Genomic DNA, 52,408 nt, shown 5'->3' on the forward strand with positions numbered 1-52,408 from the left:
GCAGTACCGCGGTGCTGGCCGAAATCAGGCTGTTGCCCTGGTGCTGCACCCGCAGCTGCCCGTCTTCCGTCACCACGCCCAGGTAGTAGGCCCGGCCGCCGAAGTGCTGCTCAAACGCGTCCTCGTCCTCGGGCGCTACCGTCACCAGGAAGCGGGAGTGCGACTCACTGAACAGCAGCGCCGCCACTGCCAGCTCCCCGGCCGGGTCCAGGCCGGCATCCAGGTCAACGTCGGCTCCGAAGCCGTAGCCAAACGTGGCCTCGGCCAGGGCCACGGCCAGCCCGCCGTCCGAGAGGTCGTGGCAAGACTGAATCAGGTGCTGGTCGTTGGCCTGGCCCACGAGTTCATACAGGGCCTTAGCTTCAGCAAACCGTACCTGGGGCACGTTGGCACCCAGCTCGCCGAACAGTTGATAGAACTCCGAGCCGCCCAACTCGTCGTAGGTTTCGCCGAGCACATAAATCAGGTCGGCGGCCTGCTTGAAGTCGGAGGTGATGGTGCGGCGCACATCCGCGATTTTGGCCGTCATCGAGTACAAGACCGTTGGAGGCACCGAAATCTTGACCCCGTCGGCCTTGAAGTCGTTTTTCATCGAGTCCTTGCCGCTCGTGAGCGGAATGCAGTAGGCGGCCGTGGCGTCGCGCAGGGCCTGGCACATGCGCACGAGCTTGGCCAGCTTGAGCTTGCCGTCGGGGTTCATGACGGAGTCGTACACCGAGTCGGGCACGCAAAAGTTGTCGTTGACGGACCAGAAGTTGCCGTCGGCGTAGTGCAGGTTGGGCAGCTTGCCGCCCACGGCCACAATCTGGCGCACGGCCTCGTCGAAGGCCCCGGCCGACATGTGGTAGGCGTCCAGATCCCCGAACCGGGGCAGGATGCCGTTGCTCACGGCCACGCCTTCCCAGGTTTCAAAGTTGAAGCGCACCACGGCGGCATCCTGCGGGGCCTGGCCCGTGGCGCCCATCAGCGGCTTGATAATGGTGCGGCCCTTCACCTCGTGGTCGTACTGCCGGATAACCGACTCGCGGGAGCAGATATTCAGGCTGCCGAGCAGACGGTACAAAACGTCGGTATAGTTGAGGTCAGCGGGCAGCGTGGGCTCCTGCACCGCCGGCTTCTGCCACTCGGCTTCCAGCACCTTGCGCGGCACGCCGTTGTGCAAAAACTCCATGTCGAGGTAGGCCACCGGCTCGTTGTTGAAGCGCACGTCCAGAAAGCCGGCGGCGGTGAAGTAGCCGATATCGGTCAGCTCCACTTCCATTTCCCGGCCCAACGCCAGCAGCTCATCCAGCTTATTGGGCTCAACGGCCAACGAAAACCGCTCCTGCGACTCCGACACGAAGATTTCCCAGGGCCGCAGCCCGGGGTATTTCAGCGGTACCTTTTCCAATTCGACTACCGCGCCTCCGCTGATGGTGGCCAGCTCACCGATGCTCGACGAGAGGCCGCCCGCGCCGTTGTCGGTGCTGCACTTGATCAGGCCGCGGCGGGTAGCCAGGATCAGGAAGTCCATGGCCAGCTTCTGGGTGATGGGGGAGCCAATCTGCACGGCGGTGGCCGGCGAGGTTTCGTCGAGCTCGATACTGGAGAAAGTAGCGCCGTGAATCCCGTCCTTGCCCACCCGGCCGCCGGCCATGATGATGCGGTCCTGGGCGTCGATGTGCTTTTCCCAGGAATCGAGTCCGGCCAGCTGCATGGGCAGCACGGCCCCGGTGCCGCAGTACACCAGCGGCTTGCCGGCGTACCGGTCATCAAAGACGATGGCGCCGTTTACCGTGGGCACGCCCGACTTGTTGCCGCCGTCCTCGATGCCCTTGCGCACGCCCTCGAAAATGCGGCGCGGATGGAGCTGGTTGCTGAGCAGCGTGCCGTCGAACTCGGGGTTGCCGAAGCAGAGCACGTTGGTGTTGAACAGGAGCCGCGCGCCCCCGATGCCGGTAGCCAGCGGGTCGCGGTTGTTGCCCAGAATGCCGGTAATGGCCCCACCGTAGGGGTCAATAGCCGAGGGCGAGTTGTGGGTTTCCACTTTCCAGACGAACAGCGAGTTGGGGTTGATGCGCACGGCCCCGGCGTTGTCGGAAAAGACCTTGATGAGCCAGTCGTTGCCGTTGGCCCGCAGCTGCCGGTCGACTTCGGCCGTGGCATCCTTGATGTAGGTCTTAAATAAGGAGTCAACCTCGAACGTCTCGCCGGTGTCGGCGTCGCGGTAGTGAATCAGGGCCGAAAACTCCTTGTGCTTGCAGTGCTCCGACCAGGTCTGGGCAATGATTTCCAGCTCGCAGTCGGTGGGGTCGGCGGGCAGTCCGGCGGCAGACCGCGCGGCCTGGATGCTGAGGTAGTGCGCGCGCACGGCCTGCATTTCGGCCAGGTTCAGGGCGTAGAGGTTGCGCTTGGAAAGCTGCACCAGCTCCTCGTCCGACAAGCCCGCCAGCGGCACCAGGGCCGTAACGGATTCGGCCCCGCCACCGGGCCGCGGGGTGTAGTCGCGGATATCGGTGATGGGGCCGGTTTCGAAGCGGTGGATGAGCGGGTTGCCGAGCAGCTCCTGGGCCAGGCGGCGCAGACTACTTTCGGGCAGGTCTTCTTCCAGAAAGTACAGCCGCTTGCTGAAGATGTGCTGGGTGTGGGTGTCGAGCGGCTCGTTGAGCAGGTCGCCGAGGGCGTTCTGGGCCGAAAGTCCCTCGTCGTCGGTGACTCCGGGCAGCTTGGCCACCAGAATGTAGCTGCGGTAGCGGGAATCGTGGCGGAACTCGTTGAGGGCTACTTCGTGCAGCACCGGGTCCTGGAGGCAGCAGGTGGCAAAGTCGCGCAGCTGCTCGCTGGTCAGGGGGTAGCGCACCGTGTAGAGGGCGGTGCTTTGCACCCGGCCCGTGCGCAGGCCCAGGTGGCGGTGGGCGGCTTCCGCTACGCGCTGGCCCTCGCCGTCGTGTTGGCCAGGCTGGAGCAGCAGCTGAATGGTATGTTGGGTACTTTCCAAAAGGAGGTTATCTATTTTTCGGATTCCCACGCGGCAATAGTGCCGTCGTGAGGAAGCGCAACCCAGGCAGGAAACGCCGAAAATGCCTTGCCGCGGGCCGTTTGCCGCTGCGGTAGGTTTAAGAAAACGCTTTGTCGGGCCGACTGCCCGGCTTTACCACCGGAATACCTGCCCGGCACAGCGGGCACTCATCGGGTGCGTAGGTAGCCGCCGTGACCGGCAGCAGGGCAAAGTTCGGAAAAGAAAGCGAGGCTTCCCCACCCGTGCGGTCAATTAAACTCGCCACGGCCAAAACTTTTGCCCCCAGCTCGGTCAGCAGCCGGGCTACCTCGTTGGTGCTCTTGCCGGTGGTCACCACGTCTTCGGCAATGACGATTTGCTGGCCTGGCTCGATGGTAAAGCCCCGCCGCAGGGTCATCTGCCCCGTATCGTCGCGCTCCGTGAAAATACCGGGCACGCCCAGCTGCCGGGCCAGCTCGTAGCCCATGACGACCCCGCCCATGGCCGGCCCCACTACCAGGTCGGGCATCAGGCCAGCTTCCCGAATCAGGGCGGCCAGCTGCCGGGCGGCGGGCTCGGCCAGGTCGGGACGGCGCAGAAACCGGGCGCACTGCACGTAGGTGTCGGAGTGCAGGCCCGACGACAGGCGAAAGTGCCCGCGCAGCAGCGCATCTTCTTGCTGGAGCTGCTGCTCCAGGGCGGCGGCGGCGGTTTGGATGGTTTCGGGGGAAGTCAAGGCAGCTACTCTACTATAATGTGTCGGGAAAGGAAAGCTCATCATGACCAGCGGCTTGCTACACCGCCACCGGCCGCAGCTCGTTGATCTGCTCAACCAGCTGCCGGGCCACGGCGCCGGCGTCGGCGGCCTGCCAGAGTACCCGGGACGTGTTGATGAGCAAGCCCGAGCCGTCGGCGCGCAGGCCCCCGCGCAGGGTCGCGGCCAGGTCGCCGCCCTGGGCGCCCACGCCGGGCACTAGAAACCACTGCTCGGGGCTCTGGGCGCGTAGGCGGGCCACAGCCTCGGCGTTGGTAGCACCCACCACCAGCCCAATGCCGCCGTGCTCCTCGTCGAGCTTGCGGGCCACTTGGGCGGCGCAGTCGGAGAGGTAGCCGCCGCGGGTCAGGGCCACATCCTGCAACGAATGGGCGGGCTTGTTGGAAGTCTTGGCCAGCACAAACACCAACTTACCGGGCCGGGCGAAGGGCACAATGGCGTCGTCGCCCATGTAGGGGTTCACCGTCACGCCGTCGGCCCCGATGATATCGTAGGCGAAGCGGGCGTAGTGGTCGGCGGTGTTGGCAATGTCGCCGAACTTGCCGTCCAGAATCACCGGAATGCTTTCCGGAATGCGCTGCACGGTGTCGCGCAGCAGCTGCACGCCGTTTTCCCGGCTCAGGAAAAACGCCAGGTTGGTCTTAAAGGCGGCGGCGTACTCGCTGGTCTGGTCGATAACCTCGGCCAGGCGCCGGGTTACCTGGGCGTCGTCGCCGATGGGGTCGAGACCCACGCAGAGCAGGGTGTGGGTGTGCGCAGTACGCTGAGTCAGCTTTTCCATAGTCGGGTGGGATATAAGGCGAAATTCCTTTGACGGGGGGTAAAACGGCGCGCTATTGATTTACGGGCACCAGATGGCCGCACTCGGCGGCCAGGCGGGCGGTGAGGCCGGGCTCCAGCCATTCGCCGCTGGCAATCTGGACGGCCCCGGCGCCGCAGCGCAGAAAGTCGGTGACGTGGGCGGCGGTAAACACGCCCCCGGTGCCGAAGATGGGCAGCGTGAGGCGCGCGTCGTGGGCCAGCTCCCAGACGCAGCGCAGGGCCACTGGGCGCAGGGCTTCGCCGGAAAGCCCGCCGGCCACGGGCGGGGCGGTGGCATCGTCGGGCAGGTGTAGGGCCTTGAGCAGGTTGGTGGCGGCCAGCGCGTCGGCCCCGCCTTCCTGGGCGCCCAGGGCCAAGCTGCGGATGTGCTCGGGCCAGGGCGGCAGCTTCACCACCAGTACCGCGGCGGGGCCCAGTTCGTTGCGCACGGCCTGGGTGGCTTCGCGCACGAAGCGGGCGGTGAGCTCCTCCCCTTTCGCCGTGTCGGGCTGGGCAATGTAGATTTCCACCCCCGCAATCTGGGTTCCGGCTTCCTTGCGCAGAAAGCGGGCAATTTTGCGGAAGCCCGGAATGCCCGGGGCCGTGATGCTGACCAGCACCGGCACGCCGTAGCGCAGCAGGTTGGGCAAGTGCTCCTGCACCAGGATTTCGGCATTTTCGGTGCGCATGTTGGTGGCGTTGAGCAGGGTTTGCTCGTTCACCTGCCAGATTCCTTCCTCGTACAGGCCGGGCCGGGGCTCCATGGTCACGGTCCGGGTGAAGATGGCGCCTAGCCGTTCGTAGCCGGCGCCTTCCAGCTGCCAGGCGGCCGCGGCCAGGCAAACGGGGTTTTGCAGCGTAAGACTTCCTAGTTGCATGATGTCGCGCGCTTGATAACACAAGTGCCCTCCAGAGCTGGCAAAAGCTTCTGCCAGCCTTGCAGCAGCCTCTTTTCTCACCGGAAACCTACCGCTTCCGTGGTCAGAAGAACCTTCGCCAGCTCAGGAGAGCAACTGAATATTGGTCCGATCCGACGGCTTCGCCGCCGGGAAAAGCAAAGCGCCCGGGGTGAGCCGGGCGCTTTGGGAGGTGGGTCGTTAGATTACGTTGTCCCGGTTGATGAGGAAGGGCACGCAGTCCCGGATGTCTTTCTGACCCAGGATAAACTGGGCCACCCGGGCCATGCCCACGCCGGCGCCGGAGTGCAGCTTCACTTCGTGCTCCTTATGGAAGTCGAGGTACCAGTTGAAGTCTTCCAGCTTCATACCCTGGCGCAGCAGGCCTTCCAGCATCGACGACTTCATGAGCTTCTCGCGCAGCTTGTCGGCGTCGAATTCGCGTTCCGCCGAGCCGGCCGACTCGCCAGCCAGGGGCAGCAGCAGGTCGGAGGAGTTGACCACGCGGGAGTCTTCGTCGTTGTTCTTCATGTTGAAGAACTTGATTTCCTCGGGGTAGTGGGTTACGAACATCGGGCCCATCAGCTCAGTCAGGCGGCCTTCGTGCTCGGCCACCAGGTCGTCGCCGAACTGCAGCTCGGGGAAGCCTTCGGTTTTGAGCAGCTCCACGGCGGCTTCGTAGGTCATGCGCTTGAAGGTCACGTTGGTCAGGTCGGCGGGGTTGCGGCCGAACAGCTCCAACTCCTTGGCGCAGTCCTGGGCTACTTGGCGCGAGGCCGAGGCCACGATGCCCGAGAGGTGGCCCAGCAGCTCGTCGAGGTCCCCGATGTGCTCGATTTCAAACAGGCTAAACTGCGCCAGGCGGCGGCCGTCGGCCTTCATTTCCTTGCGGAAGCTCTGGATTTCGCCGTACACCCGGCCGCCTTCGATGGCCTGGGTCAGCATTTCGATGTAGAGCTGGTTGGACTGGGGCAGAAACATCTTACGGCCGTCGTACCAGTCGATGGTGAACAGCGTGTCGGTGTTTTCGCAGGCGCCGGTTACGCCCACAATGTGGGGCATGTTGTGGATGGCCACGAAGCCTTCCGACTCCACGTACTTGCGGGCTCCGCGGAACATGGCGTCCCATACTTTGATAATGGCCATGCGCTTGGGGTCCGTGCTCAGGTTCACATTGCGGGTGGCGGCGGGAGCGGCGGCTACCATCTGCTGGGCGAGGGTGGTGGTGTCGTTCATGAGTTTACCAGGTATGAGGGTGAAGGTTGAGAAATGACGCGGAGACACGGTTGCCGGCGCCCAAACCGAACCGGCCGGGCATAAAAAAACCGCTTCGGAAACCGGAGCGGGGAACGGGGCAAAAACCGTAAAAAATAGAAAAACTAACGGGGGAAAAGACCTTCCGGTCTTCTCGCAGGACGTCGATATGTCGAGTCCCGCGCTTCATTAGTTATTGGGGGTGAGGTGAAGCACGTCGCAAAAGTACCAATCCTGCTGAGCATCCGGCCTAGGGCAAGGTTAAGTTTATGTTACCAAAATGTTACCACCCTTCTTTTCCGGCTTTACCCAGCTTGGTCCGGCTGGCCGGCTAATATTGAGCAATAGCACCCTGACCATCAACGCTATTCAATTTATTTCAATTTTTCACCCTCGATATTCACTCAGGTCGTACCTTTGTATAGTGCAGTTAGCTCCGCAGACACTCTCTATGTATAGTTTCTTACAAAACGTGCAGGATACTTAAATAAATGCTATATTCGTCTCACCAAGAAGTTTGCATATTCCGCAACTGCTTCTGCGTTTGATCCAGTAACCTCCCGCGCCCCCCTCCCACCTTATTGCTGCTCTTTTTCTTCCAAACCGACTTTTCACGCTTGCTCAGAACATAACATATTCATAATTGTCTTTCTGAAGTTCAATTATGGGTCCGGTTCTACTTTTGTACCCAGGCATTTCTTCGCCCCCAACCCTCTTCGGCCATGAAAAAAGTGTTACTCGGAATAGCGTTTGCCGGCCTGCTGATGGTAGCTCCCGCTGCCTACGCCCAGGAAAGTGCCCGGATTGAATACAGCGAGCAGGTGCCCTCCGAAGACCAAGGCCGGGATGCTCTCTACCGCCGCGCCCTCGACTGGACGGAAAACCACTTTGCCTACGGACCCAAAACCGACCTCAAGGCTGACGCCAGCGCCGGCACCGTACGCGTAGTAGGCACGGGCAAAGTGAAGCCCGTCACGCCCGCGGGCAAGGAAGTCGAGCAGGTTGTGCGCTTCACCTTCACCTTCCGCGCCACTGATTCCGGCTACGACTACAGCGTGGGCGCCTTCCAGTGGGTGCCCGACCCCAAGAAGCCCGCGGAGCTCGTACCCCTGGCCGATTACCTCACCCAGCTGGGCGCCGAAAAAGCCAGTGCCCGCACCTTCAACGAGCGGCGCGTGGCGGCCCAGGCCAACGCCCTGGCCAGTGAGGCGGCCATGAGCTTCCGCTCCTACATGAACAGCATTCCAGCCGGAGCCGAGGGCACCGTTGGGCTACCTGCCTCGGACAAGGACTAACTCCCGCCTCACTAAAAAAAGGTCGTTCTGCCCCCGCGGAACGACCTTTTTTTGGTTTGGGCTGCCCCCAAGTCGATGACTACCGGACCGCTGGGATGCCCGCCCTGACTGCCTGGGCAAGCCGGGCCGGTTTGGGTGGGGTTGCTGACTCTGGTCAGCAAGCCGGCGGGACTGGCGGCTCCGGGCGGACTATGGCGGCGAGCCCGGCTGGGCTAAAAACGCCGAAAGCCGCGTTGCAGCGCGGCTTTCCTGTTATTACTCACTTTGTGACAGTCTTTTACTCACTTCTAAATATACGCTTCTGCCGCGAATACCTTTACTATAAAGTTCATATAATCTGATATTAATGTCAAGATGTGGCTCTACGCAACGCAAACCGCCCCGGCTGCTTCGTAGGCAACCGGGGCGGCTGATTTTTAGCGCTTAAGCCAGCGGGCTTAGTTGGTTGGGCCCGTATCGACGCGGGACTCAATCGTGCTCTGCACCGTCGACGACACGGCCGACAGCAGGTTGTAGCCGGTGGCGGCCTCAATGGCGTCCACGGTGGTGCGGTAAGCGGCCCAGTCGGTGTTCACGGTCTGGGTATTGGGCGTGTTGATGGCAATAACGCGGGTGGAAGTCGTGACGCGGGCAGCGTCGCCGGTACCATTAGGCAGCACCACTACTACTTTCCAGCAGTTGCTGGGCACCGTGATTTTACCGCTGGCAATGGTAGTCGTGTAGCCATTCAGGCCGGTGCCGCCGGTGCCGTAGCTGCCGCAGATGATGTAAAGCTCATTGCCGGCATCGACGAGGGTGCGGCAGTAGTTTTCGAGGCCGGCCCAGGTGCGCTGGTTGTTGTTGGCAGCTTGGGGCATCATGTTCGTCATCAGGAACGTGGCCGAGTTGTCAGCCACCGAGCCGGTCCGGTCGGCGGAAGGGCAGTTGTGGCCCCGGTCGAAGCCCGAGCCGGTGTAGCTGCTGCTGGTGGCGCGGAACCAGCCGGTGGGCAGCGTAGCGTCGGAAGAGAAGTTGTCCTGCCGGGGCGTGGTGCCCAGCCAGGCGCTGCTCAGGTGCCAGCTCACCCAGTTCGGAATACCCCGGTCGCGGTGGTAGGATGCCGAATACTGGGTCTTGGAAAGCAGGTAGTTGGTGTAGTTGGCCGCGTCGGTGGTTGCTCCGCTCGGATTTCCCAGAGCAATGTTGCTGTCCCGGGTGGCGGTGGCGTCGGCGGTTTGCGCCACGACGTCCGGGCCGGGAGTCACATTTTCATCTTTGGCGCAGGATACGGCCAGGGAGCCGACCAAGCAGAAACTAAGTACGCGGTAAAGGGTACGCTTCATACAAAGGGGAATTTTGGTGAGAAAAGAGTGAGAGAAGGGTAAGCGGAGCGGTGCTGAAAAGCCCGGCGGAAACAGCTGCAAAGGTGGTACTCTGGTCAGACAAGCCTGTTACCGGAGTATTATCATTTGATGGCATTTTCCAAAGAACCTTTCGACCCTGACAAGGTTGAAAGAAAAGCTGGTATTAATAATATAATATTATGGCATTTATAGAAGCCCAACAGTGGCTATTCATCCCGGTTTCACCCAGTTCTGCCCAAGCCGGCCGAAGGCTGCCCACCGCGGGAAAAGTTGCACTTTCGACCCGCAGGTCACCGGGGCGCTATTGTACTGCGCCGGTATGCTGCCTGCCTCTCTCGCACCTGATTACTAGCCTGAGCTACGACACGCAAAAAAACCCCACCAAACTGGTGGGGTCTTTCGCTTCTACTGCACTCTGTTTTCTTTTAAACCCGACTTAATGCCCCGTCACAACCAAGCGCTGGGACGACAAATGGCGGCCGGTGGCATCGGTCAGCACGAGCAGGTAGAGGCCGGCGCGCAGGTTGCCGGTGCCCACCTGCAGCAGCTGGCCGGCGGCGGGCAGACTGTTTACTTGCTCTCCGTTCACCCCGTACAGGCGCACGGTCGTGCCCTTGGGCTGCTCCTGCAGCAGACGTACCCGCACTAGGTCGGAGGTAGTGGCCGGGTTCGGATATACCTGCATCTTCGAAGGCGAGTCGTTTCTGGGGCTGACGGCCACCACGGGGGAGAAGGACTCTTTGCCGTCGAAATCAACCTGCCGCAGGCGGTAGTACAGCACTGGGGCCAACTGCATGCCCGCCTCAGTGTCCTGGAACAGGTAGTTGTGCTGCTGGTTGCTGGTGCCCTGGGCGGCTACCTGACCAATGGTGCGGAAGGTGCCATCAGCTGCCGTGGACCGCTCCACCACGAAATGGCTGCTGTTTCTTTCCGAAGCCGTGGTCCAGGTCAGGTTCACCACCGACCCAAAGGCCCGGGCCTGGAAGCTCAGCAGCTCCACGGGCAGCGGGCCGGGGGCCGTAATAGTGGTCGGGAAGCCCGTGGGCCGGTCTTCGGCAAAGGCGTAATACACCCGGGTGCGGTCCAGCAGGCTCAACGTGTTATCGACTTCCAGCTCCACCCGGCTAAAGTTCTGCGTGGTCAGGAAGGACAGCTCCACCCGGCCATCGGCCAGCAGGCCCTGGCTGATCAGGTTGGCGCCACTGGCCGTTTCGAGCAGCTGGTTGCCGTCTGGGCCGCCGTAGGTTTTGATGCGCAGGCCGCCCAGCAGCTGGGTGTTGAGCAGGCCGGTACCCTGGTTCAGGACCACGCCGGCCGTATTGCCGGCCAGGCCGGAGCCGTTCAAGCTTAGCCGCAGCGCCGTCGAGGTAATGCCGCCCAGCAGCCCGGTGCGAATTTCGGCGTAGTCGTTGGCGCCGGTGTTGGCATTGGCGGCCCGCTCGGGGTTTTCCACGTTGGCGCACAGCAGGCACAGCAGACCGTTGGAATACACTTCGTATTTGTCGCTGGCTGCCGTGAAGTTGGACAGCACCGGCGTTTCGTCGATAAACACCCGGGGCTCTAGCCCAAAGCCATAGTACACGCTCAGGTTGTCGAGCACGCTCAGCAGGCTGGTGCGGGTAATTTCCACCGTGTCGTACTCTTTAGTCGTGGCAAAGCTCACCTGCTGCTGACCGCCGGGCAGCACATTTAGCCGTAGCAGCGCCCCCCCGGTAGCCGACTCCTGCGCCACCCCGTTCTTATAGGTCGTGACGCGGATGCCCTCCAAGGCGCTAACGTCGAGCAGGCTCTGGCTGCCCACCACGAAGCCCGCGAAGTAGCCCGCCGGGGCGAGCGCCTCCAGACGAGTGCGCAGCGTGGTCGGGCAGCTCAGGTTGGCCATCGTCCCGAACGTGGCGTGGTTGGTCAACGACAGGTCGGTGGCCCATTCCGGGTGGTCGACTTCGTTGTTGACGCACACCGTAACCCCGTTTTTGATGACGGACGTACTGTAGTCGGTGCCGCTGACGGGCGTGGCGAAGCGCGTTACCAAGCCCTTGGCGGTGGTGTTGCGGTTCGAGTCGATGGCGTAGGCGTAGTGCACGTCGAGCTTGTAGCCCAGCGTGGCCAGGGAAGAAGTCACGATTTCAACCTGGTCGAAGGGCTTGTCGGTCACGAACTCCAGCCGTACCCGCTCCCCGTTGCCTTCCAGAATCGTGTTGGCCAGCGTGGCACTAACCAGCATCTGCTGCTGGAACTGGGAGCTGGAGCCCACCTTCAGGTAGGTTCGCACGGCAATGCTGCCCGCCAGGTTCAGACCCAGCAGATTCAGCACGGCGCCGTGGCGGCTCACCACGACGCCCGCCCGATAGTAGGCGGGGGCCTGCTGGGCCAGATCCATGCGCAGGCCAATGCTGCTTGAGCCCAGCAGCAGTAGCGGGGCGTCGATGGTGGCGGCCGTTTCCAGGCTGGCGTCGGTGGCCAGCTCCGGATTCTGCACCGAGCCGTAGCACTTGGTGGTAAACAGCTCCGTGATGCAGGTCTGAATCACTTTGCTGGCATTGGGCGCGCCCGTGTTGGAATAAATGGGGGCACTAGTGGCCTGGGCCAGCTGAATGCTGAAGCCCCAGAATGCCAGCAGCAAAATGGAGCGAATGGCGCGAGAGTAAAGAATGGGTCTCATACTGTAAGAGGTTAAGCCGGCGCACGCACGACGGAATAACCCGGACTATGCAAGCCGCCGGCCATCCCTAAAATGGATTTACACACCTCTACCAATCAGCCACTTACCCCCAGCCGCCGCTTTCAACATCTCCCTAACCGGGATTTATATTCCTATTCTGGGAATCGTTGAAATTTCCGCTGCGGACGGTGAAGCCTACTTGTTGTGCCCTGCCGCTTTGATAGAATTCTGCTTTGAACCGCTTTAAACACGGTTTTTTCGGCTTTCTCATTTTTAGACAACCTTCCCCGTAAAAAGCTATCTAGGGCCCGCCCGAGAAGTAGGATTAGCGGAAGAATTGCCAGAAAAAAATTTTGGCTGAAGCAAACCGGGAGAACAGGTAAGCAGCCTTGATTTAGCTTTCTTCAGTTCCACCAAGTCTGGGTCTCCCGAAACGGGCCAAGCCGGATAAATCATTTCAGCCAAGCCACTCACTTCTACTCACTCCACCAATTTCGCGCTTGTGTGTTGTACTAAATCAATTTAGCTTGATTTTGTATAAACATTATAGCAAACAACTGCATTTCAGCTTGTTAAACAATGTTCGACAATATTTTACCGTCCCATTCTGGGACAAAAAATCCCGATTTGGGAATTTTTGGCAAACCCCGTATTTAGGTCTATACTCGCACTTCGGGTGGTTTTTGCCTTCCTGAAAAAGCCAGAATCCGCCGGAGAAGAATATAATCCGTCTGTATCAGCAACCCTTCCCGCTCTGCAACGGATTATACTGTTCAGCGCACCTGTTTTCATCTTTAGTTGCTCATGCCGGACTCTACCTCCTTTCTTATATTTATCGTTGAAGATAACGCCTGGTACGGAGAGCTGCTCGAGTACCGCCTGTCCCAGAATCCGGACTACGCGGTTCGGCGCTTCACGACGGCCAAGGCCTGCCTCGATAACCTGACCGACAAACCCCACCTTATCACGCTCGACTACACCCTGCCCGACGGCAAGGGCGACGAGGTGCTGAAGGCCATCAAAGACAAGCTGCCGGAAGTGGCGGTTATCGTCATTTCCGGCCAGGAAGACGTGCGCACGGCCATTGCTCTGCTGCGGCAGGGCGCTTACGACTACCTGGTAAAAGACGAGGAAACTGCCGACCGCCTCTGGAATGCCGCCGGCAACGTGCACCAGCAGCTGCTCTTACGGCGGGAAAACCGGCGGCTGCGGCAACAGATCGGGCAGAAATACGACCTGCAGCAGCCCATCCTGGGCGAGAGTCCCCAGATTCAGCAGCTTTCCACCCTGATCGACAAGGCCGCCCGCGCCAACATCTCGGTGTCCATCAGCGGGGAAACAGGCACCGGCAAGGAGCTGGTAGCCAAAGCCATCCACTTCCGCTCCGACCGCCGCGACGGTCCGTTCGTGGCCGTCAACGTGGCGGCCATCCCGCGGGAGCTGCTGGAAAGTGAGCTGTTCGGCCACGAAAAAGGAGCCTTCACCGGGGCCGTCAGCCGGCGGGTGGGCCGGTTCGAAGAAGCCAACAAGGGTACCCTGTTTCTGGATGAAATTGCCGAGCTTGACCTGAGCCTGCAGGCCAAACTACTACGGGTGCTTCAGGAGCGCGAAGTAAGCCGGATCGGCAGCAACACGGCCATCCCGTTCGACGCCCGCCTGATGGTGGCAACCCACCGCAACCTGCTGCTGGAAGTGCAGGAAGGCCGCTTCCGGGAAGATCTGTACTACCGCCTGCTGGGGCTGCCCATTACTCTGCCGCCCCTGCGCGAGCGGGGCCACGACGTGCTGCTGCTGGCCAACACGTTTCTGCACGACTTCTGCCACGGCAACAGCATGGTGGTCTGCAAAATCTCGGATGCGGCCCAGCAGCTGCTGCTTCAGTACCACTTTCCTGGCAACGTGCGCGAGTTAAAGGCCGTGATGGAGCTGGCGGCCGTGCTGGCCGAGGGCGACCAGATTCAGCCCCAGGATTTGTCGTTGCGCGGTAATTCGCAGGGGGGCCTCGGCCTGGCCGAAACCCTGGCCGGCGACGACTCCCTCAAGGCCCAGACCGCCGCCATCATCCAGCGCTACCTCGATGCCTACAAGGGCAACATCGTGCAGGTGGCGGCCAAGCTCCAGATTGGGAAATCGACCATCTACCGGATGCTTCAGAACAACGAAATCCGCATCAACTGATTTGCTCCCCAGCCCGGCAGTATGACTACCATTGGCTATCGACATCTGCAGCGGCAACTCCGGCAGGCCCGCCGCGCGCAGGCCGCAGCCCAGCTGGAGTTGCAGACCCTGCAAGAGCAGATAGCCCGGCAGCGGGCCGCCGCCGCCGACCAGGCGTCGGCGCTGCTGCAAACCATGCCCACGGCCCTGCTGGCGGCCAACCAGCTCGGACAGGTGACGCTGATCAACCAACGCCTGTGCACCCTGCTGGGTTTGCCCGGCGCCCCGGCCACTTACCTGGGCCAGTCTTGGGCGGCCGTGCTAACCCAGGGCACTATCCGTTTCCGCGACGAGCCGGCTGCCCGGGCCCGGACCGAAGCGCTGGTAGCGGCTGGGCAGCGCGTGCGGGGCGAGTTGTACGAGCTAGACAACGGCACCGTGCTCCAACAGGAATACCTGCCTGTGGGGCAGGAAGGCCAAACCGTGCTACACCTGTGGAGCTACGAGGACGTCACCCAGCAGCAGCAGCAGCAGGGGCACATCCACGAATTGTCGCGCCTGACGGAGCTGAACCCCAACCCGGTGATGCGCTGCGACCGGCACGTGCAGGTGTTTTACGCCAACCCCGCCGGCCGGCGCCTGCTCAACTTGCTGGCTCAAACCCACGAGCGGGAAAGCCGGGAGTTTCTGGGGCACGAAATCCGGTTGGCCCTGGAAGAAAGGCAAACCCGCCGCAGTGAGCGGCACCTCGACGGCAGCTTCTACCTCTGGACCGTGGTACCGTCGGTGCCCGACGACCAGTGCACGATTTACCTGACCGACATCACGGCCCGGCGGCGGGTGGAAGTGGAGCTCCGGCGTCAGCAGCTCTTCACCCAGCGCATCAACGACACGGTGCCCACGCTGGTCTTCGTCTTCGACCTGGAAACGCTGAGCATTTCGCACTGCAACAACCAGTGCCAGGCCCTGCTGGGCTATTCCGAAGCCGAGGTTATTGCGGCCGGCGCCCAGATTTTGCCCCGCATTATGACCGCCGCCGACTGGCAGCTGTGGCAAAGTCAGATTCCGCGCCTCAAGGCCATGCCCGACGGCCAGACTCACATTTCGGAGTACAAGGCCCGGCACCGGGACGGCTCCTGGCGGTGGCTGCACATCAAAAGCACGCCCTTCACCCGGCGGGCCAACGGCATGGTACAGCAGCTGGTGGTGGTGGGCGAAGACGTGACCAACCGGCGCGTTATTGAGGAAGAGCTGCGCCAGAGCCGCCTGTTCGTGGAGCGCGTGGCCAACACGGTACCCAACCTAATTTATATCTACGACATTCAGCAGCACCGCAACGTGTACTGCAACCGCTACATCGAAACCGTGCTGGGCTACTCCGCCGCCGAGCTGCAGGCCATGGGGCAGTCGATGCTGACGCTGCTCATGCCCGAGCACGAGTCCAGCCGCCTGCGGGAGCACTTCGTGCAGGTGGGCCAGCTGGCCGACGGCCAGACGGCTGATATTGAGTACCACCTCTACCACCGCAACGGCTCGGTGCGCTGGCTGCGGGTGAGCCACACGCCTTTCGAGCGGGATGCCGCCGGGCAGGTGCGGCTGGTGGTGGGTGCGGCCGAGGATATTACCAACTGGAAGCTAGCCGAAGAGCAGCGGCGTTCGGCCAACCGGCGCCTGTCGGAGCAGAACCGCCTGTTTCGCCAGGTTATCGACGCCACGCCCCACCTGATTTACCTCAAAGACCGCAACGGCCGCTACCTGCTGGCCAACCAGGCTACGGCCGAGCTTTACGGCCTGAGCGTGGAGCAGGTGCTCCAGACCCCGCCGGAGCAGCTGCCCGCCTCCGCAGCCGACATGAGCAGCTACATCGAGGCCGACCAGCGCGTTATCGATACCCGCCAGGAAATTGCGGCCGAGAAAACCTATACCCGTCCCAATGGCGAGGTGGTCTGGTTTTACAGCGTGAAGCGCCCCTTCGTGCTGGCCGACGGCACCGTGCAGGTGCTGGGTATCGACAGCAACATCACCGAGCTCAAGGGCACCCAGCTGGCGTTGCGCGGGGCCAAGGACGCGGCCGAGGAAAATGCCCGGGTGAAGCAGGACTTTCTGGCCAACATGAGCCACGAAATCCGCACGCCCATGAACGGGATTCTGGGCCTGGCCGGGCTGCTGTCCAAAACCCCGCTCGATGAGCAGCAGGGCCAGTACCTGAGCCACATCCGGCACTCGGCCGAGCAGCTGCTGGTGGTCATCAACGATATTCTGGCCATGACCCAGATCAGCGCCGGCAAGCTGCGGCTCGAAAACACGCCTTTCGAGCTGCGGGAGGTGTTGCGGGCCTGCCACCAATTGCTGCTGCCCCGGGCCGCCGAGAAGGGCATTGGCCTGGAGCTGGAGCTGCCCCTGCCCTCCCAGGCCACCACCGTGCTCGGCGACCCGTACCGCCTGCGCCAGGTGCTGCTCAACCTACTCAGCAACGCCGTCAAGTTTACCGAGCACGGCACCGTGCGCCTGAGCTGCCAGCGCCTGACCGAGTCCGACGAAAAACCCATCTTCCACTTCACCGTCAGCGACACCGGCATTGGCATTCCGGCCCACCAGCTGGGGCGCATCTTCGAATCCTTCACCCAGGCGTCGGCCAGCACGGCCCGCGAATACGGCGGTTCGGGCCTAGGGCTAAGCATTTCTCACGAACTGGTTCAGCTGCTGGGCGGCGAAATCGTGGTGGAAAGCCAACCGGGCGTGGGCACCTCGTTCCAGTTTGATTTGCCCTTCGGCCCGGCCGAAACAACCGAAATTCCGGTGGTGGCCCGCGAAACCGCGCCCAACTACCGCAGCCTGGGTGCCCGGCGGGCCTTGCTGGCCGAAGACAACGCCGTAAACCAGTTTCTGGTCAAAACCCTGCTCAACAGCTGGGGCTTCCACGTCGATACGGCCACCACCGGTCCGGAGGCCCTCAACTGCTTCCGCCAGAATCCCTACGACGTGGTGCTGATGGACATTCAGATGCCGGGCATGGACGGAGTGGAGGCCACTCAGCAGCTGCGCCAGCACCCCGACGCCCAGCGCGCGGCCACGCCCGTGCTGGCCCTCACGGCCCACGCCATGCGCGGAGAAGCCCAGCGCTACCTAGCCGCGGGCTTCAACGCCTATCTGTCGAAGCCGTTTCGGGAGGAAGAGCTGTTCCGGGTTATTTCTGACCTGCTCCACGGCCGCCCCTTCGTGGCGCCAGTCCCTGCCACGCCCCCCACGGCGGCGCCGCCCGCGGCGCCGACTGCTCCGCTCTATGACCTGAGCGGCCTGCGGCGACTGGCCCACGGCAACGAGGCTTTCGTCGGCCGGCTGGTGCAGCTCTTTATCCAGACCACGCCGCCCATTGTGCGGGAGCTGGAACAGCACCTGGCCGCCCAGGCCTGGCCCAAGCTGGCTTCCGTGGCCCACCACCTGAAAAGCTCCCTCGACGGCATGCACATCCGGGCCCTGCACGGCATTATCCGGGAGCTGGAGGCCTGCTCGGCCACTTCCGACCCGGTTCTGCTCACCCGGCAGGTGGCGCAGGTGCGCCAGATAACCGAGCAGGTCATTGCCGAGCTGCAGCGGGAATTCGAAACCTAGGGCGGCCGTGCGGCGGTTATTGCAGTACTTCGGGCCCCCAAAGCTCCCGCCACTTTTTTCTTTCGCCCCGCTATGTCCGCTGCCGTATTCAATGTTGAGGTACTTGTCATCGGGGCCGGGCAGGCAGGGCTGGCGGCCGCCTACTACCTGCAGCAGCACGGCACCGACTTCGTGGTTCTGGATGAGCGCGCCGCCGTGGGTGACGTCTGGGCCGGGCGCTTCGACGCGCTGACGCTGTTTTCGCCGGCCTGGGCCAGCGGACTGCCGGGTCGGGCCTGGGCGGGCGCCGCGGGGCGCTACCCCACCAAGGACGAGGCGGCCGAGTACCTGCGCTCCTACGCCGCCCATTTTCGATTCCCCATTCACCACCAGCAGCGCGTGGTGCGCGTGGCGCCGCGGCCCGCGGGTGGCTACGAAGTGGCAACGGCGGCGGGGCGGCACTACCAGGCCCGGGCCGTTATTGTGTGCACCGGGGCCTACGACGCGCCCCGCCAGCCGGCTTTTGCCGACCAGCTCGCGCCAGCCGTTACCCAGCTGCACAGCCAGGACTACCAACGGCCCGAACAACTGCCGGGCCGCGGGGCGGTGGCCGTGGTGGGCAGCGGCAACTCCGCCCTGCAGATTGCCGCCGACCTGGCCGCCACCGGCCGGCCCGTGTACGCCGCCTACGACGAGCAGACCCCAGCTTTACCCAACAACCAGGCTATGTGGCTTTTGCTGACGGCCACCGGTCTGCCGCGCATTTCCCGCCATACCGCCCTGGGCCGCCGCCTGCAGCAGCGCCCCGACCCGGTCGTGAGCAGCGACCTGCGCCGGCTGCGCCGCTTTGCTAACGTGACGTTTATTGGCCGGGCGCTGGGCGTGGAGGCCGACGGCACCCGGCTGCGCGGGCAGCAGGCCGACACGCCCGCGCTGGAAGGTGTAGTCTGGGCCACTGGCTTCGGTCCGGGCTTCGACTGGCTGCAGGTACCGGTGCTGGACGCCCAGGGGGAGCCCCGGCACCACCGCGGCCTTAGCGTGGCGCCCGGCCTGGCCTTTCTGGGGCTGCCGTGGCTGAACAGCCGCAGCTCGGCCCTGATGGGCGGCGTGGGGCGTGATGCCCGCTACGTAGTGGAGCACCTACTGAAAACAACATAATTATGCTGAAACCCATCCGTAGTTTTTCCGGTTGATAAGCATGTAGTCAGTGACCTAGTCTACTTCGCAATCCGCAGAGTTTGCTGCATTGATTTTCTTTTGTCTCTAATTCCTTCGTCATGTCTTTCCTCATCTTCCTGGGCTTTACCGTGGCTACTGCCCTGCTTGTGCTGAACACGTTCGACAACGCCAAAAAAGCCCTGCAGCCCGCACCCGTTCGGGTCCGCAACAACCGCTAACGGCCCACAACGCCAAAAAAAGAGACGCCCCAGCTTGGGGCGTCTCTTTTTTTAACTCATGCCCCCGTCCCGAAATGCAAAAAGCAGCCCGGAGGCTGCTTTTTCAGGCTCAAAAGCTCTCAGCTTAGTGAATCACGAGTTTGCGCATCTCGCTGGCGTTTTCACCTTCCAGCTTCACGTAGTACAGACCGCTGGCGAACTTGGTTAAGTCCAACGTCTTGGGGCCGTTCAGCTCCGTTATGGTTTCGCGGTAGATGACCGTGCCGATAACGTTGAGAATGCGCAGTTCCAGCCGGCGGCTTTCGAAGCCGTTGATGGCAATGTGCACGATGCCGTTGCTGGGATTAGGGTACACCAGAAACGACTTTTCATCGGCGGGGCGACCCGTGGCGCGGGGCGCGGCCACCTGCGCGGAAGCCGCCGAAAGCGTGGTTGATATTGCCCCCAGACAGCAGAAGGCGAGTAAAAGAAAAAGGCGTAGGCGTTTCATCATAGCGTACTGTAGCGTGAGGTAGTGCGCGGGTCGAATAAGTTGCTTAACGGCAGGCACTCAATTAGGTTTGCAAAGATAATAGGTAATATTAAGCAGAGTTATAAAATATAACTAGTCCCTTTTAAATACGCTATTTACTCCCTTGTACTCACTCGTTTACCACCCTGAATAAGTTGGACGTTCTCATTATCGGCGGGGGATTAGGCGGGCTCACGGCGGCCCTGGATCTGCGCCAGCGCGGCTATTCCGTGGCGCTGGTAGAACGTAAGCGCTACCCCTTCCACAAAGTGTGCGGCGAATACGTCTCGAACGAGGTGCTGCCCTACCTGCGCCGGCTCGGCGCCGACCCGGCCGCGCTGGCCCCGGCGGCCATTTCCCGGTTTCAACTCAGCTCCCCGACCGGCCGCGTCCTGCACGCCCCCCTGGACTTGGGCGGCTTCGGCGTAAGCCGCTACTCGCTCGACTACTTTCTCTACCAGCAGGCCAGCGCCCGGGGCGTGCAGTTTGAGCAGCAGGCCACCGTGACGGACGTTGCCTTCGATGCTGCGGCCGACCAGCACCACGTGACGCTGGCCGACGGCCGCACCCTGACGGCCCGCACGGTGCTGGGCGCCTACGGCAAGCGCGCCAACCTCGACCGGCAGCTCCAGCGCGACTTTTTCCAGCGCCGCTCCCCTTACCTGGGCGTCAAGTACCACCTGCGCCTCGACTTTCCGCGCGACCTGATTGCGCTCCACAATTTTGCCGACGGCTACGCGGGTATTTCGGCCATCGAAGACGGTAAGTACTGCTTTTGCTACCTCACCACCCGGCAAAACCTCAAAACCCACGGCTCGATTCCGGCCCTGGAAGCGCAGGTGCTGGCCCGCAATCCGCACCTGCGCCGCATCCTGCACGAGGCCGAATTCCTGTATTCTCAGCCCGAGGTCATCAACGAAATTTCCTTTGCCCCCAAGAGCTGCGTGGAAAACCACGTGCTCATGTGCGGCGACGCGGCCGGGCTAATTACCCCACTCTGCGGCAACGGTATGGCCATGGCCATGCACGGGGCCGAAATTGCCAGCCGCCACTTGCACGACTTTCTGCAGAGCCACACCACCCGCCCCGCGCTGGAAGCGGCGTACCGCCGGGAGTGGCAGCACGCGTTTGGGGCGCGCCTGCGGGTGGGTCGAGCCGTGCAGGGGCTGTTTGGGCGCCCTATTCTGAGCGAAGCCGCCGTGGGCAGCCTGCGCCTGGCCCCGCCCCTGGTGCGCGGCCTGATGCGCCTCACCCACGGCCAAGCGTTTTAACCCTGATTTTGTACGGCAACTCAGCAAGCCGGAGCGCCCGCAATTGCGTATACTGCGGGCAATGACCAGCTACCTCTGTGCCATCGGCACTGCTACTCCCCCCCACCGTATCGCCCAGCCTCAGATTGCCAGCTTCATGGCCGAGGCGCTGCAATTCGACGAAGCCAACACCCGCAAGCTCCGGGCTCTGTACCGCGTCACCGGCATCGGGCACCGCCACTCGGTGCTGCCCGACTACGGCCGCGCCAACGGGGACTACACGTTTTTTCCCAATACGCCTGGGCTGGAGCCGTTTCCCAGCGTGGGGCAGCGCATGGGCGTGTATCGCCAACAGGCCCTGCCTTTGTCGGTGGCGGCGGCCCAGGACTGCCTGCGGCAGGTGCCCGAAGTGGCCCTGTCCACCATCACCCACCTGGTCACGGTCAGTTGCACGGGCATGTACGCCCCCGGCCTCGACATTGAGCTGGTGCAGGCCCTGGGCCTCTCGCCGAACATCCGCCGCACCTGCGTCAACTTCATGGGCTGCTACGCGGCTTTCAACGCCCTGAAGCTGGCCGAGGCCTTTTGCCAGGCCGACGCCCAGGCCCGGGTGCTAATTGTGTGCACCGAGCTGTGCACGATTCACTTCCAGAAAAATCCCGAAGACGACCACCTGGTTTCCAACGCCTTATTCGGCGACGGCTCGGCGGCAGCGCTGGTGCAGGCCGCGCCCGCCCAGCAGGGCCCGAGCCTGGCCCTGACGGCTTTCCACTGCGCCCTCGAGCCCGACGGCCACGCCGACATGGCCTGGCACATCAACGACTTCGGCTTCGAAATGACGCTTTCCTCCTACGTGCCCCGCATGATTCAGAAGGGTATCCGCAAGCTCACCGAGGACTTGTTGCAGAAGCTGCCGGTAAAGCTGCGCGACATTCACTCGTTTGCCATTCACCCCGGGGGCCGCAAGATTCTGGAAACCATCGAGCAGGAGCTGGGCATGAGTACCGACGACAACCGCTTTGCCTACCGGGTGCTGCGCGACTACGGCAACATGTCGTCGGCCACGGTGCTGTTTGTGCTGCGCGAACTGCTGGGTTCGCTCACGGCTGCCGACGCGGGGGCGCCGGTGCTGAGCTTTGCCTTCGGGCCGGGCCTGACGCTGGAAGCCATGCTCTTACAAGTGCAGTATGCCTGATTTCTCCGTCCGGGCCCGGGAAGAGGAGCTGATGGACGACCTGACGCTGGCCTCCGACGAGCTGCGCCGCAACCTCGACGAGCTCGAAACCATCAACACCTGGCTGGGCGGCTACCAGGTGGTGCTCAACGCCCTGGCGCGCCTGCGCTCCGGCTTCCCGGCGGGCCGCCCCCTGCGCCTGGCCGACCTGGGCAGCGGGGGCGGCGACACGCTGCGCCACATTGCCCGCTGGGCCCGCCACCGCCGCCTCCCCGTGGAGCTGGTGGGCATCGATGCCAACGCCTTCATGCTCCGCTACGCCGCCGACAAGGCCCGCTCGTTTCCCGAAATCAGCTTCCGGCAGCTCGACATTTTCTCCCCCGAATTCCGCCAGCAGCCCTTCGACATCGTTACCTGCAGCCTGTTCTGCCACCATTTCCCGACTGATGACTTGGTGAGTCTGCTGGGCCAGCTGCGGGAGCAGGCCCAGGTGGGCGTCGTCATCAACGATTTGCACCGGCATCCGCTGGCCTACTACAGCATCAAGTGGCTCACCCGCCTGTTTCGCGGTTCCTACCTCGTGCAACACGATGCGCCGCTGTCGGTGGCCCGGGCGTTTACCCGCCGCGACTGGGTTGAAATCCTGGCCCGGACCGGCATCGAGAACTACGAGCTGCGCTGGCAGTGGGCCTTCCGCTGGCAGGTTATCTTCTAGCGGGGGGCTAGAAATAAATGTTCTGGGCCAGCCGGAACGTGTTGGCGTGGGCTTCCACAATGTCAACCAGCCGCTCGGAGTAGCCCCCGCCCATGCACACGACCACCGGCACGGCGTGGCGGTGGCAGAGGCGCAGCACGAACTCGTCGCGCTGCCGGCAGCCTTCGCGCGTGAGCCCCAGGTGCCCGAGCTTGTCGGTAGCCAGCACATCGACGCCGGCCAGGTAAAAGATGAAGTCGGGCTGCACCTGCTCCAGCAGCGGCGGCAGCGTCGCGCCCAGCAGCCCCAGGTACGTCGCGTCGTCGGTGCCGTCGGCCAGGGGCAGGTCCAGGTCCGACTCTTCCTTGCGCAGCGGATAGTTGCGGGCCCCGTGCATGCTGAAGGTGAACACCCGGGGCTCGTCGCGGAAAATACTGGCCGTGCCGTTGCCCTGGTGCACGTCGAGGTCCACGATGAGAATGCGCCGCACGGTCGGCTCCTGGGCCAGCAGGTAATGGGCTGCCACAGCCTGGTCGTTGAGCAGACAAAACCCCTCACCCCGGTCGGCAAAGGCGTGGTGGGTGCCGCCGGCCACGTTGAGCGCAATGCCGTGCCGCAATGCCCGGCGGGCACCCTCCACCGTGCCGTCCAGTATCGTCACTTCCCGCTCGATAAGCTGGGCCGACCACGGAAAGCCCGTGGCCCGCTCCTCGGCCCGGGTGAGCTGCCCACTCACCAGCCGCGCGTAGTAGTCGGGGCGGTGGGTGCGCAGGATATCGGCAGCGGGCAGCGGGGTGGGTTGAAACAGGTTGGCTTCGCTGATGGTGCCTTCGCGCAGCAGCTGCTCGGGCAGCAGCTCGTACTTGAGCATTGGAAAGCGGTGGCCGGCGGGCAGCGGGTGGGCGTAGAGCGGGGCCCAGGCAATGGAAAGCATAGGCTACCTGTACGGCGTAAACGCAACAGCAGCTGCCTCCGGGCGGGGGCAGCTGCTGCTGATTTTGGGGTTGATGTGGGACATACTGGGCTCGAACCAGTGACCCCTACCTTGTCGAGGTAGTGCTCTGAACCAACTGAGCTAATATCCCATCAAGTCCTTCTGGCGACGGCCGGAAGGCGCCAAAGGTACGAGCCAGGCCGAAATATCCGACTCGCGGCCGTAAGTTTTTTTCTGCTGGTTCGGCTCCGCGCGCAACTTTCTGCCCGGGGCAAAGTATAGCGCCTTACCAATGCATGCTTCCGCTCTCGCTCCCGCGGACTTATTCCCGACTAAAAAAACCGCTTGCACTCATGAAAAAACTCACCCTACTCCTAGCGCTGGCGCTGGCTAGCGTCTCTGCTTTTGCTCAGGAAATTGATAAAATCGGTGCCCGCTCTTCCTCCGACTATGCCGGCGGCTCCGGCGGCACGAGTTCCCGCAACACCGGCTTCGGTGTGAAGGGCGGCTTCAACTTGGCCGACGTGTACGGCGACAACAAGAAGAACTACACCGATGGCTCGAACTACAAGTCGTTCCACGCCGGGGTGTATGGCCAGTACGGCTTCAACTCGCACCTCTCCATCCAGCCCGAGCTGCTTTACAGCCGGCAGGGCTTCAAGGGTGGCTCCACCTACAACAACGGCACTTCCACGACCACCGTCAATGAGCGCCGCCTCGACTACGTGCAGCTGCCCGTACTGCTGGTCTACAACATCGTTGACAACGTGAGCATTCACGCTGGTCCGCAGGTGTCGTTGCTCACCAAGGTGGTGGAAGACGGCAAGGAGCGTAAGATTGCCAACGAGGGCAACGTGTACGGCTACAGCTACAACAGCCTCGACTACGGCCTCGCCGTGGGTGCCGAAGCCCGGGTAGGTCCGGCCCGCGTGGGGGCTCGCTACACGGCCGGCTTCGCCGACGTTATCAACAACCAAGTGGCCGTAACGGGCAACAAGGCCATCGACGACATCAAGAACAGCGTGTTCCAGGTCTACCTCGGTCTGGGCTTTGCCCGTTAGTCTGTCTTACTGACCCTATGCAACTAAAAAAAGGAAGCCCGCCGGCTTCCTTTTTTTGTGCCCCGGTTTTTTGCCAATCTTCGCGTTATGCCTTCCGCCCTGCTGCCTGCCGCTGCATCTGCCCTACTGCCCGCCCTCAACCCCGCCCGGGAGCTGCTGGCCGAACGGGGCATGGCCGTGCTCGGCACTTGGGCGCTGCTCAACCTCGTGGTGAGCGGCTACTGGCTGCCCCGCACCGACAACCGCACCTCCGCCCACTACTTCCACCAGATGAACGTGGGCTGGAACTTCGTGAATGCCGTGTTGGCCGTGGTGGGCATGCTACGGGCCCAGCCCAACCGGGTGGCGAGCCTGACGCTGGCCGCCAGCCTGAGCGCCCAGTTTGACTTCGAAAAAATTCTGGTGCTCAACGCCGGCCTCGACGTGGCCTACCTCGGCGTGGGCAGCTGGCTGCGGGCCCGGGCCGCCAGCGCCGACCAACGGCCGGAGCGCCTGCTCGGCTTTGGCCAGTCCTTATGGCTGCAGGGCGGCTTTCTGCTGCTCTTCGACGCGAGCTTTTACTTTGTCTACCACCGTTACGCCGCCCAGCTGCTGGCCCTGCTGCCCTAAAATATTTCCCACAAAAAAGCTCCCCACCGGCAACGCAGGCCAGCGGGGAGCTTTTTTGTGGATTGTTGGGCGTTATGCCGAAACCGTCGTTTTAAGCAGGGCTTCCTTGATCTTGTCGTTGAAGTTGGGAATGTCCTGGGGGTTGCGGCTGGTGATGATGTTGCCATCCACGACGACGGTTTGGTCGGTCCAGTGGGCGCCGGCGTTTTTGAGGTCGGTTTGCAGGCTGGGCCAGCTGGTAATGTTCTTGCCGCGCACCACGTCGGCCTCAATCAGGGTCCAGGGGCCGTGGCAGATGGCGGCCACGGGCTTGCCGGAGCGCGCAAAATCGCCGATAAAGTTGACGGCGGCCTTTTCGGTGCGTAGTACGTCGGGGTTCATCTGCCCGCCGGGCAGCACCAGCGCGTCGTAATCGGCTACTTTCACCTGGTCAATGGTTTTGTCAACGCTGACCTTATCGCCCCAGTCTTTCTCGTCCCAGCCCTTGATGGAGCCGCTTTTCAGGGAAATAACGTGGGTTTCGGCGCCTTCGTCTTCCAGAAATTTCTTGGGTTTTTCGAGTTCCGACTGCTCAAAGCCGTCGGTGGCCAGGATAGCTACTTTTTTGCCTTTCAGGCTGTCTTTGCTGAAGATGCTCATGGGTTTTGGGGTTGGCGAGTAAATAGATCGGGAAAGTAAAAAGCCAGCTTCCCGGCAGGAAACTGGCTTTTTACTAACGCAGAAACGCAACTACGGTTGGTACATTATTCCTCCTTTCGGTCGCGCTTGAGCTGTTTGCGCAGCTGCTTCACCCGCTCGTCGAAGCCGTCGGGGTCGTAGTTCACGTCGTGCACATCGAGCTGGTCGAGCAGGTCCATCAGCGCATCGGAGTGGTCGGTGCGGGTGGCGCTGGCCACGCGCACAAAGGCCATTTCCGACCAGAGCACGGCCTTCAGCCGGCTGCCGTCCTCGCTCAGCATCTGCATTTCGACCACCAGGTTGGAGTTGTCGAAATGAATAAGCTGGGTTTTGATGCGCACGATTTCGCCGTGGTTGGCGGGGCGCAGGTAAGCCAAATGGTGCTTGGTAATCACCCAGCCGGCCCCTTCCACCCTCGCCATTTCGCCCAGGTTGAGGGCGTAGTGCAGGGTGGTGTGTTCCTCACGGGCATTTAGAAAATAGTCGAGGTAGCGGGCGTTGTTGAGGTGGCCCAGCATGTCGCAGTCCTGAAAATGGATGCGGTGGGTGGTTTCGGGCGTGCGCAGTAGGGTTGGGGCGGCCATGGGCGAAAGAGCAAAGTAGATCTGGGCCGCAAAGTACGGGAATCGGCGCGGCTGACCCGCCCGGGCAGCACTCCATCAGGCAGCGCAGGGGCCCGCCGGTGGTCGTTAGTTGGCCCCGCCGCAGCTACGACGCACTTTTTCGAGGCGGCGCACTACGTCTTTCACCGTGGCCTCGTTGGTGGTATACAGCGGCAGGTCGAAACTGGTATTGCTGCCCTTTTTGCTCTTTTTGATGGTAATCTGGTAATGCTTTCGGCCGTCGTCGTCGGTGTCGGGCGCGTAGGTCAGGGAGGTTACGTCGGCCCACTCGAAGGCCATTTTCATCTCAAATACCCCGTTGTCCATCTTCACGGCCCAGCCCGAGGTGCCGTTGCCGAAGCTCACGGCCAAAGGCTTGCTCATCTGCACGTCGGCGTCCCGGTCGCGGATAACCTGCTCGGCATGGCAGCCGCGCAGGGTGAGGTACACGTCCTGCTTGGGCTTGCTGGGGTTGCGCATCAGCTGGGCGAGCTGCTTGGCCAGGGCCTGGTTTTCGGCCGCGCTGACCTGGGCACGGGCGTTGCCGGCCCCGAACAGCCCGGCAGCCAAAACGAGTAAAAAGCGGATTTTCATGGCGTAAAGGGGGCTTAGCGAAGCTTAATTCACAGATTTACCAGCATACTTCCGGCCGAAGACCACCTTCTCATCCGGGGCCCGGCTTGGGCACACCCGACCAGATGCGGTGGGCGCCGCCGGGGTTGCCTGGGCATAGCCCGCGCGCCTCTTGAGACGGCCCAGCGCCCACCAAACCGCCAAACCCCGTACTTTTTTGTTGTCAGACTACTCCAGACAATTCAAGCTCAACAGTTTGCGCCGCCGCCCCGGGTTCATTGCCGTGGCCCAGACGGCTGGGTTTTCTACCAACCGCTCCGGCCTGCGGGCCCGGGCAGCTAAGCTTTCAAGCCGTGTCGTATCCGCCCGCCTTTTCCCGCCGCAGAAGTCCGCTTGGCCGGGTGGTGGCGGTCCTCGTCGTGTGCGTTTTCAGCTTCTTCGTCAATGCCGGCGCCCCCGAAGTCAGCCTGATGGAAGCGCGCAACTTCGTGGCCGCCCGCGAAATCGTGGCTGGCGGCTCCTGGCTGCTGCCCACCATGAACGGGGAACTGCGCCTAGCCAAGCCTCCGCTGCCGACCTGGGCCGTGGCCGCCCTGCAGCACCTGACCGGCCCCACCGAAAACCTGGCCCTGCTGCGCCTGCCCGCCGCACTGATGGCCACGCTGCTGGTTTTTTGCTGCTGGGGGCTGGCCCGGCAGCTTACCGCTAACCTGCCCGGGGAAGCAGCAGCCCCGGGCCGCACGGCCTGGCTGAGCGCCCTGGTGGTGGCCAGCAGCCTGCTGGTGGTCACCACCGGGCGCGAAGGGCAGTGGGACATCTTTGCCAACGGCTTTCTGGTTGGGGCCCTGGGGCTGCTGGTGCGGGGCTGGCGCGGAACCGGGCCGGGCTACGCCAGCTTTGCCGGGGCGGGGCTGCTGCTGGGCTTGTCGATACTGAGTAAGGGGCCCGTGGCGCTGTACGGCGTGCTGCTGCCGTTTGTGGGCAGCTACTTGGTGAGCCCGCCGCTTGGGGCCGGCATCCGGACGCACGGCCGGGGAGCCTTGCTGGCGGCGGCCGTGGCGCTGGCCGTGGGCGTGAGCTGGCCCCTCTACGTGTACTGGCACGTGCAGCCGATGGCCCTGGCCGTAGCCCAGACGGAGGTGACGGCGTGGCGGGAGCGGCACGTGCAACCGCCGTGGTACTACTGGAATTTCTTTGCTTTCAGCGGAGTGTGGGCGGCGGCGGCTTTGGCCGCGCTGGTCGTGCCTTACGCCCGGCCTCGTCTGCAAGCCTTCGTGCCCTACCGCTTTGTGCTGGGCTGGCTGGTGGTGGCGCTGCTGCTGTTGAGCTTCGTGCCCGAAAAAAAGGAACGCTATATGCTGCCGCTGCTGCCCCCGCTGGCTCTGCTGATTGCCGGCATGCTGCGCTCCTGGGAAACTAGTTTTGCCCGGCCACACCCTGCGCGCGCCGACCGGGCCTGGCTGCGCTTCTGGGCCGGGGTACTGACGCTGGTGTGCGCAGCGGTACCGGTAACTCTGGCAGTGGTCAGGTTGCCGGACCTGACGCCGGGTACGGTGCGCTTTGGGCTGGCACTATTACTAGGGGCGTTGCTGGCGGCAGTTGCCCTATGGGCCGGGTGGCAGCTGCGACCCCGCCCGCTGATGGCCACTTCCCTGGCCCTGATGTCGATGCTGCTGGGGCTGCTGCTGCCGGCCTACCCGCGCTGGGAAGCCCGCCGGGCCGAGGCCGGGCTGCATACGCTGCGGGCCGCCCGGCTCCGGCCCGCGCTCCGGCAGCTGCCGTGGTACAGCCTAGAGGAAATGCCCGTGAAGCAGGTGTGGGCCGCCGGCCGGTCCGTGCCCCTGTGGAAACCAGCCACCGATTCGCTACCGCTGCAGCAGCTGCCGGTGGCCGTTTTTTCCTCCGCACGCACGCTAGCCCAACTGCCCGCGCGTTGGCGGCAGCACCTCCTAGTTGAAGCAGTGGACAGCTTTTACCTGGGCCGACAGCGCAAGGATGGGCGCTGGTTCATTTCCGTACTTCGCCCCCGCTGAGCTGCCGGGTGCAGCATGGCTGTGGCTTTACTTAACGGCGGCGCGCTTGGCCTGCATCTGGGCCTGCATGGCCCGCTTCTTGGTCTGGTACTGCTTGTACTGCTCGGCGCTGAGTACGGTGCGCAGGTCGCTTTCCGCCGACGTATTGATGCGGCGCAGCTCGGTGTTCAGCGCCACCTTGTCGGTGCCGAAGCGTTGGCGGGCGTCGTTGACCTGCTCCACGGTGCTGCGCAGAATGCTGCGGACCTTGGTTTGCTGGTCGGCGCTCAGGCCCAGCTCGTCGGTCATCACGTCGGCCAGGTCGCGGGCGGCGGCCTTGGGTACGGCGGCCGGCGCCGGGGCCACAGCTACCGATTTAGCCTCGGGAATATTCGCCTTGTTGCGCCGGGCACAGCTGAAAGTAAGCGTGCTGAACAAAGCCAGAAAAAGCAGCGGACGAGCAGAAAGCATGGGACGAAGGGGTGAGAGTGCGCCCTGCTTACGCGAAAAGCCCCGGCCGTGGCTATCTGCTTCATCGGAACCAGGCCAACCCACCACTTTTTCGGACTGTTAGGTTAGCTGCGCGGCCCGCACCGCCGGCCGGGTGGCCGGGCTGCTAGCCTTCAGCTGCTGGGCTGTGTAGTGAGCGAGGGCCATAATGGTAAGCATGGGATTAACGCCGCTGCAAGCCGGAAAAGCCGAGGCGTCGGCCACGAACAGGTTTTTCACCTCGTAGGTCTCGCCGTTGGGCCCCACCGGGTGGGTGGCAGCTCCCCCGCCCATGCGGCAGGTGCTCATCTGGTGGGCGCTGTAGAGGCCAAACTGGTTGGCTTTCCAGCTCAGGTGGGGCAAGCGGTCCAGCACTTCCGGGTTCTGAATACGGCCATCTTGGGCGTGCAGGGTGGGCAGCGTGCCGTGGGGCAAATACACGGTGGTGGCCCCGGCGGCGGCGTGAATTTCAGCGGCGGCCCGCACGCCCTGCAGCATGCTGGCCCGGTCGAAGTCGCTGAGGGCGTAGTCGATGAGTGGGGCACCGTGTTTATCGATGCGCACGCGGCCCCCGTCCCGGTCCCGGGTCAGCACGATAAAGCTGCCCAGCCGGGCCGCGTCGAGCATCATCTGCTTGTGCTGCTCGCCGTTGAGCCAGGGCAGCACCATGGCCATCAGGCCGGTGTGGGCGGGTGGCGTCTCGATTTTGGCCCCGAAGTTGGTGCCGTTAAGCTTCGTAAAGCTGTCGTTGACCACTGACATGCTCGGGCCGTGCCAGGGGTCCATGCGGTGCGGGTACAGTGCCGACACGACCACGGTGGGGTGCAGATGCAGGTGCTGGCCCAGGTGGGGGTGGCGCAGCCCACTGCGCAGCAGCAGGGCCGGCGACTGAATGGCGCCGCCGGCCACTACCACGCGCCGGGCCCGCACGGTTACGCGCACCGGCCGGCCGTCGGCGGTGGTATGCACGGCCTCGGCGCCGGTGGCGTACCCGGCTTCAATGGTTACGCGCTCCACCCGGGTATCGGCCAGTATGCGGGCCCCGTGCTCGAAGGCCCGCAGCAGGTAGGTATTCAGCGTGCCCTGCTTGATGCCGTACCGGTCGCCGAGCGTGGAGTAGCCCAGGCCCTGAAAGTGCAAATCCGCGTCGGTCAGGCCTTTTTCGTTGCGCGGAATCAGCTTCACCTCCTGTCCCAGCTTCGTGGAGCCGTCCCAGAGAGCCTGGTTCTGGCCGTTGTGGCGGGTGTAGTCGGTGTTCACGCTCAGCGCCCGGGATACGGCGTCGAGGCTCCGCTTGAATTCCTGGGAAGTGAAATGGGGCACCTGATGCTCCCGGGCCCACTCCTCAAGCACGTAGTCGGGAGTGCGGAACGAGCCGGCCCAGTTCACGGTGGTGCCGCCGCCCAGGCAGCTGCCGGCCAGCAGGCCCACGCCGCCGTCCTGGGTGCTGAGCGTACCCTTGGCGTCGTAGAGCCGGCCCAGCATGTCTACTTCGCGCTGGGTGAAGTCGCAGCCGTGGCAGTAGGGCCCTTTTTCGAGCATCAGCACGTTTTGGCCCGCGGCAGCCAATTCCCCGGCCACCACCCCGCCGCCCGCTCCGCTGCCAATCACGAGCACGTCGCAGTCGTAGGTCACGTCGGCAATAGGCTGCAGGGTCTGGATGGGCCGGGGCGAGTCGACCACGTCGTCGGGCAGTGGCCCGGCGTAGCCCATAGCTGCCCAGGCCCCGTTGGGCACCGTGGCGCTGGAGCTGCCGTAATACAGAAACAGCAGCAGCTTGCGCAGGGCCCCAAAGCCTTTGCGCAGCTGGGGCAAATTACTCTGGGCCCAGCTGCGCAGCAGTTGCTGGCGCTGCTCCCCCGATAAGCGGTGAAACGGCTTCAGCGGACCCAGCCAAGTGAGGCCCAGCATGGGGCTGTCGAGCAACCCGAGCAGCTTCCAGAATTCCTGTTGGGCGCCCTGGGGCTGCTCGGCAATGGCTTCGAACACCAGCTCCACGTCGACGCCCTCCGAGCCCCGGCGGCGCCAGAAGTCGGCGTGGTCGGCCTTGCCCTCGAAACCGGGAATAAACGTGTCGGCGAGGGCGCGCAGGGTGAGGCGGTGGGCGGCGGTGGGCAGCATGAGCAGCGGAGTGGAGCAGGAACAAGGCCCCGGCTCCGAATCAGAGAGCGTAGGCCTCCGAAAATATCGGCAATTTTTCTCAAATACTCGGCATGCAGCATTGTTGCTGAGAACAATTCTCCGCGGCACGGGCGGGGGTCGCAAGTATCAGAGGCAGAAACCGGCGGATTAAAACCAGCGCATCACCAGCGCAATCATGCGCCGGACCTTGGGCGTGTAGGGCGGGTAAAGCAGCTTCACCGTGGTTGCGCCCACGCGCTGCTGGAGCACACCCTTCAGGTTGGAAAACGTGTCGAAGCCGTAGCGGCCGTGGCAGCGGCCCATGCCGCTGTTGCCCAGGCCGCCAAAGGGCAGCTCGGGGTGCATCAGATGCACCACCGTGTCGTTGATGGCGGCCCCGCCGGAGGGGGCGTGCTGCAAAAGGTAACGGCGGTGGTCGGCGCTGCGCGAAAACAGGTAGAGCGCCAGCGGGCGGGGCCGCTGGTTGATAAAGTCCGCCGCCTCCATGAGCGTGCGGTAAGTGCGCATGGGCAAGATGGGGCCGAAAATCTCCTCCCGCCAGAGGCCCGCATCCTCGGGCACGCCGTCGATAAGGGTGGGCTCGATAAAACACTCCGTGGAGTCGACGATGCCGCCCATTTCGAGCGTGCCGCCCCGCCGCTGCCCTTCCTCCAGCAGCTGGCTCAGGCGCTGAAAATGGTGGCTATTGACGATGCGGGCAAAGGAATCAGACTTCTGCACGCCCTCGCCGGCGGGGTCGTGGAGGCGGCGGGTGGCGGCCCGGATCTGCTGTACCAGCTCGTCGCGGACCTGTTCGTGCACCAGCAGGTAGTCGGGGGCCACGCAGGTCTGGCCGGCGTTGAGAAACTTGCCCCAGACGATTTTCTCGGCCGCGTCGCGCAGGTTGGCCGTCTCGTCCACCACCACCGGCGACTTGCCGCCCAGCTCCAGGGTCACGGAGGTAAGGTGCTCGGCGGCGGCCCGCATCACCACTTTGCCCACCTGAGGGCTGCCGGTGAAGAAAATGTGGTCGAAAGGCAGGCGCAACAGGGCCGTCGAAACGTCCTTGTCGCCCTCGCAGACGACCACCTCGGCCGGGTCGAAGGTTTCCTCGACCAGCTCCCGGAGTAGGCGGCTGGTAGCGGGCGTCATTTCCGAGGGCTTCAGAATGCAGCAGTTGCCGGCCGCCACTGCCGAAATCAGCGGGTCGAGGGCCAGGTAAAACGGGTAGTTCCAGGGCGCAATGATGAGCACCACGCCCTTGGGCTCGGGCTGCACCCAGCCCCGGGCCCCGAACAAGGGCAGCGGCGTGCCTACCCGGCGGCGGCTCATCCACTGCTTCAGGTGCTGGAGCGTGTGCTGGAGCTCAATCTGGGAGGTGTAGATTTCCGAAAGGTCGACTTCCGGGCCGGGCTTGCGAAAATCAGCGTACAAGGCCTGCTGAATGCGCGGCTGGTTGCGGCTCAACCAGTCGGCGAGCTTGCGCAGGCGGGCAGCCCGGGCTTCCCAATTTTCCTGGCGCAGGGCCGCACTGCGCGCCCGCAGCCGCTCGAACAGGGCCGCAATGGTTTCTTCACTCACAACGGCTAGCGGGGCAGAGACGGCAGAAGACATGGGCAGCGCGAAAAAAAGAGTGGGAAGCAGTCAAGGTCGGCAAGCCGCCCCCGAAAAGCAAGTCTGGGCCGCTACGAGTCTTTGCGGTGGGCTTTGAGGTATTCCTTGGCCTCGCGGTACTGGGGCGTGTCGCGGGCGGCCTTGTCCTCGACCTCGGAATAGTAGCGCACGGCGGCCGGCGTGTCGTGGGCGTCGTCGGCGAGGCGGGCCAGGTTCAGATTGGCCGACAGGTAAAACCCGCTGCTGGTTTCGCCGGTGCTTTCGGCAAAGACCACGCAGCGCTGAAAATACTCCCGGGCCTTGTCGTACTGCTGACGCTGCTGCATGAAGGTGCCCAGGAAGTAGGTGGCGTAGCGCCCACTGATGGCTTCGTAACCGGGCAGCCCCTGGTTGATTTTCGCCAGAATCTCCCGGCTGACCCGCTCGCACTCCGCCTGGTCGTTGAGGTGAAAGCAGTTCAGGGCGTAGAAGCGCTGGAAATAGGCGTTGTCGGGGAAATTGGTGGCCAAATAGTGCGAGGTGGGCAGGGTCGCAGCCAGGTTTTTTTCCTCGTCAAACAGAATCTGCATCAGAAAAAACTTGGCCTCGGTGGCCGTATAAAAGCCGTTGTCGGCCGCGCTGCGCAGCTGGCGCAGGCCGAGCTGCTTGTTGCCCTTGGGGAAGAACAGCATCACGGGGCGCAGCAGCGGGTAGTTGTCGGCAATCCAGACCTGGTAGTAGTTGAACAAGGCCTGCCCGAACAGAAACTCCGGACTCAGCCCGTTGGCCTCCTTGCTTTTGTCGAGGTAGTCGAGGGCCCGCTTGCTGCTGACGGTGGCCTTGCTCCAGTTTTTGCGCTCGGCGTTGAGGTGGGCGTCGAAGCCGTAGGCGGCCGAGAGAAAAAAGCAGGCCTCGTAGTTTTTGCCATCCTGGCGGTAGAGCACCTCGGCCTTGGTGACGGTGGTATCCATGTAGGCGAAGAAGATCTTGTCGTACTTCTTCTCCTTCAGGCTCGTGGGCATGATTTTCCACCACTGGCTCAGGCCCATGAGCAGGTAGGGCAAAGGGTGCTCGGGGTAGCGGCGGCGCAGGGAGCGAAACTGCTTTTCGGCCTTATCGAACTTGAAGTTGTAGAGGTTGTGAATGGCCCCGTCGAGCTCGGTCTGAATGTCTTTATCGAGCAGCAGCCAGCCCTTGGAATCCGCCGTGGGCGCCACGTCCACGTTGCTGAGGTCAATCTTGCGCATCACCGGCACCCGCGCGCTGTCCGGGCGCTGGGCGTAGCCAAGCCAAGGCACGAGCAGAAGCAGCAAAAGAAGGCGGTTACGATACATACGACGGCGGGGCGCTACGGGGGCCGCTAAGATAGCAGCGGGGGTGGTTAGTTTTCTGGGCGGGCTGGGGCCTGCTCTTTCCGCCTGAAAGACAATCTTTTGCTTGAACCTGTTCGCCGCGGCACACTAATTCTTGCCCGCTCGTGTTGCAGTCGGGAATCCGGGTGGCCCCGGGCCGGGTTCAGCCGCCTTATCCGGGGAGCCCGCAGTATGCGCTTATTTCTAGCTGTTTCTTCGTTTGCCCAGGCCGTCGGATGCGGGCTGTGCCGCCCGGGGCGGGTGGCAGGCCTACTGCTGCTGGCTTTGCTGGCTACGGCCGCCCAGCCCGCCCCGGCCCCGCTGCCCCCGCTGGTGCTCCAGGCCCCGCAGCTGCGCCTGGAGCCCCGGGAGTTCTACGTGGCCGCCCTGGAAGATGCCCGGCCCACTCCGCTGGCCGTGGCCGAGCTGTGGGCGCTGCCGACGGCCCCGGCCCCGGGCCCGGGCAGCTTGCAGCAGGTCGATTTGCAGGGCGGCAGCCTGCCGGCCCTGCGCCGCTTCGTGCAGCAGAGCCTGGCCCGCAACCCCGCCCTGCGCCCCGTCACGATTCGCCTCACCGAGTGCCGCATCAGTGAACAGCCCGTGGCCGGGGCGCCCGGGCAGGTGGAAGGGCGCGTAACGGTGGGCATGACCTTCGAGTGGGCCCGCAACGGCCAGCGCCTGCCCCTGACTACCTACCGCGGGGCGGCCCGCTACCTGCGCCCGGCCCGGCAGCTGACGGTAGTGGAGCCCACCCTGCGCCAGGCGCTGAGCGAGGCCCTGAACTACCTCAACACCTGGATGAATCAGCAGGCCCGCCACAACCCGGTGCTGGCCCGGGGCGTGTGCCTGACCCTGGACGACTACACCCGCAATACCGACCCGGACACGTTGTTTTACGCCCCCGGCCGCCCCCTGGCCGTGGCCGACTTTCTGGGGCCGACCCGGCCGGGGCACTACGCGGCGGCCGTGTTTCCCAGCTTTGCCTTCAGCGCCCAGCCCACGATGGAGCAGGGGTGGCTGCACCTGCGCGTGCAGGTGAAAGTGTTCGTGGTCCGGCACTCGTCCTGGATTTCGGCCACCAGCCGCGACGCTTATACCCTCAACCACGAGCAGCGCCACTTCGACCTGGTGAAGCTAGTCGCCGAGCGGTTCAAGCAGAAGATTCAGCCCGCCAACCTGACCGTGGAAGACTACAACGCCACGATGCAGCTGGCTTACTTCACCTCGTTTCAGGAAATGAACCGCCTGCAGGAGCAATACGACGCCGAAACCAGCAACGGCAGCAACTCCGCCGCTCAGCAGCGCTGGGACCAGCGCATCAGTGCCGAGCTGCGGGCCTTGGCGCCGGCCCGGTAAGCTGTCGGCCGGTTGCGCGCAGCGGGCGGCGGCCAGTATATTTGCCGGGTGCTCCCCCACCCCCTGTTCCGTCAGCTGTTGCTGTTCACCCTGCTGCTGGCGGGGCCGGCCGGGGCGTGGGCGCAGGCCAAAGGCAAGACGGCGCCTACAATCATTCTGTTCGTGGGCAACAGCTTCTTTCACGGCAAGTACCCGCCGGTGCTGCGCTACAACACGGACAGCGTCAGAAATGAGCTGGTCCGGACTCCGGAACCCGCGCGGGCACCCGGCTGGGGCGGCACGCCGGGCATCTTCAAGAAGCTCACCGACCAGGCTGGCTTAGCCTACGAAGTGCACCTGGAAGCCATCAACGGCCAGTCGTTGCAGTACCACTACGACAATGCCCTGGCCGTCATTCAGCAGCCGCGCTGGGACGTGGTGGTGCTCCAGGAGCACAGCACTTGGCCCCTGCCGGTCCGGCGCACCGGCAAGCCTGAGCTGTTTCGGGAGTACGCCGTCCGGCTCGAACAGGCCGTGCACGCAGCCAACCCCGCCGCCCGCGTGTTTCTCTACCAGACCTGGCCCCGGGCCGACTTGCACTACCCGCCCGAGGTGCCCTACAGCGGCCTGCCCATCGACTCGATGACCCGGGACTTGCACGCGGCCTACTACGGAGTGCTGGGGCTAGATTCACGGCTGGCGGGCGTGGTGCCCGTCGGGGATGCCTGGCTGCGGGCCGTGCAAACCGGCGTGGCCGTGCGCAACCCCTACGCCCCCGAGGGCGGCAAGCTCGACTTATGGGGTGAAGACCACTATCACCCCAGCACCTGGGGGGCTTACCTGAACGCCTGCGTGCTGTTTGCCGAACTCACGGGCCGCAACCCGCAGATGCTGGGGGGACGGGAGCAGGCCGCCGCCGAGCTGGGCATTGCTCCCGCCGACGCCGTGCGCTTGCAGCGCATTGCCCAGGAGCAGGTGAGTCGGGCGCGGCACGTGCCCCACAAGGCCCCGGCCGCCGGGAAGTAGGTCGCCGCGGACGGGACAAAAAAAGGCGGCGGCAACTGTTGAGGTTGCCGCCGCCGCTATACGGTAAGTAGAGATACTATTACGTTCGATCGAAAAGGAGGATAGGAACCAGGGTTTTATGTCGGAGTAGAAAGCCGCTGAGCGACTGGGAACGATACAAAACAACAACATTGAATCCATCCTTCGTCCTATTACTCGACCATCACCCACCCAAACCCGACCAATTCTGCTCCTTGGTATTTTAGTCGAAGAATAACCCTCGTTAGTCGAAACCCGGCGCCGGTAAACCCGGCTTTCGCCCGAAAAAACAGCAACTTGCGCGTATGCAGCAACAAGACTCCGACCGGCCCAGTCGCTTCCCGCTGGCGTTTGAGCTCCTGATGTGGGCGGTGTACGTTGGCCTCTACAAATACTCGTGGTACCTCGAGAAGCTCCCGCCCCATCCGCGGGTAGCCTCTGATTTTCCGTACCCGCACCTGGCCGCGTTTGCCGGCTTGGCCACGCTCTACGTGGTTCCCTACTACCGCTGGCTGCTCCCGCTGCTGGTGCGGCGTCGGCGCTACTTCATGCTGCTCACCATCACGCTGGTGTACTTCTGGCAGGGCTCCCGGCTCAACTACGAGCTGACCACCCGGCTGTTTGCCTACCTGGGCACGCTGGGCGGCAGCTTCCGCAACCTGGCCCTGCTGCCGCCCTGGTGGAATCTGGAGCTGCCCGTCATCGACCTGATCAGCTTCGGCTGCGTGGCCTTCGTGCGCGTGGCCTTCGACCACGAAAACCGGCGCCGCCACCTGGAGCGCGACAACCTGGCTTTGCAGCTCGAACAGCTCAAAAGTCAGCTGCAGCCCCACTTTCTGTTCAATACCCTCAACAGCATCTACGGGCTGAGCCTGACCGGCTCCCCCGAAACGCCGCGCTTTATTCTGCTGCTGTCCGAGCTGATGCGCTACGTGCTCTACGACAGCGGCAAGGAGTACATTGCCCTGCCCGAGGAGGTGGTGTTTTTGGAAAACTACTTCGAAATGGAGCAGCGCCGCTACCCTTCGGCCCGCATCCGCTTCACGGCCACCGGCACCTCCGACCAGCTCCAGGTGCCCCCGCTGCTGCTGCTGCCCCTGGTCGAAAACAGCTTTAAGCACGGCCGCCACCACCTGGCCGACGCCGGCAACGTGGAAGCCACGCTCATTGCGGCCCTGGGCCACCTGCAGTTCACCATCGAAAACGACATGCTGCCCGCCCCGCCCGCGGCTTCGCCCCGGCGCGCTGGCGGCATCGGACTGGCCAACATCCGCCAGCGGCTCAACCTGTACTACCCCGACGCCCACGAGCTGCTGCTCACCGAAACCAACGGCCGCTTTCGGGCCCAGCTTACGCTGCACATCTAACTTGCCGGCCTCGGCCGCTGCCTTCAGGCTCTGTTATGACCAACACCCCCGCTCCCATCCGCTGCCTCGTCGTGGACGATGAGCCGCTGGCCCACCAGGTGCTCACCCAGTTCATTGCCCAGACGCCGGGCCTGACGTTGTCGGGCAAGTGCCGCAACGCCATGGAGGCCTTCGAGCACCTGACCCAGCACCCCGTCGACCTGATGTTTCTCGACATCGAAATGCCCCTGATGACGGGCCTCAACTTTCTGCGCACGCTCAAGGAAGCGCCCAAAACCATCCTGACCACGGCCTACCGCGAATACGCCTACGAAGGCTACGAGCTCGACGTATTGGACTACCTGCTCAAGCCCTTTTCCTACGAGCGGTTTGTGAAGGCCATCAGCCGCCTGACCGCCGTGCAGGCCGCCCCGGCCGCCGACTCCACCGAGGAAAAGTTTCTGCTCGTCAAGGAGCGCCAGGGCTTGCTCAAAGTCAGTCACCGCGACATTGTGTACGTGGAGGGCAGCAAGGACTACGTCAAAATCACAACGGCCGACAAAAGCTACCTGCTCCACCAGACCATGAAGGACATGGTGGAGCTGCTGGGGCCGGGCTTTCTGCGGGTGCACCGCTCCTTTATCGTGGCCGCGGCCCACATCAAGCTGCTCCAGCCCGAAAACGTGGTGCTCAACGACAGCACCTACATTCCCATCGGCAACTCCTACAAGGCCGAGGTGCTGGCTTTTTTTAAAAAGTAGGGCCCCAGGCGGCCTACTTCCGTACCCCCGCAGTGGCCACCAGGCTGTTGAGGTAGACTTCCAGCATCGTGTAGCCGTCGAGGCCCCGCTGGTTGCGGTCGGCGGCATCTTTGGGGTTGAGCTGGTGCGCGGCTTCCCAGGCGTCGGGCATGCCGTCGTGGTCGGCGTCGGCGGGGGCCGGCACAGATTGCAGCACCGGCCAGGCTTTTTGCGACACCTCGTAGGGCGTGCCGTGGGGGTAGCCGCCCTGCACGTCGATCAGGCGGCCAGTGCGGGTGCGCACGTTGCGAACAATGCGCTGGTCGAGCGTGTCGCGCCGGGGCCGGGTGGCGCCCACGTCCTGGAGCACCGCCTCGTAGGCCGCCGCCGCGGGCTGGGTCGTGACGGGCCCGAGGTCGAAGGGCTGGGCGGCCTGGGCCAGCACGGTGTCGGCGGCGGTGCCCCCGTTCATGGTCACGCCCCGCCAGTTGTGGCGGGTCACCTCGGCGCTGGCGTCCACGTAATTGCCGGCCAGGTAGAATTTGCCGTAGGGCAGCGGGTTTTTGCCCTCCGTGATTTTATACGGGTTCAGCACCCGGGCTTTCACGCTTTCCTTCGTGGCGGGGCCGTACTTGTAGTAGTTGCCCACGATGTTGTAGTTGCCGCCCTCCCCGGCGTACACATTGTTTTCGCCCCAGTTGTAGATGACGTTGTTGCGAAAGTCCACGTTTTCGAACCCGGCCGGGTGGGTGTAGCGGCTGCCGTTGAAGCGGGGCGTGCGGTTGTTGCAGCTGGCAAACAGGTTGTGGTGCATCGAGGCCCGCTGCCCGCCCCAGATGCCGCCGAAGCCGTGGCGCTCGAAGTCCTTGTCGCCGGCTTCGAAGTGGTAGGAGTAGTTGAGCGGCTCACTGATCAGGTTCCACTGCAGCGTGGTGCTGTCGCCCTCGTACACGGAGCACACCTCGTCGGTGCTCCAGCTCATGGAGCAGTGGTCGACAATCAGGCGGGAGTTGCGCAGCCCCCCGAAGGCATCGTCGCCGCCGGCCCCGTCGACCTGGCCCTGGTTCTGGTTTTTGTCGCCCATACGGAAGCGCAGAAAGCGCACGATGACGTTGTGGGCCTTCACGCTCACGGGGTAGTCGGCCAGGCAGATTCCGTCGCCGGGCGCGGTTTGCCCCGCCACGGTCGTGTTGGGCTTGCTGATGGTCAGCGGGGAGGTCAGGTGAATGGTGCCCGACACCCGAAACACGACCGTGCGCGGCCCGGCGCCCTTGGTCAGGGCGTAGCGCAGGCTGCCGGGCTGATTGTCGTCGCGCAGGTTGGTCACCTCAAACACGGTGGTGGGCACCTGCACCGTGCCCCGGCCCCCGGAAGTGTAGCGCCCGGCGCCTTCGGCCCCCGGGAAAGCCAGCGGAACCACGGCGGCGGGCTTGGTAATCAGGGCTACCAGCGCCACCGAGCTGATGGCAGCCCCGTGGCGTAAGGGCGAATAGCGCAGCCGCTGGTAGAGTCGGGCGAAGAGCATGGGATGGGAATAAGCGGGAACGGAACGGCACCGGAATCAGCGCCTTCAGTAGGCGGGGCCGGCTCGTTGATATTACCACAATGCTTCGGTGCGGACACCGGCCGGCGCCGGATTTCTTTGCGCAAACGTTGTCGGCAACGTTGCCGGTGCCGGGCGCCGGCGACTTTATCCAGCCCTGCTAGTCATGAATTGCCGATATTTGGGCTCGCCGCCCCGGGCTTCCGGCGGCTATTCCCCACCCTCTCCCATCTCAATGGACGTAAAAGACAGCAACGGCACCCTGCTCAGCGAAGGCGACTCGGTCACGCTCATCAAAGACCTGAAAGTAAAAGGCTCCTCGCAGACGCTCAAGCGCGGCACGCTCGTCAAGAACATCCGTCTCACGAACAGCGCCGAGGAAATTGAGGGGCGCGCCGGGGGCACCACGATGGTGCTCAAAACCCAGTTTTTGAAGAAAGCCTAAGCCCGTCCGGCTGCCTATGAGCCCTGTTGACTCCGAATCTGCCGCCCCGGCTGCGCCCGACCTGGGCGCGGACGCGCCGGCCGCCCCGCACCGGCACTTTATGGTGCACAAGCCCTTCGGCTACCTGAGCCAGTTTGTGGCCGATTTGAAGAAGAAAAAGGTGCTCGGTGCCCTCCACGACTTCCCGCCCGGTACCATGGCCATTGGCCGGCTCGACGAGCACAGCGAGGGCCTGCTGCTGCTCACCACCGACGGCAAGATGAGTGAGCAAGTGCGCAGCAAGAAAGTCGAGAAGGAGTACTACGCCCAGGTCGACGGCCTGATTACCGACGAGGCCGTGGCCCAACTGGAGCAGGGCGTCGAAATCGGGATTCGCCACGAGAAGTACCAGACCCTGCCCTGCCGGGCTTTCCGCCTGGATGAGGCGCCCGACTTTCCGGCCCGCACCCGCAAAATCCGCGACGACCGGCACGGGCCCACGAGCTGGGTGTCCATTACCCTGACCGAGGGCAAAAACCGCCAGATTCGAAAGATGACGGCGGCCGTGGGCTTCCCGACCCTGCGCCTGCTGCGCGTGCGCGTGGGCGCGCTGGAGCTGGGCGCACTGACGGCCGGCGAAGTGCGGGAAGTAGCCGATTTTTCCCTACCCGCGTAACGAGCTACTGCCGAAGCTTTGGTATATTCGGCCTCTGCTAGGTTTGCCCTCCCGCGCCGGCAGAGCCCGCACGGGCCCCGGCCGGGGTCCTTTCCGTACGCTGCCCCGGCCTGAACTTTCACCCGTACGTATCTGTCTTAATCTATCACCGGTTCTCTGGCTTGCCCCGCTTCTGATGGGCCCGGCCAGATTGAACACCTAACTACATCCGCTCATCATGGCCAGGTCCCAAGCATCCTTCGGCAAGAAGGAAAACGAGAAGAAACGTCAGAAAAACAAGAAGGAAAAAGAGGAGCGCAAGGAAGAGCGCCAGGCCAACGCCAAGAAAGGCCAGAGCCTGGACGAGATGCTGGCCTACGTGGACGAGAATGGCAACATCTCCACCACCCCGCCCGATCCGACGAAGCGCAAGGAAATCAACGCCGAGGACATCCACATCGGGGTGCCCAAGCAGGAAGATATGGACCCCGCCGACCTGATCCGCAAGGGTACGGTCACGTTCTTCAACGACTCGAAAGGCTACGGCTTTATTAAGGACTCGGAAACCGGGGAAAGCATTTTCGTGCACGCCAACTCGCTCAGCGGCCCGATCAAGGAAAATGATAAGGTGACGTTTGAGGTGGAAATGGGCCCGAAAGGCGCCAGCGCCACCGGCGTCAAGATTGCCGGGTAGAATTTTACCGGAAGACCTAAAAAAAGGCTGACGCTCCTCGGAGCGTCAGCCTTTTTTGTTTGGCCGCTGGGCCTGGCCTAGCTGATCGGGCGCAGCAGCCGCTCCCAGCGGATTTTGTGGAGCAGGTCGGCGTGGGGGTCGAGGGAAAACCAGACGAATACGGCCTTGCCCACGATGTGGTCTTCGGGCACGAAGCCCCAGAAGCGCGAGTCCTCGGAGTTGTGGCGGTTGTCGCCCAGCATGAAGTAGTAGTTCTGCTTGATGGTGTAGCTGGTCAGGGGCCGGCCGTGCTGCCAGATCTGACCCTGCTGCCAGCTGACGCCCTCGTTGTGCTCGTACTGGGCAATAATCTTGTAGTACACGGCCGCATTGGCCGGCGTCAGCGTGATAACCTGGCCCTTGCGGGGCACGGGCAGCGGGCCGTAGGCGTCGAGCTGCCAGCCGTGGGGCCGGGCACTCAGGGCGCCGGAATGGCGAAAGTCGGCCACGTCGGGAAACAGCGCCACCGGATAGTCGACCACCGTCAGGCTCCGCACGTAGGGCTGGCGGCGGAAATGCTCGGCCACCCGGGCCGGGCAGCTGATAACAAAGCCGGGCTTGCCGGTCTGCGGGTCGGCCACGGCGCGCGGAATGCCGTCGGGCTCGTTGTAGTCGACCACGCCCTGCTCGTGCAGCGCCTGGCGCACGGCATCGTCGGGGGCGTCCACCTGCATGAAGTAGGTGGTTTGGAGCTGGCCCGCCACTGCTCCCGGCTGGCCATTGAGAAAGACCTGCCCGCGCCGGATTTCGAGCGTGTCGCCGGCCACGGCCACGCAGCGCTTGATGAGGTGGGTGCGCAAGTCGGCGGGCCGCTGCTGCTCGTGGGGCACGTGAAACACAATCACGTCGTTGCGCTTGATGGAGCTGAAGCCGGGAAAGCGGTAGGTGGGCAGCTGAATCAGGTCGGAGTAGCTTTTGAGCCCCGTGCTGCCGATGGTCTGGTGGGTGAGCGGAACCTGCAGGGGCGTCTGGGGCGTGATGGGCCCGTAGTGCAGCCGGCTCACGAACAGGTAGTCGCCGACCAGCAGCGTGCTTTCCATCGAAGGCGTGGGAATGGTGTAGGCCTCCACGGCCGACCAGCGGATAAACGTGGCGGCCATGACGGCAAACACGATGGCGTCGCGCCACTCCCGGGCCTTGCTCTGGGGCTTGGAAACAGCAGCGCGGTGGCGGAGAAAGTTGAAAAAGCTCATACGGGTCGGGGAAAGAAGGGAAAGAATAGTAGCAGGAGAGCGGCGCGGCGCCGGTGCGGGTAGCATTGCCGGAGCCTACTATTCAGCTTTCAACGGCTCAGCTGCCGCCGGTAGTATGACCACTAAAAAAAGAGGTGCCGCCCCGGGAGCTGGCACCTCTTTTTTGATGGTCAGGGAGCAAGGCTGAGCTTACATGTCGTTGGGCTCCAGCGCGGTCAGGTTCTGCTCGGCCGCGGCGGCATCGGGGGTAGCGGTTGCGCGGCCGGCGTTTTTCGGGCGCGTGGCCAGGTAGCTGAGCCCCAGCGCGACGAGGGCAGTGCCGCCCACTACCTTCTGGGTGGTGCTGAGCTTGCTCAGGCCGCTGCCCTTGCCGAGCTTCCTGAGCGACTTGGCCGCCCCGCCGAGCAGGGACTTTTTGCCGGCTTTGGCCTTGGTCTTGGTTTTCTTGGTCTTTTTCATGGCTTGCGAATAACGAGGGGAAACGTGGTCGGAATGGTGGCGGCTACTGGTCGAGGAGCGGGCCCGCCGACTTTCTACCCGCCGGGCCGGACGGCTTGCCGGGGCGGGGGCTCTTGTGGTGTTTGTGGCTTTTGGGCGGGGCTGGCACTTCCTCGGCGCTGCCTTCCTCGGCGGCCGGCTCCGGGGCCGCGGGCAGCCGGGGCAGGTGGAGGTTGAAGGGAAAATCGGCGCCGTCGTTCTTGAGCTTGTTCAGGTAGAGCAGCCCGCCGGCCAGCAGGGCCAGGCCGCCCACCAGCTTCTGGCCGGGGCTGAGCTTGGCAATTTCGTCGGTGACCTTGCGGAATTTGCGCACGGAGAGGGCCGCCGCGTCGAAGAGGTCTTCGGCCACGTCATCCTTTTTGGAGTGCTTTTTCTTGTGCTTGCCCATGGCTGTGTACCGTCTGCCTGTGCCCGAAAGCCCGGGGTGGTGCGTCCGGCAAACCACCTCAGGTTCAGCCCAGTCCGGGCCGCCTAGAGTATTCGCAGAGTCTGCCCGAAAGGTTGTGCATTCGGCGGCCGGACCCGGCGAAACCGGTGCGGCGGCGGAGTAACGGGGGTATTGCTTTCTTTGGGCAGTTAAACTCCTCTATTCCTTTCCGTCTATGCCTTTCCGTAGTTTGCTCGTGTGGCTTCCGCTGCTGCTTTTCCTGATGCTTGGCCCGGGCCGCGGGGCGGCGGCGCAGTCGTCTTACCTGACCGCCATTCCGGACCCCAAAACCCTCGGCGAAAGCTACGTCAGTGACCCCGACCACCTGCTGCAGCCCGCCACGGTCCGGGACCTGAACGCCCTGCTGGGGCCGCTCGACCAGAGCCGCCGGGCCCACCTCGACGTGGTGCTGACCCGCAGCATCGGGCAGGAAGTGCCCAAGACGGCCGCCACGGCGCTGTTTAACCGCTGGAAAGTCGGGGACCGGCAGCTCAACAACGGCCTGCTGCTGCTGCTCGTGCTCGACCAGCGCCGGGTGGAGTTTGAAACTGGCTACGGCCTCGAAGCCGACCTGCCCGACATTCTCTGCTACCGCATTCAGCAGCGCTACATGGTGCCCTACCTGCGCCAGGGCCGCATCGACGAGGCCGTGCGCCAGGGCGTGGCCGCCCTGATTCGTCAGCTCACCACCGGCCGGATGGACCTGCCCGATTCCCTGGCCGCGGCCGACTCCGCCCCGGCCCTGTCGGACGCGGGAGCCGACACCCAGCCCCTGGGCTATGCCGCCGCGGACCCCGGGGCCTGGAGCGGCGGGCAGGCGGTCGGCGTGGGCGTGGCCCTGTTTTTCCTGGTGGCTCTGTCGCTGATTATGTGGATTGGCACCCCGGCTACCACCGGCCCGCGCCGGCTGCTGGCCGGCGGGCTGGTGCTGATTCTGGGTCTGTGGCTGCTGACCGTGCTGCTGAACTGGGCCGTGCCCCCGGCCGTGTTGATGGTGCTGGGCTACGGCTGGCCCCTGCTGTGCGCCCACCTCATGCTGCTGGGCGTGCAGCGCGAGTACGCCCAGCTGACCACCCCGAGCCGGCACGCCCGCTACGTATTTCTGAACGCAGCCCACCACGGCTGGGGCTGGCTGCGCTTCGTGTTTCCGCTGGGCCTGGCCCTGTACTGGCCCCGGTACCGCCGCCGCCTGGCCGCCCTGCGCGACGAGCCCTACGCCTGCCCCGCCTGCGGCCAGCCCATGCACCGCCTCCCCGACGCCCAGGACGACGCGGTGCTGCTGCCCGGCCAGCGCGCCGAGGAGCAGGTGGGCTCCATCGACTACGACGTGTGGGAGTGCGGCGCCTGCGGGGAGCAGCTGGTGCTTGACTACGCCAACCTGAGCACCGACGCGGAAATTTGCGTGAAGTGCAACCACCAGACGGCCCAGCCCCAGCCCGACGAGGAAATCGTGGCGGCTACTTCTTCCCACGGGGGCTGGGGTTGGCACGTGCTGCTGTGCGCCTTCTGCCAGCACGAGGAGCGCACCAAGTACACTACCAACCGCCTTTCCTCCAGCTCCTCCTCGTCGGGCAGCTCCTCGTCGTCGGGTGGCAGCTCCTCGTCGTCCAGCAGCGGGGGCAGCTCGGGCGGGGGCGGAGCCGGCAGCAGCTGGTAAGCGCGGCCCCGCCCCGGAAGCATGGCTTGGCCAGGCCCGCGCAGCAGCGTACCTTCTGGCCCTTTCTTTTCCGTTTTTCACCTTTGCTCTCGCCCGGCTGCCGGTGCGGGCAGCTTTTTTTCTTCGGCGCACATGCAAACCCAACAACAGCAGGCGGACGCAGTAGTAATCGGGGCCGGGCTGGCCGGGCTGGTGGCGGCCTCAGAGCTGGCCGCGGCCGGCAAGCGTGTGCTGCTGCTCGATCAGGAGCCCGAGCAGAATATGGGCGGGCAGGCCTTCTGGTCGTTCGGCGGGCTGTTTCTGGTTGACTCGCCCGAGCAGCGCCGCCTGCGCATCCACGACTCCTACGAGCTGGCCCTGTCCGACTGGCTGGGCAACGCCGACTTCGACCGGCCCGAGGACCTCTGGCCCCAGCGCTGGGCCGAGGCCTACGTCGGCTGGGCGGCGGGCGAGAAGCGCCGCTGGCTCGAGCAGGTGGGCATCAAGCTGTTTCCGGTGGTGGGCTGGGCCGAGCGGGGCGGCTACGGCGCCCGCGGGCCCGGCAACTCGGTGCCCCGCTTTCACGTGGCCTGGGGCACGGGCACCGGCGTGGTGGCCCCCTTCGCCGAGCGGGTGCGCGAGGCCGTCAAGAAGGGGCTGATTACGCTGAAGTTTCGCCACCGCGTGACCGAGCTGACGGTGGAAAACGGTGCCGTGGTGGGCGCCCGGGGCGAAGTACTGGAAGCTAGCAGTGCAGCCCGGGGCGAGCAAAGCTCCCGCACGGTGGTCGGCGACTTTAGCTTCCGCGCCCCGGCGGTAATCGTCACGGCCGGGGGCATCGGGGCCAACCACGAGCTGGTGCGCAAGAACTGGCCCGCCCGCCTCGGCACCCCGCCCGCCCACATGCTGTCCGGGGTGCCCGCGCACGTCGACGGGCTGATGCTGGGCATCACCCAGGCCGCCGGCGGCCACGTTATCAACGAGGACCGGATGTGGCACTACACCGAGGGCGTGGAAAACTGGGCGCCGATCTGGGCCCGGCACGGCATCCGCATTCTGCCCGGCCCCTCCTCGCTCTGGCTCGACGCCCGCGGCCAGCGCCTGCCGGGCCCCCTCTACCCCGGCTTCGACACGCTGGGCACGCTCAAGCACCTGCGCCAGACCGGCCACGACTACAGCTGGTTTATCCTGACCCAGAAAATCATCCGCCACGAGTTTGCCTTGTCGGGCTCGGAGCAGAACCCCGATTTGACCAACAAGAGCTGGCGGCAGACCCTGGGCCGGGCCTTCGGCAAGGGCGCGCCGGCGCCGGTGGAAGCCTTCAAGCAGCACGGCGCCGACTTCATCGTGCGCGACACCCTGCCCGAGCTGGTGCAGGCCATGAACGAGCTGAGTGGCGACAACCTGCTCGACTACCAGCAGATCGAGCAGGAAGTGCGGGCCCGGGACCTGCAGCTGGCCAACCCTTTCAGCAAGGACGGGCAGATTACGGCCATTCGCGGGGCTCGCAACTATATCGGCGACAAGCTCATTCGCACGGCCCCGCCCCACCGCCTGCTCGACCCCACCAAGGGCCCGCTCATTGCCGTGCGCCTGCACGTCATCACCCGCAAAAGCCTCGGCGGCCTCGAAACCGACCTCTCCAGCCGGGTGCTCGGTACCGACGGCCAGCCGATTCCGGGCCTCTACGCCGCGGGGGAAGTGGCCGGCTTCGGCGGGGGCGGCATGCACGGCTACCGGGCTCTGGAAGGCACGTTTCTGGGCGGCTGCCTGTACTCGGGCCGCATTGCCGGGCGAGCCGCAGCGGCGGCGCTGGGGTAGGCCGCGGGCGTTTATGAATACGTCCCCCGGCGGCCCCGCCGGGCTTGGTCACCCCTGCCTGCTATGTCCGTCTTTCTTTCCTCTATCAGCCAACTCCACCCCCTAAGCCCGGCTTTGACGGCCGCCCTGCTGGCCGGCACGGTGCGCGAAGAGCTGCCCGCCCACCATGTGCTGCTCCGGCCGGGGCAGGTGGCCCGCCGGGTCTATTTTCTGGAAACCGGGCTGGTCCGGGGCTATACGCTGCTGCACGGCCGCGAAATATCCTCCTGGTTTATGCCCGCCGGCAACTTCGTGATTTCTATTCTGAGCTTTCTTACCCAGCAGCCTTCCCAGGAGTACTTGGAGCTGCTGGAGCCTGCCGTGGTTCACTCCATCAGCTACGACCAGCTCCAGCGCTTCTACCAGGATTTTCCCGAGTTCAACTACATCGGTCGGCGGCTGGTGGAGAAGTACTACGTGCTCAGTGAGCAGCGCGCCCAGAACCTGCGCGCCCGCACCGCCGCCGAGCGGTACGACCTGCTGCTGCGTGACTTTCCCACGGTGTTTCAGCGGGTAGCCCTGCATCAGATTGCATCCCACCTGGGCATGGCCCCCGAGACGCTGAGCCGCCTGCGCAACAAGGCCGGCTAAGCCGGGGTGGCGGCGCGAAAATGACATTTGTCATGAAAAAGACTGGCCCCGGCCGGCACCTTTGGCTCCTCACCTGCTCTTGTCGTATGCTGGGTCCTACTGCTTCCGCCCCCCGCCCCTTTTCGCCCCACCCGCTGCCCTTACTCGTGGCCTTGCCGCTGGGCTTGGCCTTGCTCGGCGGCCTTGGCCTGGGCGACCATTACGGCGAAACAACCTGCCTCTTACTTGCTCCGCTGCTCATTCCGGTGGCGGTCTGGCTGATTGCCTTCTGCCGCCAGCCGGGACCCCTGACGAAGGCGTTTTTGTCGGCTGCCATTATTGCGTTGTACGACCTGAGCATCAAGCTCTACGGCGGCGGCAGCCACGACGCCGAGGGCCAGGGTGCATTCCATTTTCTGCTGCTGCTGGGCAGTCTGCCGTCCTTTCTGGTGTTGGTGGCCGCCCTCGACCAGCAGCAGAGCGGCACTCGGCGCCGCCGTCGGGTGGCTAAGGTGCTGTTCCTGGCTCTGCTCCTGCTGCATTTGGGGCTGACGGCCAATCTGGGCCTGGGCCGCTGCATCAACTGCTACTGAGTTACCCCTGAGCATCTAGTCGCAAATGCCCCGTTTATTGGCGCATTTGCCCACCGGCGCGGCTTCGGTAGCCGGGTATATTTGCTTTGTACCGTAACCCCTACCTCCATGGCTACTCAGATTTTCATCAACCTGCCCGTCCGCGACCTGAACGCCTCCGTGGCGTTTTTCACCCAGGTCGGCTTCCGCTTCAACCCCCAGTTCACCAACGAGCAGGGCGCCTGCATGATTATCAGCGACACGATTTACGTGATGCTGCTGGTGAAGCCCTTCTTCCAGTCCTTCACGACCAAGCAGGTTGTGGATGCCACCACCAGCGCCGAGGTTATCCTCTGCCTTTCGGCCGAGAGCCGCGCCGCCGTCGATGCCCTCGTCGACAAAGCCCTGGCGGCCGGCGGCCAGCAGCCCGAGGTGTTGCAGCCGGACCACGACTTCATGTACGGCCGCAACTTCCAGGACCTCGACGGCCACCTCTGGGAGGTGATGTACATGGACCCCAACTTCGTGCCCCAGGAGCAGCCCGCCGAAACCAACGTCGCGTAGCCGACCCGGTCCACCACAGGCCCCTGCTGCCGCCTGCCGCGGCCCGTGGCAGGCGGCTTTTTCGTGGGCGGACCCGGACGATGCTGCTTGCCGGTAAGCCAGCCCGGCAGCTCGGGGCCACGCCGGGTGCTAGGCCCGCTGGTTAGATAGGCTGAGTCGGGGAACGTCATTCCGAGCGAAGCCGAGGAATCTCGCGTGCTGACGTTGTAAAAGCCTTGTCATGCTGAGCTTGTCGAAGCACGACCCTTGTTTTAGCGGCTGAGCCCCCTCGGATCAGCTCACTCCCGGTCGAGGGTGGCGCGCTTACCCTGGGCGGCCAGGCGCACGGTTTCGGCCACGCGGCGGGCGCGGGTTTCCGCTTGCTTGGCCCCGAGCACCCAGGTCAGGATCTGCTTGCGGGCCGAGGGCGAGAAGGCGGCGAAGTGGCGGGCGGCGGCTTCGTCCGTGGCCAGGGCGGCGGCCAGGTCCTCGGGCACGAGGCCGGCTTCGGCGGCGTCGAGGCTTTCCCAGGCTCCGTTCAACTTGGCCCGCTCGATGGCGGCCCGCCCGGCGGGCAGCAGCTGCCCGGCCGCTTCGAGCCGCGTCAGCCGCTCCTTGTTCACCTTGCTCCAGCCGCTTTTGGGCTTGCGGGGCGTAAACAGCAGCTGGGTGCGGTCGGCGTCGAGCTTGCGGGGGTGGGAGTCGATCCAGCCGAAGCACAAGGCCTCCTCCACCGCCTCGGGGTAGGTAACGCTGGGCTGGCCGCTGGCTTTTTTACAGTACACCAGCCACACCCCGGGGGCGCTGGCGTGGTTATCGGTAAGCCACTGCCGCCACGCGGCGCGGCTGGGGGGCTGGGTTTGCGGGAAGGCGTCGGTGCGGGACATGGCGGGCAGGTAGCAGTTGAGATTCGGGAGCGGGGCCAAGTACGCAAAAGCGGCCGAAGCTTTGGAAGCTCCAGCCGCTTTTTCAGGGGTCGGGCGGGGCCTTAGCCGCAGGCTTTACAGCTAGTTCTTCGGCATGGCCACGTGCGGCTGATACCACACGTACAGCAGCTTTTGCAGCTCGGCCAAAGAAATCGGCTGGCCGGCTTCGTTGTAGGCGCTCATCTTCCGCAGCACTTTTTGCCTGGTACGCTCACTGCCCGGCGCGGTGTCGTTCAGCACCGTGGCCTGCTGCTCAAACCGTAGCTGCCCGGTGGGATAGTAGGAGTAGATAGTTTGGCGGAGGCTGTCGGTACGGGTGCTCACCCATTTCTCGAATAGGTACTGGCCCAGGCTGTCCTGGTTTTCGTCGAGGTACCGGGCGCGGTAGAGGATGTTGCCGTAGACGTCGTAGCGGGTGGAGTCCAGCACGGCGGCCCGCCAGCCCCGGGCGGCTTTGCCGGTGTAGCGGTTTACCCACAGGCCGGTTTCGGTGAACTGGTAGCGGCCGTCCGCCCCCCTGGTCACCACCAGCGGCCCGGTACACAGGTCGCCGGCGGTATTGGTGGCCCGCCAGTCTTTCACCAGCCGGCCCTGCTGGTCTATCAGGGCCCGCTCGGCCTTGCTCAAACTGTGGTGATACCAGTAGTCAGCGGTGGTTTTGTACGGACTAAAAACGGTGCAGCCGGCCAAGCCGGCCAGGACCGCTACACTACAGCAGAAGAGGCGCATGGGAAGGTGGGCAGAAACAAGCGTTAAGGAGAGCAATGCCCGTGAAGATACGCGCGCAGTTGAGTTGCGGGCGCGTAGAAGTCCTTCGGCACCGCCAAGCGACGGCGAGGACCCAGGTGAGCCTCAAAAGACTGCTGCTTTGCCAGGCTAGCTTACGTACTGGCTCCCCGGTTTGCCAAGCCGCCCGAAACTGTATGATTGATTTCGAAAAACTGTAAGTAGCCATACACAACCTGTATGAGCAATTGCAACCAGCTGCAAGTAGCCATACATACCTTGTATGACTACTTGCAGCTGCGTATACTTAGTCATACAAACTTCCTAGTCCATGCTTCCTCCTTCGGCAGATTCTCTGAACGTGCTGGCGCGCATCCGGCGCTGGTTTGGCCTGCGGCAAGACGAGCTGGCCGAATACCTGGGCGTCAGCCCGGTGCTGGTGCATAGCATCGAAACCAGCCGACGCGGTTTGAGTCAGGCCGTGGGGGCGGCCATGATCCCCCTGGCCCGGCAGCTGCCCAACCCCATTGCCCTGCTCGACGCCCCCCTGCCCGCCGGCCTCCCCCTGGATGCCCCGGCCCCCGACGCCGGGGAGCTGGACTTTCGCCGCCGCGTATGCCTGCAGCGGGCCGACCGGCTGCGCGCCCAGGCCGGCAAGCTGGCCCGCCAGGCCCACCTGGCCCAGCGCTGGCAGCAGGCGCTGCCCGCCCTGCTGCCCCCACCCGACGCCCCCGATGCCGAGCAGGCCGCCTGGCTGACCCGCTGGCTGCACCGCCGCGCCCGTCCGCTGTCGGTGGAGGATGTCACGCGCTGGCACCGGCTGCTGGCCCAGGCCC

45 protein-coding genes and 1 tRNA gene are annotated in these 52,408 nt (G+C 64.1%); 23 read left to right on the forward strand and 23 right to left on the reverse strand.

The genetic code is table 11. The features are described from left to right. From EWM57_RS15225 to EWM57_RS15245, 5 genes are all read right to left on the reverse strand, one after another. Positions 1-2,977: AIR synthase-related protein (locus EWM57_RS15225; RefSeq protein ID WP_129922020.1), on the reverse strand; the 2,977-nt coding region annotated here is incomplete at its 3' end. Positions 2,978-3,095: 118 nt separating this feature from the next. Then, on the reverse strand, positions 3,096-3,713 hold the full coding sequence (gene pyrE, locus EWM57_RS15230) for an orotate phosphoribosyltransferase (RefSeq protein WP_242510090.1): 618 nt from the start codon (positions 3,711-3,713) through the stop codon (positions 3,096-3,098). Between the two features lie 58 nt (positions 3,714-3,771). Further along, positions 3,772-4,533, reverse strand: a complete 762-nt coding sequence (gene pyrF / locus EWM57_RS15235; RefSeq protein ID WP_129922021.1) for an orotidine-5'-phosphate decarboxylase — start codon at positions 4,531-4,533, stop codon at positions 3,772-3,774. A gap of 52 nt (positions 4,534-4,585) precedes the next feature. Continuing rightward, the gene (locus EWM57_RS15240; protein WP_129922022.1) at positions 4,586-5,431 is read right to left on the reverse strand and encodes a dihydroorotate dehydrogenase; all 846 of its coding nucleotides are present in this window, start codon (positions 5,429-5,431) and stop codon (positions 4,586-4,588) included. Between the two features lie 219 nt (positions 5,432-5,650). Then, positions 5,651-6,685, reverse strand: a complete 1,035-nt coding sequence (locus EWM57_RS15245; RefSeq protein ID WP_129922023.1) for an amino acid--tRNA ligase-related protein — start codon at positions 6,683-6,685, stop codon at positions 5,651-5,653. Positions 6,686-7,425: 740 nt separating this feature from the next. Between EWM57_RS15245 and EWM57_RS15250 the strand changes: the two genes are divergently transcribed. Further along, complete coding sequence (locus EWM57_RS15250; protein ID WP_129922024.1) at positions 7,426-7,998, forward strand: DUF4468 domain-containing protein; 573 nt, start codon at positions 7,426-7,428, stop codon at positions 7,996-7,998. Positions 7,999-8,435: 437 nt separating this feature from the next. Here the strand turns inward: EWM57_RS15250 and EWM57_RS15255 are convergent, their stop codons facing one another. Further along, the gene (locus tag EWM57_RS15255; protein ID WP_129922025.1) at positions 8,436-9,320 is read right to left on the reverse strand and encodes a DNA/RNA non-specific endonuclease; all 885 of its coding nucleotides are present in this window, start codon (positions 9,318-9,320) and stop codon (positions 8,436-8,438) included. Positions 9,321-9,777: 457 nt separating this feature from the next. Beyond that, positions 9,778-12,003: a T9SS type A sorting domain-containing protein gene (locus EWM57_RS15260; RefSeq protein WP_129922026.1), complete on the reverse strand. Its 2,226-nt coding sequence runs from the start codon at positions 12,001-12,003 to the stop codon at positions 9,778-9,780. An 804-nt stretch (positions 12,004-12,807) separates the two neighbouring features. Here EWM57_RS15260 and EWM57_RS15265 point away from each other — a divergent pair. The 3 genes from EWM57_RS15265 to EWM57_RS15275 all read left to right on the forward strand — a co-directional run bounded on the left by EWM57_RS15265 (position 12,808) and on the right by EWM57_RS15275 (position 18,909). After that, the gene (locus tag EWM57_RS15265) at positions 12,808-14,181 is read left to right on the forward strand and encodes a sigma-54-dependent transcriptional regulator (protein ID WP_129922027.1); all 1,374 of its coding nucleotides are present in this window, start codon (positions 12,808-12,810) and stop codon (positions 14,179-14,181) included. 21 nt (positions 14,182-14,202) lie between these two features. Continuing rightward, on the forward strand, positions 14,203-17,772 hold the full coding sequence (locus tag EWM57_RS15270; RefSeq protein ID WP_129922028.1) for a PAS domain S-box protein: 3,570 nt from the start codon (positions 14,203-14,205) through the stop codon (positions 17,770-17,772). A gap of 72 nt (positions 17,773-17,844) precedes the next feature. Further along, positions 17,845-18,909, forward strand: a complete 1,065-nt coding sequence (locus EWM57_RS15275) for a flavin-containing monooxygenase (RefSeq protein WP_129922029.1) — start codon at positions 17,845-17,847, stop codon at positions 18,907-18,909. Positions 18,910-19,272: 363 nt separating this feature from the next. On the opposite strand, the gene EWM57_RS15280 is transcribed toward EWM57_RS15275, so the two are convergent. Then, complete coding sequence (locus EWM57_RS15280; protein WP_129922030.1) at positions 19,273-19,641, reverse strand: T9SS type A sorting domain-containing protein; 369 nt, start codon at positions 19,639-19,641, stop codon at positions 19,273-19,275. 173 nt (positions 19,642-19,814) lie between these two features. Between EWM57_RS15280 and EWM57_RS15285 the strand changes: the two genes are divergently transcribed. The 3 genes from EWM57_RS15285 to EWM57_RS15295 all read left to right on the forward strand — a co-directional run bounded on the left by EWM57_RS15285 (position 19,815) and on the right by EWM57_RS15295 (position 22,798). Then, positions 19,815-20,930, forward strand: a complete 1,116-nt coding sequence (locus EWM57_RS15285) for an NAD(P)/FAD-dependent oxidoreductase (protein ID WP_129922031.1) — start codon at positions 19,815-19,817, stop codon at positions 20,928-20,930. Between the two features lie 61 nt (positions 20,931-20,991). After that, the gene (locus EWM57_RS15290) at positions 20,992-22,104 is read left to right on the forward strand and encodes a type III polyketide synthase (protein WP_129922032.1); all 1,113 of its coding nucleotides are present in this window, start codon (positions 20,992-20,994) and stop codon (positions 22,102-22,104) included. Continuing rightward, complete coding sequence (locus EWM57_RS15295; protein ID WP_242510091.1) at positions 22,097-22,798, forward strand: methyltransferase domain-containing protein; 702 nt, start codon at positions 22,097-22,099, stop codon at positions 22,796-22,798. The genes EWM57_RS15290 and EWM57_RS15295 overlap by 8 nt, the downstream gene beginning before the upstream one ends. Positions 22,799-22,805: 7 nt before the next feature. Here EWM57_RS15295 and EWM57_RS15300 read toward each other — a convergent pair whose 3' ends face one another. Further along, positions 22,806-23,711 carry a histone deacetylase family protein gene (locus EWM57_RS15300; protein ID WP_129922033.1) on the reverse strand — a complete coding sequence of 302 codons (906 nt, stop codon included), beginning with the start codon at positions 23,709-23,711 and terminating at the stop codon, positions 22,806-22,808. A 76-nt stretch (positions 23,712-23,787) separates the two neighbouring features. After that, positions 23,788-23,862, reverse strand: a tRNA-Val gene (locus tag EWM57_RS15305). A 202-nt stretch (positions 23,863-24,064) separates the two neighbouring features. Here EWM57_RS15305 and EWM57_RS15310 point away from each other — a divergent pair. Continuing rightward, the gene (locus EWM57_RS15310; protein WP_165370537.1) at positions 24,065-24,772 is read left to right on the forward strand and encodes a porin family protein; all 708 of its coding nucleotides are present in this window, start codon (positions 24,065-24,067) and stop codon (positions 24,770-24,772) included. Positions 24,773-24,859: 87 nt separating this feature from the next. Further along, positions 24,860-25,381 carry a DUF6992 family protein gene (locus tag EWM57_RS15315; protein ID WP_129922035.1) on the forward strand — a complete coding sequence of 174 codons (522 nt, stop codon included), beginning with the start codon at positions 24,860-24,862 and terminating at the stop codon, positions 25,379-25,381. Positions 25,382-25,453: 72 nt separating this feature from the next. Here EWM57_RS15315 and EWM57_RS15320 read toward each other — a convergent pair whose 3' ends face one another. The 3 genes from EWM57_RS15320 to EWM57_RS15330 form a co-directional block, all read right to left on the reverse strand. Then, a complete protein-coding gene (locus EWM57_RS15320; RefSeq protein ID WP_207218329.1) occupies positions 25,454-26,020 on the reverse strand; it encodes a type 1 glutamine amidotransferase domain-containing protein in 567 nt (188 codons plus the stop codon). A 104-nt stretch (positions 26,021-26,124) separates the two neighbouring features. Further along, positions 26,125-26,643, reverse strand: a complete 519-nt coding sequence (locus tag EWM57_RS15325) for an acyl-CoA thioesterase (RefSeq protein ID WP_129922036.1) — start codon at positions 26,641-26,643, stop codon at positions 26,125-26,127. 105 nt (positions 26,644-26,748) lie between these two features. Further along, positions 26,749-27,255: a hypothetical protein gene (locus EWM57_RS15330; RefSeq protein ID WP_129922037.1), complete on the reverse strand. Its 507-nt coding sequence runs from the start codon at positions 27,253-27,255 to the stop codon at positions 26,749-26,751. Between the two features lie 332 nt (positions 27,256-27,587). On the opposite strand from EWM57_RS15330, the gene EWM57_RS15335 reads away from it, so the two are divergent. Continuing rightward, positions 27,588-29,267 (forward strand): ArnT family glycosyltransferase, encoded by a 1,680-nt coding sequence (locus EWM57_RS15335; RefSeq protein ID WP_129922038.1) that lies wholly within the window; start codon positions 27,588-27,590, stop codon positions 29,265-29,267. 27 nt (positions 29,268-29,294) lie between these two features. Here the strand turns inward: EWM57_RS15335 and EWM57_RS15340 are convergent, their stop codons facing one another. The 4 genes from EWM57_RS15340 to EWM57_RS15355 form a co-directional block, all read right to left on the reverse strand. After that, a complete protein-coding gene (locus tag EWM57_RS15340; protein ID WP_129922039.1) occupies positions 29,295-29,717 on the reverse strand; it encodes a hypothetical protein in 423 nt (140 codons plus the stop codon). Between the two features lie 99 nt (positions 29,718-29,816). Beyond that, positions 29,817-31,856, reverse strand: a complete 2,040-nt coding sequence (locus EWM57_RS15345) for an FAD-dependent oxidoreductase (RefSeq protein WP_129922040.1) — start codon at positions 31,854-31,856, stop codon at positions 29,817-29,819. Positions 31,857-32,024: 168 nt separating this feature from the next. Then, positions 32,025-33,470: an aldehyde dehydrogenase family protein gene (locus EWM57_RS15350; protein WP_129922041.1), complete on the reverse strand. Its 1,446-nt coding sequence runs from the start codon at positions 33,468-33,470 to the stop codon at positions 32,025-32,027. A gap of 71 nt (positions 33,471-33,541) precedes the next feature. After that, positions 33,542-34,762, reverse strand: coding sequence for a tetratricopeptide repeat protein (locus EWM57_RS15355; protein WP_242510092.1), 1,221 nt, complete (start codon positions 34,760-34,762; stop codon positions 33,542-33,544). A 231-nt stretch (positions 34,763-34,993) separates the two neighbouring features. Here EWM57_RS15355 and EWM57_RS15360 point away from each other — a divergent pair, with 231 nt between their 5' ends. The 4 genes from EWM57_RS15360 (at position 34,994) to EWM57_RS15375 (ending at position 39,287) form a co-directional block, all read left to right on the forward strand. Beyond that, positions 34,994-36,157, forward strand: coding sequence for a hypothetical protein (locus tag EWM57_RS15360; protein WP_129922043.1), 1,164 nt, complete (start codon positions 34,994-34,996; stop codon positions 36,155-36,157). A gap of 48 nt (positions 36,158-36,205) precedes the next feature. Further along, positions 36,206-37,162, forward strand: coding sequence for a DUF4886 domain-containing protein (locus EWM57_RS15365; RefSeq protein ID WP_129922044.1), 957 nt, complete (start codon positions 36,206-36,208; stop codon positions 37,160-37,162). Between the two features lie 323 nt (positions 37,163-37,485). Next, the gene (locus tag EWM57_RS15370; RefSeq protein WP_129922045.1) at positions 37,486-38,547 is read left to right on the forward strand and encodes a sensor histidine kinase; all 1,062 of its coding nucleotides are present in this window, start codon (positions 37,486-37,488) and stop codon (positions 38,545-38,547) included. Positions 38,548-38,582: 35 nt separating this feature from the next. Continuing rightward, positions 38,583-39,287 carry a LytR/AlgR family response regulator transcription factor gene (locus EWM57_RS15375; protein WP_129922046.1) on the forward strand — a complete coding sequence of 235 codons (705 nt, stop codon included), beginning with the start codon at positions 38,583-38,585 and terminating at the stop codon, positions 39,285-39,287. Positions 39,288-39,300: 13 nt separating this feature from the next. Here EWM57_RS15375 and EWM57_RS15380 read toward each other — a convergent pair whose 3' ends face one another. Further along, positions 39,301-40,791: a pectate lyase family protein gene (locus EWM57_RS15380; RefSeq protein ID WP_242510093.1), complete on the reverse strand. Its 1,491-nt coding sequence runs from the start codon at positions 40,789-40,791 to the stop codon at positions 39,301-39,303. 253 nt (positions 40,792-41,044) lie between these two features. On the opposite strand from EWM57_RS15380, the gene EWM57_RS15385 reads away from it, so the two are divergent. The 3 genes from EWM57_RS15385 to EWM57_RS15395 all read left to right on the forward strand — a co-directional run bounded on the left by EWM57_RS15385 (position 41,045) and on the right by EWM57_RS15395 (position 42,582). Beyond that, complete coding sequence (locus EWM57_RS15385; protein WP_129922047.1) at positions 41,045-41,254, forward strand: zinc ribbon domain-containing protein YjdM; 210 nt, start codon at positions 41,045-41,047, stop codon at positions 41,252-41,254. 16 nt (positions 41,255-41,270) lie between these two features. Continuing rightward, a complete protein-coding gene (locus tag EWM57_RS15390; protein ID WP_129922048.1) occupies positions 41,271-41,909 on the forward strand; it encodes a pseudouridine synthase in 639 nt (212 codons plus the stop codon). Positions 41,910-42,126: 217 nt separating this feature from the next. Continuing rightward, on the forward strand, positions 42,127-42,582 hold the full coding sequence (locus tag EWM57_RS15395) for a cold-shock protein (RefSeq protein ID WP_129922049.1): 456 nt from the start codon (positions 42,127-42,129) through the stop codon (positions 42,580-42,582). 77 nt (positions 42,583-42,659) lie between these two features. Here EWM57_RS15395 and lepB read toward each other — a convergent pair whose 3' ends face one another. From lepB to EWM57_RS15410, 3 genes are all read right to left on the reverse strand, one after another. Next, on the reverse strand, positions 42,660-43,814 hold the full coding sequence (gene lepB / locus EWM57_RS15400; protein WP_129922050.1) for a signal peptidase I: 1,155 nt from the start codon (positions 43,812-43,814) through the stop codon (positions 42,660-42,662). A 189-nt stretch (positions 43,815-44,003) separates the two neighbouring features. Continuing rightward, complete coding sequence (locus EWM57_RS15405) at positions 44,004-44,273, reverse strand: hypothetical protein (RefSeq protein ID WP_129922051.1); 270 nt, start codon at positions 44,271-44,273, stop codon at positions 44,004-44,006. A 43-nt stretch (positions 44,274-44,316) separates the two neighbouring features. After that, the gene (locus EWM57_RS15410; RefSeq protein ID WP_129922052.1) at positions 44,317-44,700 is read right to left on the reverse strand and encodes a hypothetical protein; all 384 of its coding nucleotides are present in this window, start codon (positions 44,698-44,700) and stop codon (positions 44,317-44,319) included. 214 nt (positions 44,701-44,914) lie between these two features. On the opposite strand from EWM57_RS15410, the gene EWM57_RS21425 reads away from it, so the two are divergent. The 5 genes from EWM57_RS21425 to EWM57_RS15435 all read left to right on the forward strand — a co-directional run bounded on the left by EWM57_RS21425 (position 44,915) and on the right by EWM57_RS15435 (position 49,941). Next, on the forward strand, positions 44,915-46,396 hold the full coding sequence (locus EWM57_RS21425) for a TPM domain-containing protein (protein ID WP_207218330.1): 1,482 nt from the start codon (positions 44,915-44,917) through the stop codon (positions 46,394-46,396). Positions 46,397-46,528: 132 nt separating this feature from the next. Further along, on the forward strand, positions 46,529-48,196 hold the full coding sequence (locus tag EWM57_RS15420; RefSeq protein ID WP_129922053.1) for an FAD-binding dehydrogenase: 1,668 nt from the start codon (positions 46,529-46,531) through the stop codon (positions 48,194-48,196). A gap of 63 nt (positions 48,197-48,259) precedes the next feature. Further along, positions 48,260-48,826 carry a Crp/Fnr family transcriptional regulator gene (locus EWM57_RS15425; protein WP_129922054.1) on the forward strand — a complete coding sequence of 189 codons (567 nt, stop codon included), beginning with the start codon at positions 48,260-48,262 and terminating at the stop codon, positions 48,824-48,826. Positions 48,827-48,912: 86 nt separating this feature from the next. Then, positions 48,913-49,398: a hypothetical protein gene (locus EWM57_RS15430; protein ID WP_129922055.1), complete on the forward strand. Its 486-nt coding sequence runs from the start codon at positions 48,913-48,915 to the stop codon at positions 49,396-49,398. A 108-nt stretch (positions 49,399-49,506) separates the two neighbouring features. Continuing rightward, the gene (locus EWM57_RS15435; RefSeq protein ID WP_129922056.1) at positions 49,507-49,941 is read left to right on the forward strand and encodes a VOC family protein; all 435 of its coding nucleotides are present in this window, start codon (positions 49,507-49,509) and stop codon (positions 49,939-49,941) included. A 278-nt stretch (positions 49,942-50,219) separates the two neighbouring features. Here EWM57_RS15435 and EWM57_RS15440 read toward each other — a convergent pair whose 3' ends face one another. After that, positions 50,220-50,807 (reverse strand): YdeI/OmpD-associated family protein, encoded by a 588-nt coding sequence (locus tag EWM57_RS15440; protein WP_129922057.1) that lies wholly within the window; start codon positions 50,805-50,807, stop codon positions 50,220-50,222. A 120-nt stretch (positions 50,808-50,927) separates the two neighbouring features. After that, positions 50,928-51,473, reverse strand: coding sequence for a hypothetical protein (locus tag EWM57_RS15445; RefSeq protein WP_165370538.1), 546 nt, complete (start codon positions 51,471-51,473; stop codon positions 50,928-50,930). Between the two features lie 430 nt (positions 51,474-51,903). Between EWM57_RS15445 and EWM57_RS15450 the strand changes: the two genes are divergently transcribed. Further along, positions 51,904-52,408: helix-turn-helix domain-containing protein (locus tag EWM57_RS15450; RefSeq protein WP_129922059.1), on the forward strand; the 505-nt coding region annotated here is incomplete at its 3' end.

This window comes from Hymenobacter persicinus (assembly GCF_004167665.1).
Classification (GTDB): Bacteria; Bacteroidota; Bacteroidia; order Cytophagales; family Hymenobacteraceae; genus Hymenobacter; species Hymenobacter persicinus.

What these genes read in the sequence shown, in the direction of transcription:
- pyrF (WP_129922021.1), bottom strand. Translation starts at nt 4,533, where the DNA reads ATGGAAAAGCTGACTCAGCGTACTGCGCACACCCACACCCTGCTCTGC.
- EWM57_RS15240 (WP_129922022.1), bottom strand. Translation starts at nt 5,431, where the DNA reads ATGCAACTAGGAAGTCTTACGCTGCAAAACCCCGTTTGCCTGGCCGCG.
- EWM57_RS15245 (WP_129922023.1), bottom strand. Translation starts at nt 6,685, where the DNA reads ATGAACGACACCACCACCCTCGCCCAGCAGATGGTAGCCGCCGCTCCC.
- EWM57_RS15250 (WP_129922024.1), top strand. Translation starts at nt 7,426, where the DNA reads ATGAAAAAAGTGTTACTCGGAATAGCGTTTGCCGGCCTGCTGATGGTA.
- EWM57_RS15255 (WP_129922025.1), bottom strand. Translation starts at nt 9,320, where the DNA reads ATGAAGCGTACCCTTTACCGCGTACTTAGTTTCTGCTTGGTCGGCTCC.
- EWM57_RS15260 (WP_129922026.1), bottom strand. Translation starts at nt 12,003, where the DNA reads ATGAGACCCATTCTTTACTCTCGCGCCATTCGCTCCATTTTGCTGCTG.
- EWM57_RS15265 (WP_129922027.1), top strand. Translation starts at nt 12,808, where the DNA reads ATGCCGGACTCTACCTCCTTTCTTATATTTATCGTTGAAGATAACGCC.
- EWM57_RS15270 (WP_129922028.1), top strand. Translation starts at nt 14,203, where the DNA reads ATGACTACCATTGGCTATCGACATCTGCAGCGGCAACTCCGGCAGGCC.
- EWM57_RS15275 (WP_129922029.1), top strand. Translation starts at nt 17,845, where the DNA reads ATGTCCGCTGCCGTATTCAATGTTGAGGTACTTGTCATCGGGGCCGGG.
- EWM57_RS15280 (WP_129922030.1), bottom strand. Translation starts at nt 19,641, where the DNA reads ATGATGAAACGCCTACGCCTTTTTCTTTTACTCGCCTTCTGCTGTCTG.
- EWM57_RS15290 (WP_129922032.1), top strand. Translation starts at nt 20,992, where the DNA reads ATGACCAGCTACCTCTGTGCCATCGGCACTGCTACTCCCCCCCACCGT.
- EWM57_RS15295 (WP_242510091.1), top strand. Translation starts at nt 22,097, where the DNA reads ATGCCTGATTTCTCCGTCCGGGCCCGGGAAGAGGAGCTGATGGACGAC.
- EWM57_RS15300 (WP_129922033.1), bottom strand. Translation starts at nt 23,711, where the DNA reads ATGCTTTCCATTGCCTGGGCCCCGCTCTACGCCCACCCGCTGCCCGCC.
- EWM57_RS15310 (WP_165370537.1), top strand. Translation starts at nt 24,065, where the DNA reads ATGAAAAAACTCACCCTACTCCTAGCGCTGGCGCTGGCTAGCGTCTCT.
- EWM57_RS15315 (WP_129922035.1), top strand. Translation starts at nt 24,860, where the DNA reads ATGCCTTCCGCCCTGCTGCCTGCCGCTGCATCTGCCCTACTGCCCGCC.
- EWM57_RS15320 (WP_207218329.1), bottom strand. Translation starts at nt 26,020, where the DNA reads ATGAGCATCTTCAGCAAAGACAGCCTGAAAGGCAAAAAAGTAGCTATC.
- EWM57_RS15325 (WP_129922036.1), bottom strand. Translation starts at nt 26,643, where the DNA reads ATGGCCGCCCCAACCCTACTGCGCACGCCCGAAACCACCCACCGCATC.
- EWM57_RS15330 (WP_129922037.1), bottom strand. Translation starts at nt 27,255, where the DNA reads ATGAAAATCCGCTTTTTACTCGTTTTGGCTGCCGGGCTGTTCGGGGCC.
- EWM57_RS15340 (WP_129922039.1), bottom strand. Translation starts at nt 29,717, where the DNA reads ATGCTTTCTGCTCGTCCGCTGCTTTTTCTGGCTTTGTTCAGCACGCTT.
- EWM57_RS15345 (WP_129922040.1), bottom strand. Translation starts at nt 31,856, where the DNA reads ATGCTGCCCACCGCCGCCCACCGCCTCACCCTGCGCGCCCTCGCCGAC.
- EWM57_RS15350 (WP_129922041.1), bottom strand. Translation starts at nt 33,470, where the DNA reads ATGTCTTCTGCCGTCTCTGCCCCGCTAGCCGTTGTGAGTGAAGAAACC.
- EWM57_RS15360 (WP_129922043.1), top strand. Translation starts at nt 34,994, where the DNA reads ATGCGCTTATTTCTAGCTGTTTCTTCGTTTGCCCAGGCCGTCGGATGC.
- EWM57_RS15370 (WP_129922045.1), top strand. Translation starts at nt 37,486, where the DNA reads ATGCAGCAACAAGACTCCGACCGGCCCAGTCGCTTCCCGCTGGCGTTT.
- EWM57_RS15375 (WP_129922046.1), top strand. Translation starts at nt 38,583, where the DNA reads ATGACCAACACCCCCGCTCCCATCCGCTGCCTCGTCGTGGACGATGAG.
- EWM57_RS15380 (WP_242510093.1), bottom strand. Translation starts at nt 40,791, where the DNA reads ATGCTCTTCGCCCGACTCTACCAGCGGCTGCGCTATTCGCCCTTACGC.
- EWM57_RS15385 (WP_129922047.1), top strand. Translation starts at nt 41,045, where the DNA reads ATGGACGTAAAAGACAGCAACGGCACCCTGCTCAGCGAAGGCGACTCG.
- EWM57_RS15390 (WP_129922048.1), top strand. Translation starts at nt 41,271, where the DNA reads ATGAGCCCTGTTGACTCCGAATCTGCCGCCCCGGCTGCGCCCGACCTG.
- EWM57_RS15395 (WP_129922049.1), top strand. Translation starts at nt 42,127, where the DNA reads ATGGCCAGGTCCCAAGCATCCTTCGGCAAGAAGGAAAACGAGAAGAAA.
- lepB (WP_129922050.1), bottom strand. Translation starts at nt 43,814, where the DNA reads ATGAGCTTTTTCAACTTTCTCCGCCACCGCGCTGCTGTTTCCAAGCCC.
- EWM57_RS15405 (WP_129922051.1), bottom strand. Translation starts at nt 44,273, where the DNA reads ATGAAAAAGACCAAGAAAACCAAGACCAAGGCCAAAGCCGGCAAAAAG.
- EWM57_RS15410 (WP_129922052.1), bottom strand. Translation starts at nt 44,700, where the DNA reads ATGGGCAAGCACAAGAAAAAGCACTCCAAAAAGGATGACGTGGCCGAA.
- EWM57_RS21425 (WP_207218330.1), top strand. Translation starts at nt 44,915, where the DNA reads ATGCCTTTCCGTAGTTTGCTCGTGTGGCTTCCGCTGCTGCTTTTCCTG.
- EWM57_RS15420 (WP_129922053.1), top strand. Translation starts at nt 46,529, where the DNA reads ATGCAAACCCAACAACAGCAGGCGGACGCAGTAGTAATCGGGGCCGGG.
- EWM57_RS15425 (WP_129922054.1), top strand. Translation starts at nt 48,260, where the DNA reads ATGTCCGTCTTTCTTTCCTCTATCAGCCAACTCCACCCCCTAAGCCCG.
- EWM57_RS15430 (WP_129922055.1), top strand. Translation starts at nt 48,913, where the DNA reads ATGCTGGGTCCTACTGCTTCCGCCCCCCGCCCCTTTTCGCCCCACCCG.
- EWM57_RS15435 (WP_129922056.1), top strand. Translation starts at nt 49,507, where the DNA reads ATGGCTACTCAGATTTTCATCAACCTGCCCGTCCGCGACCTGAACGCC.
- EWM57_RS15440 (WP_129922057.1), bottom strand. Translation starts at nt 50,807, where the DNA reads ATGTCCCGCACCGACGCCTTCCCGCAAACCCAGCCCCCCAGCCGCGCC.